Origin of the sequence: Streptomyces sp. NRRL WC-3626 (genome assembly GCF_000718785.1) — a bacterium.
Lineage (GTDB): Bacteria > Actinomycetota > Actinomycetes > Streptomycetales > Streptomycetaceae > Streptomyces > Streptomyces edwardsiae.
Genome location: NZ_JOCA01000010.1, coordinates 1 through 56,993, shown reverse-complemented (window position 1 = coordinate 56,993; position 56,993 = coordinate 1). Strand labels below are relative to the sequence as shown.

The following is a 56,993-nucleotide window of genomic DNA, read 5'->3' as shown; positions in this document are numbered from 1 at the left end:
GAAGGGTTCCTTCTCGGTCCACAGCCGCCGGATCACCGTGCAGGCCTCGGCGAGGCTCTCCACCGCCTGCGCCGGGGGCTGGAAGGGCAGTCCGTGCGCCGGGTACTCGCGCCGGGCCTGGGGCGGGTTCGGACGGGAGCCCACGCCGATGCCGAGGTCGAGCCGGCCGCCGGAGACGATGTCGACGGTCGTAGCGATCTTGGCGAGGAGCGCCGGCGGCCGGAACCGGTTGCTGGTCACCATCACCCCCAGGCGCAACCGCCGGGTCTGCGCCGCGAGGGCCGAAAGCAGGGTCCAGCCCTCGTAGGTGGGTCCGTCCGGATCGCCGAAGATGGGCATGAGGTGGTCGAACAGCCAGGCGTGCTCGATCTCCGGCACTGCGTCCGCCTCGCGCCAGACGCTCAGGATGTCGTGGTAGTCGACCTGCGAGGGAGCGGTCATGATCCCGAAACGCGGTCGGGGTGCGGGTGCCATGGGTCGGGTCTCCGGGTGGTCAGCGGCGGCGGAGTGACGCCTCGAGGAGGGCGGGCGGGGCGTCGAACTTCTCGTGCGCGGCAAGGTCGAGGCCGGGGGCGACGATGTCGTCGATCGCGTCGAGTACGTCGGCGGAGAGCACCGTGTCGGCGGCGGCGAGCTGCGCCCGCAGGTGGTCCGGCGTGCGCGGACCTATGAGCGCGCCGGTCACGCCCGGATGCGCGGTCACGAAGCCGAGCGCCAGCTGGATCATCGTCAGTCCGGCCTCGTCGGCGACCGCGGCCAGCCGCTCGACGGCGTCGATCCTGGCCCGGTTGGCGGAGTGGGAGAGGTCGAAGCGTTCGGGCAGGACCGCCGAGCGGTGGGTGGCGATGTCCCGGCCCTTGCGGATGGCGCCCGACAGCCAGCCCGAGGCCAGCGGACTCCACACCAGCACGCCGAGCCCGTACTCCTCGCTCACGGGCAGCACGTCCGCCTCGATTCCGCGCTGCAGGATCGAGTAGCTGGGCTGCTCGGTGACGTACCGGCTCAGCCGCAGCTCACGGGCGGCCCACTGGGCCTGCACGATGCGGTACGCGGGGAAGGTGGAGGAGCCGAAGTAGCGGATCTTTCCGGCACGCTGGAGGTCGGTCAGGGCCGAGAGGGTCTCCTCGTCGCTGGTGGTCGGGTCCCAGCGGTGCATCTGGTAGAGGTCGACGTGGTCCACGCCGAGCCGGCGCAGGCTGTCCTCCAGCGCGGTGACCAGCCAGCGGCGCGAACCGCCCTGCCGGTTGCGCTCCCCCATCGGCATGGTCGCCTTCGTGGCCAGCACGATGTCGTCGCGCCGGCCGGCGATGGCCTTGCCGACCATCTCCTCCGACTCCCCCGCGCTGTACCAGTCGGCGGTGTCGATCAGATTGACGCCGGCCTCCAGGGCCGCGTCCACGAGAGCCGTTGCCTCGTCCTGGGTGGTGCGGCCGATCGCGCCGAAGTTCATCGCGCCGAGCGCGAGGGTGCTGACCTGCACGCCGGTGCGGCCGAGGGTGCGGTACTGCATGGCCGTGTCTCCTCACGGGTAGAAACGGAACAGTGTTCCGGTGTGCCGCCAACGATACGGAACAGGGTTCCGTTTTGGCAAGGGTGAAGGTGCGCGGGCATGCGTGAGACCATGCGGGGGCGTGCGAGAGGCGGAGGAACGACGCGGTGAACCAGAGCGACGAGGGCGACAGGCCGACGGCCCCGGCACGGCGCAAGGACGCCCGGCGCAACAAGGAGACACTGCTGGAGGCGGCCGCCGCGGCCTTCATCGCGTCGGGTGTGGACGCCCCGGTGCGTGACATCGCCTCGCGGGCCGACGTGGGCCTCGGCACCCTCTACCGCCACTTCCCGACCCGGGCGGACCTGATCATCGGCGTCTACCGGCACCAGGTCGAGGCGTGCGCCGAGGCCGGACCGGCCCTCCTGGCCGCCGCGCCCACCCCGCACACGGCGCTACGGCAGTGGATCGACCTCTTCGTCGACTTCCTGGTCACCAAGCACGGGCTCGCCGCCGTCCTGCACTCCGACCACTCCGGCTTCGAGGGCCTGCACGCCTACTTCCTCGACCGCCTGCTGCCCGTCTGCGCCCAGCTCCTCGACGCCTCGGCCACCGCCGGCGAGATCCGCGCCGACATCGACGCCCTCACCCTCATGCGCGGCGTCGGCAACCTGTGCATCGGCGCGGAAACGGACCCCGACTACCACGCCCGCCGCCTGGCGGGCATCCTCGTCGACGGCCTGCGCCACCCCACGGGCCACCACGCCCCCTGACCCGGCCGCTTCCACGCCGCCGGGTTCCGGGCCGACCGTCACCCTGCTGACGCCACGGTCAGCCGGTGGTGTCCTCGAAGACCTCGGCCACCGATGTCGCCGTGATGGCCCGCGTGAACCAGAGGCTGAGTACGTCGGGATCGCCGCAGTCGGCGATGCGGTCACGGTCGCCGTCGGTGACTTCGACGCCTCGATGGCTCAGGAGTACCAGGATGTCCTTGGCCCGGCCTTCCGCCAAGCCCCTCTCCACGCCCTCCGCGCGAAGCCTCTGGGCGGTTTCCGACTGGAAGAAGGACAGGTCGACGGCCATGAGGTGCCTCCAGATTTCCGCGGCCGGCGTCTTGCCGAGGCCTTGTTCCGTGAGTTCGATGAAGGTGCCTGCGGTGCTCTCGTCGTCGGCCGACAGGCCTTTCAGTGCCTTTGCCAGCGCGTTCAGTATGGCATCGGCGTCCGGGTCACGGCGGTGCAGCGCCGCGGACAGGACAGTGAGCGGGATGTCACGAGCGGCCTCATCGGGGCTGGCGATCACCGGTACGTCGTCGGGCCCCAGGACAAGGGGGCGCAGGGTGAGCGAGGGCCACTGGCGGGGGCCGATGTCGACCTGCCGTCCCGCCCACTCGGCCGTCCCCCGGTCCGCGCAGACGACGAGGAGCACGGGCGGGATGCGGTACTTGGCGTACACATGGGCCAGGTAGTACGCCCAGCTAGCGGGCTTGCGCGGATCCGGCTCGCCTTGCGACTCGACTGCCAGGACGAAACTGCCGTCCTCCGTGTCCATCCGCAGCAGCGTGTCCACCCGCCGTTCCAGCGGCTGAGTCTCCGTGAGGTCGGTGGACAGTTCGGTGGTCGTGAGGGGCGGAGGAAATGCGACGCCGAGATTGCGCGCGGCGCGAGCGAAGAGGCCCGGGTCCTTCTGGAAGATCCGGTGCAGGGCCTCATGGGATGAGCTGACCATGAGGCGAAGTTATGGGTGCGATGGCATGTGCCGTACGCAAATGCTGCGCCGTTCCCGCGATCGAGCGACGCTTACGGTGGCCGAGTTGACGTCCGCCCACGCGAAAGGGCCCGCACGACCGAAGTCGTGCGGGCCCTCTCAGGTGCTCGCAAGCAGGAGCTACCAGGTCAGATCAGCAAGCTTACTTGTTGATCTTGGTGACCTGGCCGGCGCCCACGGTCCGGCCACCCTCACGGATGGCGAACTTCAGGCCCTCCTCCATGGCGACGGGCTGGATGAGCTCCACCTTCATCTCGGTGTTGTCACCCGGCATGACCATCTCGGTGCCCTCGGGGAGGGTCACGACGCCGGTCACGTCCGTCGTACGGAAGTAGAACTGCGGGCGGTAGTTGTTGAAGAACGGGGTGTGACGGCCACCCTCGTCCTTCGACAGGATGTAGGCCTGGGCCTCGAACTCGGTGTGCGGGGTGACCGAACCGGGCTTGATGATGACCTGGCCGCGCTCGACGTCCTCGCGCTTGATGCCACGAAGCAGCAGACCGACGTTCTCACCGGCCTGGCCCTCGTCGAGGAGCTTCCGGAACATCTCGATGCCGGTGACCGTGGTGGTGGTCTTCTCCTGCTTGATACCGACGATGTCGACGGTCTCGTTGACCTTGAGGACACCACGCTCGATACGACCGGTGACGACCGTGCCACGACCGGTGATCGTGAAGACGTCCTCGATCGGCATCAGGAACGGCTTGTCGACGTCGCGCTCGGGCTGCGGGATGTTCTCGTCCACGGCCTTCATGAGCTCGAGGACGGTGTTGCCCCACTCCTTGTCGCCCTCGAGGGCCTTGAGCGCGGACACCTTGACGACCGGCAGGTCGTCGCCCGGGAACTCGTACTCGGAGAGCAGCTCACGAACCTCGAGCTCGACGAGCTCCAGGATCTCCTCGTCGTCCACCATGTCAGCCTTGTTCAGGGCGACGACGATGTACGGAACGCCGACCTGGCGGGCCAGGAGCACGTGCTCCTTGGTCTGCGGCATCGGGCCGTCGGTGGCCGCGACCACGAGGATGGCGCCGTCCATCTGCGCCGCACCCGTGATCATGTTCTTGATGTAGTCCGCGTGACCGGGGCAGTCGACGTGGGCGTAGTGACGCTGCTCGGTCTGGTACTCGACGTGGGAGATCGAGATCGTGATACCGCGCTGGCGCTCTTCGGGAGCCTTGTCGATCTGGTCGAAGGCCGAGGCCTCGTTCAGGTCCGGGTACGCGTCGTGCAGCACCTTGGTAATGGCGGCCGTGAGGGTCGTCTTACCGTGGTCGATGTGACCGATGGTGCCGATGTTGACGTGCGGCTTAGTCCGCTCGAACTTCGCCTTCGCCACTGGGGTCCTCCTGTGGAGTGGTTCTGTACGCCTTACTCATCGGCGCCAGGTGATCTTTGCTGGGAAACCCGGGCCAGGGGCATTCCGCCGGGTTGATGGCGGAATGCCCACTTGCAGGCTCCGGGGTCAAGCCTAAAGCGTGAGAGGGGGGTCCGTTGAACGGAGTCCCTTACTCGCCCTTGGCCTTCGCGATGATCTCCTCGGCGACGTTCCGCGGAACCTCGGCGTAGGAGTCGAACTGCATGGAGTAGCTGGCACGGCCGGACGTCTTGCTGCGCAGGTCGCCGACGTAGCCGAACATCTCCGAGAGGGGCACGAGACCCTTCACGACGCGGGCACCGGCCCGCTCCTCCATGGCCTGAATCTGGCCACGGCGGGAGTTGATGTCGCCGATGACCTCACCCATGTAGTCCTCGGGCGTGGTGACCTCGACGGCCATCATCGGCTCCAGGAGCACGGGCGAAGCCTTGCGCGCGGCCTCCTTGAAGGCCTGCGAACCGGCGATCTTGAACGCGAGCTCGGAGGAGTCGACCTCGTGGTAGCCACCGTCGATGAGCGTGACGCGGACGCCCGTCATCTCGTAGCCGGCCAGGATGCCGAACTGCATGGCCTCCTGCGCACCGGCGTCGACCGAAGGGATGTACTCCTTCGGGATACGGCCACCGGTCACCTTGTTCACGAACTCGTACGAGGCGTCGCCGCCCTCGATCGGCTCGATCGCGATCTGCACCTTGGCGAACTGACCGGTACCACCGGTCTGCTTCTTGTGGGTGTAGTCCACGCGCTCGACGGCCTTGCGGATCGTCTCACGGTAGGCGACCTGGGGCTTGCCGACGTTGGCCTCGACCCTGAACTCACGGCGCATACGGTCGACCAGCACCTCGAGGTGCAGCTCGCCCATACCACCGATGATGGTCTGGCCCGTCTCCTCGTCCGAGTGGACCTGGAAGGACGGGTCCTCCTCGGCCAGACGCTGGATCGCGACGCCCAGCTTCTCCTGGTCGCCCTTCGACTTGGGCTCGATGGCGACCTGGATGACCGGCGCCGGGAAGTCCATGGACTCCAGGATGACCGGGCTCTTGTCGTCGGACAGCGTCTCACCGGTGGTGGTCTGCTTCAGGCCCATGACGGCGACGATGTCACCGGCGCCCACCGAGTCGATCTCCTCACGCTTGTTCGCGTGCATGCGGTAGATCTTGCCGATGCGTTCCTTCTTGCCCTTGACGGAGTTCAGCACGGCGGTGCCGGACTCCAGGCGGCCCGAGTAGACCCGGACGAAGGTGAGCTTGCCCAGGTGCGGGTCGCTCATGATCTTGAACGCGAGCGCGGCCAGCGGCTCGTCCTCGGACGGCTTGCGCTTGACGACGACCTCGGGGTCCTTGACGTCGTGGCCCTCGATGGCCTCGACGTCGAGCGGGGTCGGCAGGTAGCGCACGACCGCGTCGAGCAGGGGCTGGACGCCCTTGTTCTTGAACGCGGTACCGCAGAACACCGGGGTGACGGTGGTCTCGGCGGACTTGCCGGAGGCGATGGTGATACGACGGATCGCGGCGTACAGCTGTTCCGTGGTGGGCTCCTGGCCCTCCAGGTACAGCTCCATCAGCTCCTCGTCGTTCTCGGCGACGGCCTCGAGCAGCTTGCCGCGCCATTCCTCGGCAGCCTCGGTGTGCGTTGCCGGGATGTCGACGACGTCGTACATCTCGCCCTTGGTGGCCTCGGCGGACCACACGAAGGCCTTCATCGTCACGAGGTCGACGACGCCCTTGAAGTCGGCCTCGGCACCGATCGGCAGCTGCATGACCAGCGGCTGCGCGCCCAGACGGTCGGAGATCATGTCGACACAGCGGTGGAACTCGGCACCGGTGCGGTCGAGCTTGTTCACGAAGCAGATACGCGGAACGCCGTAGCGGTCCGCCTGACGCCACACCGTCTCGGACTGCGGCTCAACACCGGCGACACCGTCGAACACCGTCACGGCACCGTCGAGGACGCGCAGCGAACGCTCCACCTCGACGGTGAAGTCGACGTGCCCCGGGGTGTCGATGATGTTGATCGTGTAGTCGTCGTCCTCGAGCGGCCAGTGACAGGTGGTCGCAGCGGAGGTGATGGTGATACCACGCTCCTGCTCCTGCTCCATCCAGTCCATGGTGGCAGCGCCCTCGTGGACCTCACCGATCTTGTAGGAGACGCCGGTGTAGAACAGGATCCGCTCGGTGGTGGTCGTCTTGCCCGCGTCGATGTGGGCCATGATCCCGATGTTGCGGACCTTGGCCAGGTCAAGTGAAGTGGTAGCCATAAGGCTTCAGTCTTCTCTCGGTCTCGATGTGGGTAGCGACTACCAGCGGTAGTGCGCGAAGGCCTTGTTGGACTCGGCCATCTTGTGCGTGTCCTCGCGCTTCTTCACAGCGGCACCGAGGCCGTTGGAGGCGTCGAGAAGCTCGTTGAGCAGACGCTCGGTCATGGTCTTCTCGCGACGGGCGCGGGAGTAACCGACCAGCCAGCGCAGCGCGAGCGTGTTGGCACGACCGGGCTTGACCTCGATCGGAACCTGGTACGTCGCACCACCGACACGGCGGGACTTGACCTCGAGGGTCGGCTTGATGTTCTCCAGCGCGCGCTTCAGCGTGATGATCGGGTCGTTGCCCGTCTTCTCACGCAGACCCTCCATGGCGCCGTAGACGATGCGCTCGGCGGTGGAACGCTTGCCGTTGAGCAGCACCTTGTTGATCAGGGAGGTCACCAGAGGAGAACCGTAGACCGGGTCGATGATGACCGGGCGCTTCGGGGCGGGGCCCTTACGAGGCATTCTTACTTCTCCTTCTTGGCGCCGTAGCGGCTGCGGGCCTGCTTGCGGTTCTTGACACCCTGGGTGTCGAGGGAACCGCGGATGATCTTGTAGCGAACACCCGGCAGGTCCTTCACACGGCCGCCGCGCACGAGCACGATGGAGTGCTCCTGCAGGTTGTGCCCCTCACCCGGAATGTAGGCCGTGACCTCGATGCCGCTGGTCAGACGCACACGTGCGACCTTACGCAGGGCCGAGTTCGGCTTCTTCGGGGTGGTCGTGAACACACGCGTGCAGACGCCACGACGCTGGGGCGAACCCTCGAGTGCGGGCGTCTTGTTCTTCTCGACCTTGTCCTGCCGGCCCTTCCGGACCAGCTGCTGGATCGTAGGCACTACTTCTCCGGTTTCTGTGTGCCGAATGGTGAAGCTAACCTGAAACATTCGCCGACCCACGCGGTCGGGTGTGTCGAATCCTGCGGACTCCCACCGCGAGGCAGAAGAAGGCGCTGAATTACGGTGGCCGTGTTCTCGCCCTCCGGTGCGGTGTGATGGCACGCACGAAGGCCAGGGCACACCCCAGGCACAAGGTCTGAGCGTACCTACCGCATACGCTGCGGTCAAAACAAATGCCGTTCGGCCCGGCACGCCGGACTTCTCCCGCTTCATCCGGTGAACGCTCCGTGAGCACTCCCGCCCGTTCCGTGTCCGCCCCATGGCTGATATGTCGCGTTGGCCGGATCGCGCCCTTTACATGGGGGGCGGTCAGTACTTTGATCCGTCCGCCGCACAGGAACGGGGGGTTCAGCCTGATGACATCGGCGTCGCACGGACCGGACGACGGCGGTCTGGAGGACCGGGTGCCGTTTCTGGCCCGTCTGGAGAGCCGGGAACGGACCGCACTGCTCGCGCTCGGCCGGGAGCTGCGGTTCGCTCCCCGGGTCGTGCTGCTGCACCAGCGTGAGCCCTCCTCTCACGTCCTCTTCCTCGTCCAGGGCTGGACGAAGGTCACAGCCGCGGCGGCCAACGGCTACGAGGCACTGCTCGCCCTGCGTGGTGCGGGCGACGTCGTCGGGGAGTCGGCGGCGCTGACCGGGCGTCCCCGGTCGGCGACGGTGACCGCGCTGGAGGCGGTGCGGGCGGTGGCCGTGGAGCACGGGCGTTTCAAGGACTTCCTGGGACGCTCCCCCGCGGCGTCCTTCGCCCTCCTCGGCCTCACGGCGGACCGCACCCGGGCGGCCGACCGGCGGCGGCTGGAGTTCGCGTCGATGAGCGTCCGCCAGCGTTTCGCGGTGCTCCTGCTGGATCTGGCCCGCAGTCACGGCCGCCGTACCGCCGGGGGCATCGAGCTCTCCGTACCGCTCAGCAAGCAGGAACTCGCGGGCTCGGTCGGCGCGTCGCGGGAGATGGTCCAGCGACTGCTGCGGGAGCTTCGCGAGAAGGAGGCGGTTTCGACCGGCCGCCGTACGCTGCTGATCCTGCGTCCCGACGTCCTCCGGCGAATCGCCGCGACGGACCATCCCGCCCCCGCCATCCCGTCCCCCCGCCAGGAATCCCCCACGTAACCGTCAGCCACACCGCCACAGCCGGCGTAGCTGCGGCCAGCCGCGCCGCTGCAGCCCGCTTAGCTGCGGGCAGTCGTGCCGCTGGGGCGGCACGGGTGGGCGCAGCGGCACCCCCTCCAGCGGGGCAAGCGCACCCCCACCCCCGCCCAGCAGCCACCCCGGGGTGACGGCTGAGCGGGGGGACGTCGCGCGGCCCGGCGCTTACGGGGTGCCGTCGCGCCCACCCGTGCCGCCCTGCGGCACGACTGCCCGCGGACCGGCGGATCGGCGGCGGACGGCGCGCGGGGCGCGGATCGGCGGCGGCAGGCGCGCGACGCGCGGGGGTGCGCGGGTGCGCGGGCGCGGCGCAGCGCAGCGCGGCAGACGCGGCGCAGCGCGGCAGACGCGGGGCGCGGCAGGCACGCGGCACGCGCGGGTGCGCGCAGCACGGCAGGCGCGGGGGCGGCGGAGCGCGGCAGGCGCGGGGGCGGCGGAGCGCGGGAACGCGGGACGCGAGGACGCAGGGCACGAGGACGCAGGGCACGAGGACGCAGGGCACGAGGACGCAGGGCACGGGGACGCGAGCGCGAGGGTGTGGGCTGCGCCGCGTGCGTCGGGGGGCGTCTGTGTACGTGGTCACAGTTTCAGTGGGTCATACGCCCTCACGCCCCACCCCCCGCGCCCAGCACTCTTGCTGCCCGGCACGGCCATCCCCACCGTTCGAAGGGCGACCATGACCGACCCCGTGAGCCGCACGATCCTGTTGCTGGACATCGAGAGGTTCAGCGACCGGGACGACGTGGAGCAGGCGTATCTGCGGCGCATGCTCTACGACGTCACCGACCGCGCGCTGGAGACCGCCGGCATCGACGAGACCCTCCGCCTGCGGGCCGACCGCGGTGACGCGGTGATGGAGCTGATCGACGCCAACGCCCCGGTCACGGCACTGCTGCGGGCCCTGCTCACCGCGGTGCCCGAGCAACTGCGGGCGGTCAACCGCATGGCGTCCCGCTCCGCGCAGATCCGGCTGCGCGGTGTCGTCGCCGCCGGATACGTGGCCGTGGACCGCCACGACGGCTGGGTCGGCTCCGATCTGAACCACGCCTGCCGGCTGCTGGACGCCGCCCTGCTCCGCGCGGCCCTGCGCGAACGCGCCGACGACTTCGCCCTCTGCGTCTCGGACGCCGTGTACACCGGCGTCGTACGGCACGACCATCCGGGCGTCCCGGTCGCCGCCTTCCACCGTATGACGGTCGACAGCAAGAACGGCCCGCTGACGGCGTGGCTGCACGGCCCCGTACCGGAGAGCGGGGATTCCCGGGACCACGGTGAACGGGGGGCGGGGGAGGCACCGGGCGGATCGGGGGACCGCCCGGCGCCGGCCGGACGACGGGAGGCCCCGGGCCCGGTCCTCGACATCAGCGGCGGCACGGTGAGCTTCGGCGGCGGTTACGTCGCCGGGGACCAGCACGGCGTCTCCGGCGGTCAGGTCACCGGCGACGTCGTCATGGGCAGCAGAACGGAGCGGCCGTGAGCGGCCAGGAGCCGCCGGCCGGCAGTGGTCCGGGGGCCGTCGCCGCACCCGGCGAGGCCGCTCCCGACGAGGCGGCACCCAAGGACGGCTCCGCCGAGGAGACGGAGGAGCGTGACCAGCCGCAGAACGCCTGGGCGGCCCGGCGGGACCTGGTCGACCACAGCCCGCGCACCATGAAGGTCGGCGCGCACTCCCGGTTCGGCGGTGGCTACACCGCCGGCGACCAGCACGGCGTCTCGGGCGGCCGCGTCACCGGCGATGTCGTCATGGGCAGCAAGACGGTGCACCACTGGTCGTTCCCGGGGCTGTCGACGGCCGCCTCCGCCTCGGGGGAGATTCCGCACCGCACCCTGGAACGGCTCGCCGCCTTCTTCGTCACCGCCGACGACACCTTCGACGGCCTCGTGGAGCGGCTGCGCCGCGACCGCGTCCTGGTGCTGTCCGGGGCCCGCTTCACCGGCCGCCGTACGGCCGCCCTGATGCTGCTGCACCGGCTCGGCGCCACCCCCGTGCTCGCGCTGGACCGCGACACCACACCGGGTTCCCTCGCCGACCGGTTCAGCGCCCGCGACGACGGCACCGACACGGGCAGAGGCGACGACCGCGCCCGCGGATACCTCCTGTGCGACCTCGCGACCCGCCGCGGCAACGCCCTGCGCGAGACCCATCTGCTCGGCGCCGCGGACCGGCTCGCCGGGCAGGACGCGTACGCGGTGATCACGGTCGGCCCCACCGCCGTACTGGAGGACGACGTGTCCCCCGCCGACTGGCGGCCGCCCACGGCCCAGGACGTGCTGGCCGCGCACCTGCGCGCCCGCACCACCGAGGAGACCGCCGGACGCCTGCTCGGTCTCCCGGACGTCAAGGAGTTCCTGCACCACGGCCACCAGCTGCGCGAGGCCGCCGCGTTCGCCCAGCTCCTCGGCCGGTACGCGGCGGGCGAGGTCACCGAGCAGGAGGTCGCCGGCTTCTCGCTCGGATCGCTGGAGAACCAGGTCCAGGAGTGGTTCGAAGAGGACGAGAACGCCGTCCACCTGCGGGACAAGGCGTTCCTCATCGCCCTCGCCGCCTTCGACGACGGCCCGTACGCGCTCACCGCCGAACTCGGCGATCTGCTCTACGGCTTCCTGCAGCAGACCGAGAACCGGTCCCGTGTCCCCGAGATCCCCGTCTTCGGCACCCATGTCGGCAAGCGTCTCCAGCTCGCCCGCGCCCACCGCCACGAGGCCGAGGAGCACACCGAGTGGGGCCCGGTGACCCAGACGAAGGCCGCGTTCGACGACGAGCGGGCCGCCCTGGTGCTGCTGCGGGAGGTGTGGACGGGGCACCCGTCCGCGCGGCCCGCGCTGATCGCCTGGCTGCGCCGTCTCGCCGACGACGGCCGGCCCCTCGTCCGTACGCGGGCCGCGTCCACCGTCGCCGTCCTCGCCCGTACCGACCTGCCCTCCGCGATGGCGCTGGTCATCGAGCCGTGGGCGACCGCCGGCCGGTTCCGGCACCGGCTCGTGGCGGTCAACGCGCTCACCCTGGCCCACCACATCGGCACGCCCAACATCCCCCGCATCCTCGACGCCTGGTCCACGGCCGAGGACCGCAGGCTGCACTGGGTGGCCGTCCGGGCGTACGCGCTGATCGGACCCGAACGGCCGGCCCAGGCACTCGCCGCGCTGCGCGACGCCACCCGCGCGCTGTACCGGCGCCCCGGCGGTCCGGACGACTTCGACGGGGAGATGGCACGGGAACTGACCCAGGCCGTGGAACTGCTGCTGCTGTCACCGGCCGACGCCGAGGTCCTCACCGACCTGTGCTCCCGCCTCGACGACGAACCCGCCGTGCGCGACCTGTCCCTCGGCGGCTTCGTCAACGCCTGCCGCCGCACCGAGGACGACGAGCGGTACGGCACCCCGCTGGTCCTGCGGTGGTACGCCCGCGCCGCCACCGACGACGACCGGACCGCGACGGAGGGCATCGCGCGCCTGTGGCGGGAAGCCCTCGGCGATCCCGGACACACCCGGCTCGCGCTCACGGCACTGGCCGACTGGGTGCTCGCCGCGAACCGCTCCACGACCACCGAATGGGCCCTCGCCGCGCTCCTGCCGAGGCTCGTCACCACCCCGACCGAGTACCAGCGGCTGAGCCATCTGCTGCGCACCATGCCCGGCGAGGACGGCAACCCTCCGCCGGAGGTGGCCGCCCGGCTGCTGAGCACACTCCCACCCCGCTGACGAAAGACGCCCATGCCTTCCTTCCACCGCCCGCCCGAGTGGCAGCAGCCCGCCGACCGGCATACGCGGCTGACCGACCCGGTGCTCACCGTGCGGCAGCTCGCCCGCTTCGAGCTGTCCCTGAAGCATGTGGTCCGCGTCGACCACGCGCTGGTCTTCTCCACCCCGAAGGGCGGATACGAGGCCTATCCCCCGCCGGCCCGCCCGAGCCGCGGCGAGATCGCGTCCCGCCGGTACACCGCGGTGTACGAGGTGGACATGGGCGTCCATCCGTTCACCGACGTCCTCGCCCTGCCCAGCGACAACGACGCGTTCGAGTTCACGGCGGAGGTGGACGTCTCCTGGCAGGTGCTGGACGCGGCGCGGTTCGTGGCGAGCGGCATCCGGGACGTGCCCACGCTGCTGACCGGCGAGCTGCAGCGGGCGGCCAGGCCGGTCACCCGCGGCTTCACCATCACCGACAGCGCGGCGGCCGAGCGGGAGCTGCTGCGGGCCGCCACACTCCTCGGGCCGCTCGGGGCGACGGCGGGGCTCCAGGTCACCTGGACCCTGCGGCTGCGCCGCGACCGGGCGAACATCGACCACCAGCAGCGGCTCCAGGCGATCGACCACTCCGCGGCCGAACAGATCCATACGGCACAGCAGGGCATGCGGGTCGACACGGAGACGGACCAGCGCCACCGGCTGCAGGACGAACTCCAGCTCGAACGGGCCATGGAGTACGGGCGCCGGCAGCAGGAACTGGTCCTGCGACAGCAGCACTGGCAGCACGAGCAGCTGATGCTCCAGGGCCGGCACGCGCTGGAGCGGCAGCAGCTCGAGGCGGAGCGGATCGAGTTCTACCAGTGGCATCTGTCGCAGGGCGGTGTGCACTCCTGGGCGTTCCATCTCGCACAGCACCCGGAGGACTCGCAGCTCGTGATGAACAGCATGCGCGAGGACCAACTGCGCATGATCCAGGCACAGATGGAACTGGTGAAGGAACTCCTGGGGAGCGAGGGCGCGGAGAAGTTCGAGCTGGAGGGGCCCAAACGGCTGGCACTGCGCACGGTCAGCGACATCCTCAACCAGCGCCTCCCGGGCGTCCCGCAGGACCCGCCGCTGCTTCCCCCGGCGAGCCCTGCCGGGCCACCGCCCCAGGGGGCGGGACCGAGTGCGGGTACACCCACGCCGGGGACGGCACCCGAGGCAGGGCCGGGCGCGGGACTGAGCACACCGCCCCCGCCGGCCACACCGCCGTACACGCCCCCAACAGGACACGCGCCCGCCGCGCCGTACCCGGCGGCCCCCGGCCCCTACGCACCCCCGGTCCCCACACCGCCGTATGTCCCGGGCCCGCCACCCGCCACGCCCTACGCGCCCCCGGTACCGCCCACCGCGGGGGTGCCGTCCGCCATGCCCTACGCCCCGCCGCCGGCCCCCTCGCCCTACGCGCCCCCGCCCGCGTGGCAGCCGCCGCCGGGCTACGGCACCACACCCACCGCACCGGCGCAGGCCCCGCACACACCGCCCGCCGGGGCCGACGGGCTCGCGGGGCAGCCGGAGAACACCGCGCGGAGCGGCACCGGCGAGGAGGCAGGCCCGTGACGGCCGACCCGGCCACGACGGCCACGCCCGCCCCCGACCCCGCTCTTTCGCCCCGCCCGTCACCGCCCACGGCGGCCCGTACGCACCTGTGCGAGCGGCTGCTGGCGGACCTGCGTACGGAGATCGCCCGCGCCGACAGCAAGGCGGCCGTCCTGGTCGCCGCGCTCGGTATCACCGCGGGCGTGTTCAGCGGGCTGCTCGCCGGCCGGGACTGGTCGCCGGACGTCCTGTCGGCGGCCGGCTCGGCGGTGTGGTGGGCCGGCACCTCGTCCCTCGCCCTCTCCCTGCTCGCGCTGCTTCTGGCGGTGCTGCCCCGCTACCGCGGTGGGACGTGGGCCGCGGGGCAGCCGCTGTCGTACTTCGGGGACATCCAGCGGGCCGTGCGGGCGGGCCGGCTGGACGCCGCGCTCGCCGACACCGAGGCCGACCCGATGGCCGGTCTGACGGTGGCGCTCACGGAGACGAGCCGGATCGCCTGGCGCAAGCACCAGTGGATCCACACCGGCCTGATCGCCTTCTGCACCGGGACGCTCCTGCTGCCCGCCTCCCTGCTGATCGGCTGACCCACGGGCCGGCCACCGCCCACGTCAAGTGAAGGAAGCACCATGACCCAGCCCCCACCGGACCACCCCGGCCCGGCCGGCAGACCCCACCAGCCGCAGACCCCCCAGGCCGCACCGCGGTACCCGACCGGGCGACAACATCCCGTACCCCCGCAGTACCCGGCCCCACAGCCCCCACCCGGGCCGTACCACCTCCCCCCGCAGTACCCGGCGGCCCCGCAGCCCTCCTCCCCCCTCCCTCCACAGGCCCCGCAGTACCCCCAGGGCGCGGCACACCTCCAGCCTTCCCACCCGCGGCCCGCTCCCCCGCTCCCGCCCGACTCCCCCCTGCACCCGCACCACATCAGCACCGACCGCGCCCGGATCCACATCTCCGCCCGGCAGCGCCACACGGACGCCACCGCGTTCGGCAATCTGCTCCTCCAGCTGCCGAACTTCCTGTGCAGCCTGTTCGTCGTCGGTCTGGTCTCGCTGCCTCTCGGCGATGCCGGCGTCCTGGTCGTCCTGGCCTGGCTGGCGAGCGGCGCACTCGTCTTCCACCGCCCCACCGAGAGCGCCCTCGCGCGCCATCTGCTCCGGCTGCGCTACCCCACCCCACAGGAACGAGCCAAAATCGAACCGGTCTGGCGCGAGGTCACCGCCCGCGCGGGCGTGGAGGGGCGGAACTACGAGCTGTGGGTCGAGGACAGCGACAGCCTCAACGCGGTCGCCGCGGCCGGGCACATCGTCGGTGTCACCCGGTTCGCCATGAACCAGCTGCCCAACGGCGAGCTGGCCGCCGTCATGGCCCACGAACTGGGCCACCACGTCGGCGGCCACGCCTGGTCCGGCCTGCTCGGCTACTGGTACGCGCTGCCCGGCCGGCTCGCCTGGCGGGTGCTGTGCGCGGTCACCGGGTTCCTGTTCCGCGTGTCGCGGGTGTTCTCCTGCTTCGGCGTCCTGTTCCTCGGCCTGCTCGTCGCCGGCGTCGCCATCACCACGATCAGCACCCTGTACGGAATACCGCTGCTGCTGCTCGGCCTGCCGTACGCGCTCGCCGCCGTCGGGCGCCGCTCCGAACTGCGCGCCGACCGGCACGCCGCCGCGCTCGGCTTCGCCCCGATGCTCGCCGCCGTACTGGAGAAGCTGCACTTCCAGGAGCAGCAGGCCGCGGCGCTCACCGCGGCCCACGGGGGCGCGGCGGCCGCCGGGACGCCGGTGAGCAGGCTGCTGTCCTCGCACCCGGATTACCACACCCGGCTGCACCATCTGCGGCCGTACCTCCAGCCGACCCGCTGAACCCGCCGAACCCGCGGAGCCCGATCGGGCCGGTCAGGCCGAACCCGCCACCACGGCCAGCAGGCCGACGAAGCCCAGGAACACCGCCCAGCCGGCGATCGACAGCCAGCCGAGCACCAGCCCGGTCACGGCGAAGCCGTCCCCGCCCTCGCCGGTGCGGCGCATCTCGGACTGGGCCATGTGGCCGAGGATCACGGCGGGCAGTCCGGTGAGCCCGCCGGTGACCACGCACAGGATGCCGCAGACCATCGAGGCGACCGCCTTGCCGTTGGTCCTCGGCTGCAATCCGGGCAGGAAGGTCGCCGGCACCGGTCCGGCGGCCGCCACCGGCTGCGGCATCGGGCCCTGCGGCAGATCGGCGACCAGCAGCGACAGCTCCGCCACGGTGCGGGCCGCGTAGGCCCGGGCGACACGCTTCTCGAACTCGGGATGCTCCAGCCTGCCCTCGCCGTACCCGGCCCGCAGCACGTCCACCGCGCGCTCGCGGTCGGCGTGCGAGGCCAGCATCGACGGGGCGCCGGGCCCCTGCAACGGGTTGCCCTGCCACGGAGTCGGGTACGACACGGCTGCCTCCCGGGGGCGGGGCGGATGTCCCCGATGAACGGTTTCACCCACTTGAACGCACCGTACCGGGAGTTTGGTTCCACCGCCCCCTTCCCGCGGTGCGGGCATCCGGCTCCCGGTACGCCGAAGGGCGGCCACCCCACGGGGTGACCGCCCTTCGGTTCACGCGCGTACTCGCTTACTGGTTGTACGGACCGTAGTCGTAGTCCTCCAGCGGGACGGCCTGGCCGGAGCCCGTGCCGAACGGCGAGTAGTCGATGTCGTCGTAGCCGACGGCCGAGTACATCGCGGCCTTGGCCTCCTCGGTCGGCTCCACCCGGATGTTGCGGTAGCGGGACAGGCCCGTACCGGCCGGGATGAGCTTACCGATGATGACGTTCTCCTTGAGGCCGATGAGGCTGTCGGACTTGGCGTTGATCGCCGCGTCCGTCAGCACCCGGGTCGTCTCCTGGAAGGAGGCGGCCGACAGCCAGGACTCCGTCGCCAGCGAGGCCTTGGTGATACCCATCAGCTGCGGACGACCGGAGGCCGGGTGACCGCCCTCCTGGACCACACGACGGTTCTCGGTCTCGAACTTCGAGCGCTCGACCAGCTCACCGGGCAGCAGCTCGGCGTCGCCGGACTCGATGATCGTCACCCGGCGCAGCATCTGCCGGATGATGATCTCGATGTGCTTGTCGTGGATCGACACACCCTGCGAGTTGTAGACCTTCTGGACCTCGCCGACCAGGTGGACCTGGACGGCACGCTGACCCAGGATGCGCAGCACGTCGTGCGGGTTGGTGGCACCCACGGTGAGCTGCTGGCCCACCTCGACGTGGTCGCCCTCGCCGACCAGGACCTTGGCACGCTTCGAGATCGGGAACGCCGTCTCGTCGCTGCCGTCGTCCGGGGTGACGACGAGCTTCTTGGTCTTCTCGGTCTCCTCGATCCGCACGCGGCCGGAGGCCTCGGAGATCGGGGCGACACCCTTCGGCGTACGGGCCTCGAAGAGCTCGACGACACGGGGCAGACCCTGGGTGATGTCGTCACCGGCCACACCACCGGTGTGGAAGGTACGCATCGTCAGCTGGGTACCGGGCTCACCGATGGACTGGGCGGCGATGATGCCGACCGCCTCACCGATGTCGACCAGCTTGCCGGTGGCCAGCGAACGGCCGTAGCACATCGCGCAGGTGCCGACGGCGGACTCGCAGGTCAGGACCGAGCGGGTCTTGACCTCCTCGACGCCGCGGGTGACGAGCTCCTCGATGAGGACGTCACCCAGGTCCGTGCCGGCCGGGGCCAGCACCTGACCGTCGACGACGATGTCCTCGGCGAGGCAGCGCGCGTACACGGAGGTCTCGACGTCGCCCTCCTTGCGGAGCACGCCCGTCTCGTCCCGGCTCGCGATCTTGAGGCGCAGACCGCGGTCGGTGCCGCAGTCCTCCTCGCGGATGATGACGTCCTGGGAGACGTCGACCAGACGACGGGTGAGGTAACCCGAGTCGGCGGTCCGCAGAGCGGTGTCCGCCAGACCCTTACGGGCACCGTGCGTGGAGATGAAGTACTCCAGCACGGACAGACCCTCACGGAACGAGGCCTTGATCGGACGCGGGATGGTCTCGTTCTTCGCGTTCGACACCAGACCACGCATACCGGCGATCTGACGCATCTGCATCATGTTGCCTCGTGCACCCGAGTTCACCATCATGAAGATCGGGTTGGTCTTCGGGAAGTTCTCGTTCATCGCCTCGGCGACCTCGTTGGTCGCCTTGGTCCAGATCGCGATGAGCTCCTGCGTGCGCTCGTCCTTGGTGATCAGACCGCGCTCGTACTGCTTCTGGACCTTCTCGTCCTGCGCCTCGTAGCCCTTGACGATCTCCTTCTTCGCCTCGGGAACGACGACGTCGGAGATGGCCACGGTGACGCCGGAGCGGGTGGCCCAGAAGAAGCCGGACGCCTTCAGGTTGTCGAGCGTCGCCGCCACGATGACCTTCGGGTAGCGCTCGGCGAGGTCGTTGACGATCTCCGAGAGCTGCTTCTTGCCGACCTCGTAGTCGACGAAGGGGTAGTCCTCGGGCAGCAGCTCGTTGAAGAGCGCGCGGCCCAGCGTGGTGTTCAGCCGGAAGGGGTCACCCTGCTGCCACTCACCCGCGGCGCTGTCGGACGCGGCGCCCTCCTCGCCCGCCGGCGGGGTCCAGCCGCGCGGCGGGATGGTGCCGACCGGGAAGCGGACGTCGATCCTCGACTGGAGCGACAGCTCGCCCGCGTCGAAGGCCATGATCGCCTCCGCGACCGAGGCGAAGGAACGGCCCTCGCCCTTGAGGTCGCGCATCTCGCCGTCGGTGGTGAGGAAGAACAGACCGAGGACCATGTCCTGGGTCGGCATCGTCACCGGGCGGCCGTCGGCCGGCTTGAGGATGTTGTTCGAGGACAGCATCAGGATGCGGGCCTCGGCCTGCGCCTCCGCGGACAGCGGAAGGTGCACGGCCATCTGGTCACCGTCGAAGTCCGCGTTGAACGCGGTGCAGACGAGCGGGTGGATCTGGATGGCCTTGCCCTCGACCAGCTGCGGCTCGAAGGCCTGGATGCCGAGGCGGTGCAGCGTGGGCGCACGGTTCAGCAGAACCGGGTGCTCCGCGATGACCTCTTCGAGGACGTCGTACACGACCGTGCGGCCGCGCTCGACCATGCGCTTGGCGCTCTTGATGTTCTGCGCGTGGTTCAGGTCGACCAGGCGCTTCATCACGAACGGCTTGAAGAGCTCCAGCGCCATGGCCTTCGGCAGACCGCACTGGTGCAGCTTCAGCTGCGGGCCGACGACGATCACGGAACGCGCCGAGTAGTCGACTCGCTTGCCGAGCAGGTTCTGACGGAAGCGGCCCTGCTTGCCCTTGAGCATGTCGGACAGCGACTTCAGCGGACGGTTGCCGGGGCCCGTCACCGGGCGGCCACGGCGGCCGTTGTCGAAGAGCGCGTCCACGGCCTCCTGGAGCATGCGCTTCTCGTTGTTCACGATGATCTCGGGCGCGCCGAGGTCGAGAAGCCGCTTCAGGCGGTTGTTGCGGTTGATGACCCGGCGGTACAGGTCGTTCAGGTCGGAGGTCGCGAAGCGGCCACCGTCCAGCTGCACCATCGGACGCAGGTCCGGCGGGATGACCGGCACGCAGTCCAGCACCATGCCCTTGGGGCTGTTGCTGGTCTGCAGGAACGCGGAGACGACCTTGAGGCGCTTGAGCGCACGGGTCTTCTTCTGGCCCTTGCCGGTACGGATGATCTCGCGGAGGCGCTCGGCCTCCTCCTCGAGGTCGAAGGACTCCAAGCGCTTCTGCAGCGCCGCGGCACCCATCGAGCCGTCGAAGTAGGTGCCGAAGCGGTCGCGCAGCTCGCGGTAGAGCAGCTCGTCGCCCTCGAGGTCCTGGACCTTGAGGTTCTTGAACCGGTTCCACACCTCGTCGAGGCGGTCGATCTCGCGCTGCGCACGGTCGCGCAGCTGCTTCATCTCACGCTCGGCACCCTCGCGCACCTTGCGGCGCACATCGGCCTTGGCACCCTCGGCCTCGAGCTCGGCCAGGTCGGTCTCGAGCTTCTTGGCGCGGGCCTCGAGGTCGGCGTCACGGCGGTTCTCGACCTGCTGGCGCTCGACGGAGACATGGGCCTCCAGCGAGGGCAGGTCGCGGGTGCGGCGCTCCTCGTCGACGTACGTGATCATGTACGCCGCGAAGTAGATGACCTTCTCCAGGTCCTTCGGGGCGAGGTCGAGCAGGTAGCCGAGGCGCGACGGGACGCCCTTGAAGTACCAGATGTGCGTGACGGGCGCGGCGAGCTCGATGTGGCCCATCCGCTCACGGCGCACCTTGGCGCGGGTGACCTCGACACCACAGCGCTCACAGATGATGCCCTTGAAGCGGACGCGCTTGTACTTGCCGCAGTAGCACTCCCAGTCCCGGGTCGGACCAAAGATCTTCTCGCAGAAGAGTCCGTCCTTTTCGGGCTTGAGCGTGCGGTAGTTGATCGTCTCGGGCTTCTTGACCTCGCCGTGGCTCCACTGACGGATGTCGTCAGCGGTGGCCAGGCCGATCCGGAGCTCGTCGAAGAAGTTGACGTCGAGCACTATGCGTCAATCCCTCTCAGGGTTGTAAGTCATGGGGTCTGAAACGGGGGTCCTGGGGTCGGCGGCCTTCAGGAAGAAGGCCGCCGGACTCCCGTCAGACCTCTTCGACGCTGCTCGGCTCGCGCCGGGACAGGTCGATGCCGAGCTCCTCCGCCGCGCGGAAGACGTCCTCGTCGGTGTCACGCATCTCGATGGACATACCGTCGCTGGACAGCACCTCCACGTTCAGGCACAGGGACTGCATCTCCTTGATGAGCACCTTGAAGGACTCGGGGATGCCGGGCTCGGGGATGTTCTCGCCCTTGACGATGGCCTCGTAGACCTTCACGCGGCCGGTGACGTCGTCGGACTTGATGGTCAGCAGCTCCTGGAGGGCGTAGGCGGCGCCGTACGCCTCGAGTGCCCACACCTCCATCTCGCCGAACCGCTGGCCACCGAACTGAGCCTTACCACCCAGCGGCTGCTGGGTGATCATGCTGTACGGACCGGTCGAACGCGCGTGCAGCTTGTCGTCGACCAGGTGGTGCAGCTTGAGGATGTACATGTAACCGACCGAGATCGGCTCCGGGAACGGCTCACCCGAGCGGCCGTCGTACAGCCGCGCCTTGCCGGAGGGAAGCACCATGCGCTCGCCGTCCCGGTTCGGGATGGTGTGCTGGAGCAGACCCGCGAGCTCGTCCTCACGCGCGCCGTCGAAGACCGGGGTGGCGACGTTGGTACCGGGCTCGACCTTGTCGGCGCCGATGACCTGGAGCCGCTCGGCCCACTCCTCCGCGAGGCCGGAGACGTCCCAGCCGCGGCTGGCGAGCCAGCCGAGGTGGATCTCCAGGACCTGTCCCGGGTTCATTCGGGACGGGACACCCAGCGGGTTGAGGATGATGTCGACGGGCGTGCCGTCCTCCAGGAACGGCATGTCCTCGATCGGGTTGATCTTGGAAATGACGCCCTTGTTGCCGTGCCGGCCGGCGAGCTTGTCACCGTCGGTGATCTTCCGCTTCTGCGCGACGTAGACGCGCACCAGCTGGTTGACACCGGGGGGAAGCTCGTCGCCCTCCTCGCGGTCGAAGACGCGGACGCCGATGACCTTGCCGATCTCGCCGTGCGGGACCTTCAGCGAGGTGTCGCGGACCTCACGGGCCTTCTCACCGAAGATCGCACGCAGCAGGCGCTCCTCCGGGGTCAGCTCGGTCTCACCCTTGGGCGTGACCTTGCCGACGAGGATGTCGCCGGCGACGACCTCGGCACCGATGCGGATGATGCCGCGCTCGTCGAGGTCGGCGAGGACCTCCTCGGAGACGTTCGGGATGTCCCGGGTGATCTCCTCGGGGCCGAGCTTGGTGTCACGGGCGTCGACCTCGTGCTCCTCGATGTGGATCGAGGAGAGGACGTCGTCCTGCACGAGGCGCTGCGACAGGATGATCGCGTCCTCGTAGTTGTGGCCCTCCCACGGCATGAACGCGACCAGCAGGTTCTTGCCGAGCGCCATCTCGCCGTTCTCGGTGGCGGGGCCGTCGGCGAGGACCTGGCCGGTGATGATCCGGTCGCCCTCGTTGACGATGACCTTCTGGTTGACCGAGGTGCCCTGGTTGGAGCGGGAGAACTTCGCCAGGCGGTACGTGATGTACGTGCCGTCGTCGTTGGCGGTGGTGATGTAGTCCGCGGAGACCTCCTGGACCACACCGTCCTTCTCGGCCTTGACCACGTCGCCGGCGTCGACGGCGGAGCGGTACTCCATGCCGGTGCCGACGAGCGGGGACTCGCTCTTGATCAGCGGCACGGCCTGGCGCATCATGTTCGCGCCCATGAGGGCACGGTTGGCGTCGTCGTGCTCGAGGAACGGGATCATGGCGGTCGCGACCGACACCATCTGGCGCGGCGAGACGTCCATGTAGTCGACCTCGTCGCCGGGGACGTAGTCGACCTCGCCGCCGCGGCGGCGGACCAGGATCCGGTTCTCCACGAACCGCATGTCGTCGCTGAGCGGCGCGTTGGCCTGCGCGATGACGAAGCGGTCCTCCTCGTCGGCGGTCAGGTAGTCGACCTCGTCGGTGACCTGGCCGTCGACGACCTTGCGGTACGGCGTCTCGATGAAGCCGAACGGGTTGATCCGGCCGTACGAGGCGAGCGAGCCGATCAGACCGATGTTCGGGCCTTCGGGCGTCTCGATGGGGCACATGCGGCCGTAGTGCGACGGGTGCACGTCGCGGACCTCGAAGCCGGCCCGCTCACGGGAGAGACCACCCGGGCCGAGGGCGTTCAGACGACGCTTGTGCGTCAGCCCCGACAGCGGGTTGTTCTGGTCCATGAACTGGGACAGCTGGCTGGTGCCGAAGAACTCCTTGATGGAGGCGACGACCGGCCGGATGTTGATCAGGGTCTGCGGCGTGATCGCCTCGACGTCCTGGGTCGTCATGCGCTCGCGCACGACACGCTCCATACGGGCGAGACCCGTACGGACCTGGTTCTGGATCAGCTCGCCGACGTTACGGATGCGGCGGTTGCCGAAGTGGTCGATGTCGTCGGTCTCGACGATGATCGAACGCCCGGAGCCGCCGACCGTCTCGACCTCGCCGGCGTGCAGCTTCACCAGGTACTTGATGGTGGCGATGATGTCGTCGGTGGTGAGCACGCCGGCGTCCAGCGGCTCGTCCCCGCCGAGCTTCTTGTTGACCTTGTAGCGGCCGACCTTGGCCAGGTCGTAGCGCTTGGGGTTGAAGTAGAGGTTCTCGAGCAGCGTCTGCGCGGCCTCACGCGTGGGGGGCTCGCCCGGACGGAGCTTGCGGTAGATGTCGAGCAGCGCGTCGTCCTGACCCTGGGTGTGGTCCTTCTCCAGGGTGGCGCGCATGGACTCGTACTCGCCGAACTCCTCGAGGATCTGCTCGGTGGTCCAGCCGAGCGCCTTCAGAAGGACGGTCACGGACTGCTTGCGCTTGCGGTCGATGCGTACGCCGACCATGTCGCGCTTGTCGATCTCCATCTCCAGCCAGGCACCCCGGGACGGGATGATCTTGGCGGAGAAGATGTCCTTGTCGGACGTCTTGTCGATGCTGGAGTCGAAGTAGACGCCGGGCGAGCGGACCAGCTGGGACACCACGACACGCTCGGTGCCGTTGATGACGAAGGTGCCCTTGTTCGTCATGAGCGGGAAGTCGCCCATGAAGACGGTCTGGGACTTGATCTCGCCGGTCTCGTTGTTGGTGAACTCGGCGGTGACGAAGAGCGGGGCGGCGTACGTGAAGTCGCGGTCCTTGCACTCGTCGATGGAGTTCTTCGGCGGCTCGAAGCGGTGGTCACGGAAGGTCAGGGACATCGACCCGGAGAAGTCCTCGATCGGGGAGATCTCTTCGAAGATCTCCTCCAGACCGGACTTGGTGGGGACGTCCTGGCCGTTCTCGAGAGCCTCCTCGACCCGACTCTGCCAGGCGGTGTTGCCGAGCAGCCAGTCAAAGCTCTCGGTCTGCAGCGCGAGCAGGTTCGGAACCTCGAGAGGCTCCTTGATCTTTGCAAAGGAAATGCGCAGCGGGGCGGTGCTGGCGCCGTTGTTCGTATTCGCGGTCGAGGCGTTGCGCGAGGCGGCCAAGAGGGGGTCCTTCCGAGGGCTCGGACTCACTACGCGCGTACCGGCCCCCCACTGGGCAGAGAGACAGACATCCCAGGTCAGAGATGATCAAGTCGTCCATACTCGAGTGAGGGCATGCCCCTGGTGACGGGCAGGGGACAGCTAACAGGCAGCGCAAAGGGTCAGTGTAGCCACTTGGCACACTGATGTCCAATGCCGGTCCGCGAGACCGGTGGAGGCCCTCGTTCTTCTCAACTCCTGCGACAAGGCGCTGCCCTCAACGCACCGTGATACTGCCCTCTTTGCCGTCGATCCATGCCTCGGATTCGGATCCTTGTGACGACGCGTCCTGAGAATTGCGCGCCGCGTGCGGTTCGTCAAGGCCCCCCTTGCCGTGACCGCCTGCCACCAGGCGATCTTCACGGCCGGTGGAGGCCACAACGAAGATCACCATACCCCCCGCCGTCCCGGGGGCAAGGCAGCCGCCTCCGACCCCCCGGTACGCCGAAGAGCGACCACCCGGATGGATGATCGCTCCTCAGCGCTTGAGCGTTACACGTCCCTGGGGACGCGCGCCGGATCCTGGGGACCCGGAGGGTGTTACTTGACCTCGACGGAGGCGCCGGCGCCCTTGAGGGACTCGGCGGCCTTCTCGGCGGCGTCCTTGGCGACCTTCTCGAGGACGGGCTTCGGGGCGCCGTCCACGAGGTCCTTGGCCTCCTTCAGACCCAGGGAGGTGAGCTCACGCACGACCTTGATGACCTGGATCTTCTTGTCGCCGGCACCGGTGAGGATGACGTCGAACTCGTCCTGCTCGGCAGCGGCCTCGGCCGGGGCGGCAGCGGCGGCCGGGGCGGCGGCGACGGCAGCGGCGGCGGTGACGTCGAACTTCTCCTCGAAGGCCTTCACGAACTCGGAGAGCTCGATGAGGGTCATCTCCTCGAACTGCGCGAGCAGGTCTTCCTGGCTGAGCTTCGCCATGATGGCGGTCCTTCCACTAATTCGGCGGATGCCGGATGTACGGGGTGAGGCGGGCGTGTGCCTTACGGCATTACTGCGTAGACGTCGGGCCCGCGTCGACCCTCACCTCATGCGGTTCATGCGGCGAGGATCGGAAAGCGAGCCGAATTACTCGGCACCGCCCTGCTCGGCCTGCTTGGCACGGAGCGCGTCCACGGTGCGGACGAGCTTCGAGGGGAGCGCCTGGAGGAGCTGAGCAGTCTGCGTCTGCTTGCCCTTGAAAGCGCCCGCCAGCTTGGCGAGCAGAACCTCGCGGGACTCGAGGTCCGCAAGCTTCTTGATCTCGTCGGCGGACATCGCCTTGCCGTCAAGGACACCGCCCTTGATGACGAGATTCGGGTTGTCCTTGGCGAAGTCACGAAGACCCTTCGCCGACTCCACCGGGTCACCGGTGACGAAGGCGACTGCCGTCGGACCGTTGAACAGGTCGTCCAGCGTCGAGATCCCGGCCTCGTTGGCCGCAATCTTGGTCAGCGTGTTCTTCACCACGGCGTACTGGGCGTTCTCACCGAGCGAACGGCGCAGCTGCTTGAGCTGAGCCACGGTGAGACCGCGGTACTCGGTCAGCACGGCGGCGTTGGAGTTGCGGAACTGGTCCGTCAACTCGGCAACCGCGGCAGCCTTGTCGGGCCTCGCCATAGAGCCTCGGCCTCCTTCCGGGTGATTCGGACCGCGCGGACCCGAAGGAGGACTGGGGAAAACGAAACGCCCCGGGCGCAGGCGCACGGGGCGTAGCTCAACCGGTTGTTCGCTTCCTTGCGGCAGCGAGCTCCGGGAACTCTTCCACTCACACCTGCGCGGGTCGTCCGCAGTTCAGCGGATCCTTCGGCCACCGTATGCTCTGATGAGCGCACGGCAACGACCAGCGGTCTTTGGCTTCTGTGGAAGAGTACGCGAACGGATCGGCGACAAGCAAATCGGCCGATCGGGGGCGTTCCTAGGCGCCGGCGCCCAGGTCCTCCAGGTCCTGGAGCATCTCCATGAAGTCGACCGTCTCGCTCGCCGCCGGCGCCTTGACCTCGGCTGCGGCTCCGTAGTCGGAGTAGTGGGAGACGATCTTCATCGTGCCCTCGGACATCTGCATGCCGACGACCATCTTGGCCGGGTAGTCGTCCTCGTTGACCCAGACCTCGGTGTCGTAGCCCTTCAGGCCGCTCTTCTTCATGTTGGCGACGAGTTGCTCGCGCTCCTCGTCGGTGAACATGCCGTCGAGCGCCTTGTTGGCGTCGAGCATCTCCTCGATGCTCAGGGTGCCCTTGTAGTGCTGCGTCGCGACCCCGTCGACCTTCTCCGGGCCCACGTGCTTGAGGCTCTTGGAACCGAGCAGCATGGCCAGCTGCTTCGCCGGGTCCTGGTTCATGTTCTCCAGGCCGCCGGTCATCTGCTTCTGGGTCTCGGGGTCACCGGTCGCCTCCGCCATGGCGCCGAAGTCCATCTTCATCCAGCGCTTGCCGTCCATCTCGGCGGCCGACTCCGCGCCCATGTCCATGTACATGACGCCGTCCAGCATGATCATGCGTGACTGCTCGGGACCGTCCGGGGAGCCCTCGGTGAGCGCCGAACCCTTCATGGTGACGTCCATGACGGCCGGGTCCCAGCCCTGGACGCCGGACATCTGCATGCTCCCCCCGCCCATCGGGCCGGCCGGCATCTCCATCGTCATGCGCACCTTGGAGGACTTGGCCTCCGAGGTGTTCTTGAACGCGGCCTGGAGGACTTCCGTCATCTCGTTCTGCGTCTGGACCTTGGACTCCGTGGAGCCCCCGGCCTTCTTCTTCGTCCCGTCCCCGTCACCGCCCTGACAGCCCGCCACGCCCGCGACAACGGCCACGGCCGTCAGACAGACACCCACACGCTTCCATGCGGCCATGCCCATGAATCCCACCCCTGGTTGTTTTGTTCGCTGTGCTCCGTCTGTGAACGCACTGAGACCGTAGCCCACTCCACTGACACAGTCGTACGAAAAAACCCGCCCCCGTGTCTCGGGCGAGACACGGGGGCGGGTGTGCTGTGGTGCACGGGCCGGTCGGTCGGCCCGCCCGGCTCAGACGGCGGCCGGGTCCTCCTCGACGAGGAGGTTGCGGGTGCGGTTCGAGTCGAGCGGAATGCCGGGGCCCATCGTGGTGCTGATGGCGGCCTTCTTGATGTAACGACCCTTGGCGGCCGACGGCTTCAGACGGAGGATCTCCTCCAGCGCCGCGGCGTAGTTCTCCACCAGCTTGGTGTCGTCGAACGACGTCTTGCCGATGATGAAGTGCAGGTTCGAGTGCTTGTCGACGCGGAACTCGATCTTGCCGCCCTTGATGTCGTTGACGGCCTTGGTGACGTCCGGGGTCACGGTGCCGGTCTTCGGGTTCGGCATCAGACCACGCGGACCGAGCACGCGGCCGAGGCGGCCGACCTTGCCCATGAGGTCCGGGGTGGCGACGACGGCGTCGAAGTCCAGACGGCCCTTCGACACCTCGTCGATCAGCTCGTCGGCGCCGACGATGTCGGCGCCCGCGGCGCGTGCGGCCTCGGCACGGTCACCGGTCGCGAAGACCAGGACCCGGGCGGTCTTGCCGGTGCCGTGCGGGAGGTTCACGGTGCCACGGACCATCTGGTCGGCCTTGCGCGGGTCGACACCCAGGCGGAAGGCGACCTCGACGGTGCCGTCGAACTTGCTCGTGGACGTCTCCTTGGCGAGACGGACGGCCTCGAGCGGGGCGTACTGCTTCTCCCGGTCGATCTTGGCGTCCGCAGCGCGGAGAGACTTGCTGCGCTTGCTCACTGAAAGCTCCTGTGGAATCTGAGGAGTCGTGGTCCGGGCCGAGCCGGCCCTTCCACTACTGCTTGGCTTACGGGGGTGGAGGTCAGCCCTCGACCGTGACGCCCATGGAACGGGCGGTGCCGGCGATGATCTTCTCGGCGGCGTCCAGGTCGTTGGCGTTGAGGTCGGGCATCTTCGTCGTGGCGATCTCACGGACCTGGTCACGCGTGATCTTCGCGACCTTGGTCTTGTGCGGCTCGCCGGAGCCCTTCTCCACACCCGCGGCCTTGAGGATCATCTTGGCGGCCGGCGGGGTCTTGGTGACGAAGGTGAAGGAACGGTCCTCGTAGACCGTGATCTCCACCGGGATGACCCAGCCACGCTGCGACTCGGTCGCGGCGTTGTAGGCCTTGCAGAACTCCATGATGTTCACGCCGTGCTGACCCAGCGCGGGGCCGACCGGCGGGGCCGGGTTCGCGGCACCGGCCTGGATCTGGAGCTTGATGAGCCCCGTGACCTTCTTCTTCTTGGGAGGCATGACTCTCCGGGTCCTTTCGATTCGGGTCCTGCCCGCGTCAGGGGACAACCCGGACGCAGGCATACCGCACAACGATAACGGGTATGGATGCGCGGCTAAAAACCGAGCAGGTCAGCCCAGTGCGCGAGCACTCGGCTGACCTGCGCGGAAGCTCTGTGCCAGAAGGACTAGTTCTTCTGGATCTGGTCGAAGGAGAGCTCGACCGGCGTCTCCCGGCCGAAGATCTCCACCAGGCCCTTGACCTTCTTGGAGTCGGGGTTGATCTCGTTGATGGTCGCCTGCAGCGTGGCGAACGGGCCGTCGGTGACGGTGACCGAGTCGCCGACCTCGAAGTCCAGCACCTGGACCTCGACCTTGCGCTGCGGGGCCGGCTTGCCCTCGGCCTCGGCTGCCTCGCGGGCGGCCTTCTCCTCGGCCTCCGGGGCGAGCATCTTGACGATCTCGTCCAGCGTCAGCGGGTAGGGGTCGTAGGCGTTGCCCACGAAGCCGGTGACACCGGGGGTGTTGCGGACGACACCCCAGGACTCGTTCGTCAGGTCCATGCGGACCAGGACGTAGCCCGGGAGCTTGTTCTGCTTGATCGTCTTGCGGTCGCCGTTCTTGATCTGGACGACCTCTTCCTGCGGCACCTCGGCCTGGAAGATGTAGTCCTCGACGTTCAGCGAGACGGCGCGCTGCTCCAGGTTGGTCTTCACCCGGTTCTCGTAGCCCGCGTAGGTGTGGATGACGTACCACTCGCCGGGCAGCGTCCGCAGTTCCTCGCGGAGCTTCTCGACCGGGTCGCGGTCGTCCTCGGGCTCTTCGGCCTCCTCGGCCTCGGTGGTCTCGTCCGGCTCGGCGCTCTCGTCCGCGTCGGTGTCGGCAGCCTCGGCCTCGGCGGAGGCCTCGGTGTCCTCGACGTCCGCGGCCTCGACGGCGGCGGGCGCGTCCTCGGCGGACTCGGCCCCTTCGCCGTAAGGCTCGACGGCGTCGTTCACGTTCGGGTCAGACACGGTGGCTGCTTCTTCCTGGATACAAGGGGTGGAACATGCGAAAAGGAGCGCCGGATACCTCGGCGCTCTTCGCTCTCGGCTCAGCCGAAGACGTACTTGGCGGCGTGACTGAGGCCATAGTCGATCAGGGTGATCAGACCGATCATCAGGACGACGAAGACGATCACTGCCGTCGTGTACGACGTCAGCTGATTCCGCGTCGGCCAGACGACCTTGCGGAGCTCCGCGACGATCTGACGGTAGAAGAGGGCGAGGCGCTTCAGCGGACCCTTCTTGGCCCGCTTGCCGCCCTTGCGGGCCTTCTTCTTGGAATCCGGTGCTTCGTCCTGGGCATCAGGCATGTCGATGGAGCCCACGGCGTCCGTCACTCGTCCTCACCTGATTCCGGGTCGTGGCCGTGCCGCGCCCGGTTCGAGCCCGCACGGCGGTGCATTGCTGTACGTACATGCGCACACATCCTGGCGAAGGTGTGTGTATAGCAGGGCCGGAGGGACTTGAACCCCCAACCGCTGGTTTTGGAGACCAGTGCTCTACCAATTGAGCTACGACCCTTTGTGCGTTCCCCAACGTACCGCATCCGACCGGATGCTTGGTGTGCACCGGCTGAGCGCGGGCCGCTTAAGGCCAACGAGGTGAGAGTGTACGTGTTCCTGGGCCGGGCGTCGAACAGAAAGTGCCTGGGAGGAACGGTCCGGCGGAAGATCGTCCTGGCCGGACGGCGCCGGCGGTGCCGATCCGGACTGGTGTTCAGGGGTTTGCCCGGACCTGTTCACTCCGTGAAACCCCCGTGCCGCGTGGGTTTCCGGTCTGGAACGATGGGCCCATGAGCGCTGCAACCCCTCCCACCGAGCGCCGGGTCTCCGCCCGAGTCGGCGCGATCTCCGAGTCCGCCACCCTCGCCGTGGACGCCAAGGCCAAGGCCCTCAAGGCCGCCGGGCGACCGGTGATCGGCTTCGGCGCCGGTGAGCCCGACTTCCCGACGCCGGACTACATCGTCGAGGCCGCGATCGAGGCCTGCAAGAACCCGAAGTACCACCGGTACACCCCGGCCGGCGGTCTGCCGGAGCTGAAGTCCGCGATCGCCGCCAAGACGCTGCGCGACTCCGGCTACGAGGTGGACCCCTCCCAGATCCTGGTCACCAACGGCGGCAAGCAGGCCATCTACGAGGCCTTCGCGGCGATCCTCGACCCGGGCGACGAGGTCATCGTCCCGGCGCCGTACTGGACGACGTACCCGGAGTCGATCCGGCTGGCCGGCGGCGTCCCGGTGGAGGTCGTCGCCGACGAGACCACCGGCTACCGCGTGAGCGTGGAGCAGCTGGAGGCGGCCCGCACCGAGCGGACGAAGGTCGTCCTCTTCGTCTCCCCGTCCAACCCGACCGGCGCGGTCTACAGCGAGGCCGAGACCGAGGCGATCGGCCGCTGGGCCGTCGAGCACGGCCTGTGGGTGCTCACCGACGAGATCTACGAGCACCTGGTCTACGGCGACGCCGTGTCCGTGTCGCTGCCCGCGCTGGTGCCCGAGCTGCGCGACAAGTGCGTCGTGGTCAACGGTGTGGCGAAGACCTACGCGATGACGGGCTGGCGGGTCGGCTGGATCGTCGGCCCGAAGGACGTGGTGAAGGCCGCGACCAACCTCCAGTCGCACGCCACGTCCAACGTGTCCAACGTCGCCCAGGTGGCCGCACTCGCCGCCGTGTCCGGGAACCTGGACGCGGTCGCGACGATGCGGGAGGCGTTCGACCGGCGGCGCAGGACCATCGTCCGGATGCTCAACGAGATCGACGGTGTGGTCTGCCCGGAGCCCGAGGGCGCGTTCTACGCCTACCCCTCGGTGAAGGCGCTGCTCGGCAAGGACATCCGGGGCAGGCGTCCGCAGAGCTCGGTCGAGCTGGCGGCGCTCATCCTCGAGGAGGCCGAGGTCGCGGTGGTACCGGGTGAGGCATTCGGCACACCCGGCTATCTGCGGCTGTCGTACGCGCTGGGTGACGAGGACCTCGTCGAGGGCGTGAGCCGCCTCCAGAAGCTGCTCGCGGAGGCCCGCGACTGACGTCGTCCCCCACGTCGCAGGGGCACCCGGGATCTCCCGGGTGCCCCTGTTCGTTTGTGCGAGCAAGACCACTAAAGGGGAAAGCGCTACCGGGACGGCGAGGGTGTGCGGCAGGATCGGCGAATGCTGAGCTCTTCAGGGGGGCACCCCCCGAACCCCCCGCGTGTACGTGATCTCTCCGCACTGCCGAAGGCCCATCTGCACCTGCACTTCACCGGGTCCATGCGGCCCACCACCGTGCTGGAACTGGCCGACAAGTACGGCGTGCGCCTGCCCGAGTCGCTGACCGACGCGCTGACGAGCGGGGAGCCGCCGAGACTGCGGGCCACGGACGAGCGCGGCTGGTTCCGTTTCCAGCGGCTGTACGACGCGGCGCGCTCGTGCGTGCGGGAGCCCGAGGACATCCAGCGGCTGGTGCGGGAGGCGGCGGAGGAGGATCTGCGGGACGGCTCCGGGTGGCTGGAGATCCAGGTCGACCCGACGTCGTACGCGCCCCGGCTGGGCGGGCTGATCCCGGCGCTGGAGATCATCCTGGACGCGGTGGACACGGCACGGCGGGACACCGGGATCGGGATGCGGGTGCTGGTGGCCGCCAACCGTATGAAGCATCCGCTGGACGCGCGCACCCTGGCCCGGCTGGCGGTGCGGTACGCGGACCGGGGGATCGTCGGGTTCGGCCTCTCCAACGACGAGCGGCGCGGGATGGCGCGCGACTTCGACCGGGCGTTCGCGATCGCGCGCGAGGGCGGGCTGCTGTCGGCACCGCACGGCGGCGAGCTGACCGGGCCCGCGTCGGTACGGGACTGTCTGGACGACCTGGAGGCGGACCGTATCGGCCACGGCGTACGGGCGGCGGAGGACCCGCGGCTGCTGCAGCGGCTCGCCGACCGCCAGGTGACGTGTGAGGTGTGCCCGGCGTCGAACGTGGCCCTGGGCGTCTACGACAAGCCGGAGGACGTCCCCCTGCGCACCCTCTTCGACGCGGGCGTCCCCCTGGCCCTGGGCGCCGACGACCCCCTGCTCTTCGGCTCCCGCCTCACGGCCCAGTACGAGCTGGCCCGCCACCACCACGCCTTCACGGACGGGGAACTGGCCGAACTGGCCCGCCAGTCGGTACGCGCCTCGACAGCCCCGGCCTCGGTGAAGTCGGACCTCCTGTCGGGCGTGGACACCTGGCTCACCACCCCCGCCTGACCGCGGGCGACCGTGCCGCCGGGGCAGGCGCGCCGGCCCCGCCCCCGCTCCCGGCGACGGAGATTCCGCTAGAGACTGACGCCCACCGTCACCGGTTCGTTGACCAGGGTGATGCCGAACGCCTCGTGGACGCCCGCGACGACCTCGCGGGCCAGCGCGAGGAGGTCCTCGGTGGTCGCGTCCCCCCGGTTGGTGAGGGCGAGGGTGTGCTTCGTGGAGATGCGGGCCGGGCCGTCGCCGTAGCCCTTGGTGTAGCCGGCCTTGTCGATCAGCCAGGCGGCGGAGGTCTTGGTGCGGCCCTCGCCCGCGGGGTACGCGGGGGGCTCCACGCCGTCGCCGAGGTGTTCCCGGACCCGGGCGCGGAAGGCGGTGAACGCCTCCTCGTCGAGGACGGGGTTGGTGAAGAAGGAGCCGGCCGACCAGGTGTCGTGGTCCTCGGGGTCCAGGACCATGCCCTTGCCCGCCCGGAGTTTCAGCACCGTCTCGCGGGCCGTGGCCAGCGGTACCCGCCGGCCCGGCGCGACGCCGAGGACGCGGGCCGTCTCGGCGTACTTGACGGGCCCGGAGAGGCCGCCCGCGTCCTCCAGCCGGAAGCGCACGCGCAGCACGACGTACCGCTCGGGGTCGGCCTTGAAGCGGCTGTGGCGGTAGGAGAAGGCGCACTCCTCGTTGCCGAGGGTGACGGTCTCGCCGGCCCTGCGGTCGTAGGCGACGACCTCGGTGATCGTGGAGGAGACCTCCTGGCCGTACGCCCCCACGTTCTGGATCGGGGTGGCGCCGGCCGAGCCGGGGATGCCGGCCAGGCATTCGACGCCGGCGAGGCCGGCTTCCACGGTGCGGGCGACGGCGTCGGTCCACACCTCACCGGCCGCCAGCTCCAGCCGCGTACCGTCCAGGGCGAAGCCCCTGGTCGCGACGACGAGGGCGGTGCCGTCGAAGCCCTTGTCGCCGATGACCAGGTTGGAGCCGCCGCCGATGACCAGCAGCGGCGTACCGCTGTCGTCGGCCTCGCGGACGGCGGCGATCACCTCGTCGTCGGTCGTCGCGGTGACCAGCCGGGTCGCGGGACCGCCCAGCCGGAAGGTGGTCAGCGGGGCGAGGGGGGCGTCGTGGAGTTCCTGCACGGGCTCAAGACTACGAGACGGCACCGACAGCCCCGCCCCCGCTGCGTCCGGCTCAGCTCAGCCGGACGACCGCCCGCGACATGCCCAGCACCTTCTGGCCGGCGCTCATCGCGAGGAGGTCCACGCGGACCGTGTTGTCGTCGAGCTTGGCGGCGACCTTGCCGCTGACCTCGATGACGGCGCCCTGCTCGTCGTCGGGGACGACGACCGGACGGGTGAAGCGGACGCCGTACTCGACGACCGCGCCCGGGTCGCCCGCCCAGTCGGTCACCACGCGGATCGCCTCGGCCATGGTGAACATGCCGTGCGCGATCACGTCGGGCAGGCCGACCTCCTTGGCGAACCGCTCGTTCCAGTGGATCGGGTTGAAGTCGCCGGAGGCACCCGCGTACCGGACGAGGGTCGCGCGCGTCACGGGGAACGTCTGTGCGGGCAGCTCGGTGCCGACCTCGACGTCGGCGTAGGAGATCTGTGCCGTCATGTGCTTCACGCCTCCTCGGCCCCGCGGGCCACCAGCTTGGTCCAGGCGGTGACGACGTGTTCGCCGTTCTGGTCGTGCACCTCGCCGCGGATGTCGAGTATGTCGTTGCCGGCCATCGAACGGATCGTCTCGATGGTCGAGGTGACGGTCAGCAGGTCACCCGCGCGCACCGGACGGACGTAGGCGAACTTCTGGTCGCCGTGCACCACCCGGCTGTAGTCCAGGCCGAGCCGGGGGTCGGCGACGACCTGCCCGGCGGCCTTGAAGGTGATGGCGAAGACGAAGGTGGGCGGGGCGATCACATCGGGGTGGCCGAGCGCCTTGGCGGCCTCCGCGTCCGTGTACGCCGGGTTGGCGTCCCCCACCGCTTCGGCGAACTCACGGATCTTCTCCCGGCCCACCTCGTAGGGCTCGGTGGGCGGGTAGCTCCGCCCCACGAAGGACTGGTCGAGCGCCATGCGCGCGGCACCTCCTGTGTCTGACTTGGTCTGCCTGGGTGTCTGGTCCCACGGGAAAACGACACGAGGCCGCCCCCCTTGGCTGGGGGGACGGCCTCGTGTACGAGCCTGTTTTATCGCGTTTCGCGGTGCGCGGTGTGCGCGTTGCAACGCGGGCAGTGCTTCTTCATCTCAAGACGGTCCGGGTTGTTACGCCGGTTCTTCTTGGTGATGTAGTTCCGCTCCTTGCACTCCACGCAGGCCAGCGTGATCTTCGGGCGGACGTCGGTGGCAGCCACGTGAGTGCTCCTTGACGGACGGATCGACTTTATTTACGCAAGCAAGAGTAGCCGATCGAAGGACCGACCCCGCAATCGGCTACTGTCTGTAGCGGTGACCGGACTTGAACCGGTGACACAGCGATTATGAGCCGCTTGCTCTACCGACTGAGCTACACCGCTTTGATGCGATCGGACCCCGTCTCGCGACGGGAACCTCACACACCAGAGCCCCAAAACGGAATCGAACCGTTGACCTTCTCCTTACCATGGAGACGCTCTGCCGACTGAGCTATTGGGGCGAGCGATGAAGACATTACACGCTCCGCCGCCGTTCGCCCAAATCCGTTTCGGCCCCCGCTTCCGGGACGGACCACGCCGGTACGACTATTGGCCTCCTCCCGGCGAGGGGTGGCCCCCCGGCCTAGGCTCGACTCACTCTGCGTGATCTTTTCCGCGCGATTCTCCCCGCGTGACCTTGCCCTCCGAGCGCAGTCCGAGCCCCTGGAGTGCGATGCCCGACAGCCGGCCGCAGCCACCGCCCCGCCCGCCCTCGTCGCCGGGGCCGGTGCCGGTCGATCCGGCCCCGCTGCTGCTGTGCGGCGCGCGTCTCACCGACGGCCGGACCGTGGACGTACGGCTGGGCGGCGGGCGCATCGAGGCGGTCGGTACGGCCGGCAGCCTGGCGGCGGAGGGCACACGCGCGTGCGGCACGCGGGTCGACCTCACCGGCTATCTGCTCCTGCCGGCCCCCGCCGAACCCCACGCCCACGCGGACACCGCCCTGTCCGCCGACGCCGGCGGCCCCGTCTCGTACGACCCCCGGGACGTCCGGCGGCGTACGACGGAGGCGGCGCTGCTCCAGCTCGGGCACGGGGCGACGGCGCTGCGGGCCCATGTGCGCGTGGGCGACATGGCCGGGCTCGGCGCGCTGACCGCCGTACTGGGGGCGGGGCGTTCGCTGCGCGGGCTGGCCGAACTCACGACGGTGGCCATGCCCCGGCTGCTGACGGGGGTGGCCGGCGCGGACGGGCTCGCGGTGCTGCGGGACGCGATGAAGATGGGCGCGTCCGCGGTGGGCGGCTGTCCGGACCTCGACCCCGATCCCACCGGCTACGTGGAGGCGGTCCTGGAGCTCGCCTCCGAGCACGGCTGCCCGGTCGACCTGCACACGGACGCCGCCGATCCCGTCCGGCTGGCCCGGTTCGCGGCGATGGCGGGCGGGCTGCGGCCAGGGGTCGCCGTCGGACCGTGCGGCGGTCTCGCCCGGCTGCCGGCCGACTCGGCCGCCCGGGCGGCGGACCGGCTCGCGGCGGCCGGGGTGACGGTGGTGTGCCTGCCGCAGGGCGGCTGCGGCGCCGTCGACCGCCGGGGCGTGGCTCCGGTACGGCTGCTGCGGTCGGCGGGGGTGCGGGTGGCCGCCGGGAGCGGGGCGCTGCGGGACGTGTCGAACCCGGTGGGCCGCGGCGATCCGCTGGAGGCGGCGTATCTGCTGGCCTCCCGCCACGGGCTGACCGCCGACGACGCCTGTACGGCGGTGGGCGCGGCGGCGCGGGCGGCCCTGGGGCTGCCCGAGGTGCGCGTGGAGGCGGGTTTCCCGGCCGAACTGCTGGCGGTGCGCGGGGAGAAGCTCTCGGGGGCGCTGTCGTCGGCGTACAGCCGCGTCGTGGTGCACGCGGGGCGGGTGGTGGCGTGGACGAGCGCGGTGCGGGAGTACCGCGGTTCGGCGCCGGCGGAGGAGGGGACGGGGTTGCCCAGGCAGGGCCGGGGGCCCGCGTAGCACCCGTGCGGCTCCGGGGGGTTGCGCGGCGGACGGGGGCGCCCCGGCGTACGGTCGGAGACATGCGCATTGTCATCGCTGGTGGTCATGGTCAGATCGCGCTGCGGCTGGAGCGGTTGCTCGCCGCGCGCGGGGACGAGGCGGCGGGCATCATCCGCAAACCCGAACAGGCGGACGAACTGCGGCGCCTGGGTGCCGAACCGGTCGTGCTGGACCTGGAGTCGGCGTCGGTGGAGGAGGTCGCGGAACGGCTGGAGGGCGCGGACGCGGCGGTGTTCGCGGCGGGCGCCGGGCCGGGCAGCGGTGTGGGCCGCAAGGAGACGGTGGACAGGGCGGCGGCGGTCCTCTTCGCCGACGCGGCCGTCCGCGCGGGCGTACGGCGCTTCGTGATCGTCTCGTCCATGGGCGCGGACCCGGCGCACGAGGGCGACGAGGTCTTCGACGTGTACCTGCGCGCCAAGGGCGAGGCGGACGCGTACGTACGGGGCCTGGACGCCCTGGACTGGACGGTCCTGCGCCCCGGCCGGCTCACCGACGACGCCGGCACCGGCCGGGTCCGTCTGGAGGCCCACACGGGCGGCGGGCCGATCCCGCGCGACGACGTGGCCGCCGTACTGGCCGAACTGGTGGACTCCCCCGCGACGGCGGGTCTGACCCTGGAACTGATCAGCGGCCCGGCGCCGGTGTCGGTGGCGGTGAAGTCGGTGGCCGGGAACTAGGTCCCGTCCGGCGGTCAGAAGAGGGGCATCTGCCCCGGGAACTCAGGCACGGTGTAGCCGTCCAGCGAGGGCTGCTCCGCGCCGAGTTGGGCGTGCCTGCGCGACCCGGGGCAGGAAGTCAGTTCCCCGATCCGCCGGGCGCCGGGCGGATCGTGCCGCGCGTACCGTCCGGCGACGACGGCGATCTCACGACGGCACACGGGACAGTGACGGCGACGGGACGACATGCGCCCAGTGTGCCCCGCACCCGCCCCGCGCGAACACCGGACGTGCACACACGAAGAGACCCCTTCCGGACTACGTTTCCGTAGTCCGGAAGGGGTCTCTTCCCCAGTGTGGCGGCGCCAGGATTCGAACCTGGGAAGGCTGAGCCGGCAGATTTACAGTCTGCTCCCTTTGGCCGCTCGGGCACACCGCCGGGGTTGCTGCCCGTTGTACCGCTTTTCGGCGGTGCTCCTTGGCAACGACGTAAACAATACCCGATGGGCAGGGGTGCTTCGCCACCCGATTGATCGCCACCGGGGGCCCGGCGGGTGACTAGGCTGGTCCGGATGCGGCCGGGTACCGAACGCCGGGCTCGGGGGCCGCCTCACGTACGCATCCGGTGCGCTGCCCGGTACGCACCCCGATTCAAGGAGCCACAGGACATGGCCGACTCCAGTTTCGACATCGTCTCGAAGGTCGAGCGGCAGGAGGTCGACAACGCCCTCAACCAGACCGCCAAGGAGATCTCCCAGCGCTACGACTTCAAGGGCGTGGGTGCCTCGATCTCATGGTCCGGGGAGAAGATCCTCATGGAGGCGAACTCCGAGGACCGGGTGAAGGCCGTCCTCGACGTCTTCCAGTCCAAGCTGATCAAGCGGGGCATCTCCCTGAAGGCCCTGGACGCGGGCGAGCCCCAGCTCTCGGGCAAGGAGTACAAGATCTTCGCGTCCATCGAGGAGGGCATCTCCCAGGACAACGCGAAGAAGGTCGCGAAGATCATCCGCGATGAGGGCCCCAAGGGCGTGAAGGCCCAGGTGCAGGGTGACGAACTGCGCGTCAGCTCCAAGAGCCGCGACGATCTGCAGACCGTCATCGCGCTGCTCAAGGGCAAGGACTTCGAATTCGCGCTGCAGTTCGTGAACTACCGGTAGGTCCGGTGACGGACGCGAAGGGCGGGCATCGTGATGGTGCCCGCCCTTTCCGCCCGCCGGCTGCCGTCCGGGGTGAGCCGGCCGGTCAGCTGCGTGAGTTGCCGAACAGGATGCGGTAGGCGATCAGCAGGACCAGCGAGCCCCCGATCGCGGCGACCCAGGTGGTGCCGTCGTAGAAGTCCTTGGTGACCGGGTGGTCGAGCCAACGGGCCGATATCCAGCCGCCGATGAACGCGCCGACGACTCCGATGAGGGTCGTGCCGATGAGGCCTCCCGGGTCGCGGCCGGGCAGCAGGAACTTCGCTATCGCCCCGGCCAGCAGTCCGAGAATGATCCAGCTGATGATCGTCATGCCCTGCACCTGCCCCTTTCCCGCTGTTCTTGCACCCTGACAGACGTCACACGTCCATCTCGTGGTTGCACCTGCTCAGTAGGGTGCCGTCCCGTGACAGACACCTCCGGTCCTCAGTTGCGGCGCACGCTCGGCGTCGGTGACGCCGTGGTCATCGGTCTCGGCTCCATGGTGGGGGCCGGCATCTTCGCCGCCCTCGCCCCCGCCGCGCACGCGGCCGGCTCCGGGCTGCTGCTGGGGCTGGCGGTGGCCGCCGTGATCGCCTACTGCAACGCCACGTCGTCGGCGCGCCTCGCCGCCCTGTACCCGGCGTCGGGCGGCACGTACGTGTACGGGCGTGAGCGGCTCGGGGAGTTCTGGGGTTATCTCGCCGGCTGGGCGTTCGTGGTCGGGAAGACGGCGTCCTGCGCGGCGATGGCGCTCACCGTCGGCGCGTACGTCTGGCCTGGGCAGGCGCATGCCGTGGCGGTCGCCGCCGTCGTGCTGCTGACCGCGGTGAACTACGGCGGTGTCCAGAAGTCCGCGTGGCTGACGCGGGCGATCGTGGGTGTGGTCCTGGCCGTCCTCGCTTGTGTGGTGGTCGTGTGCCTGACGTCGGGGCAGGCCGGTGCCGGGCGGCTGGACATCGGGCTCTCGGGGGGTGTGGGCGGGGTGCTTCAGGCGGCCGGCCTGCTGTTCTTCGCCTTCGCCGGGTACGCCCGTATCGCGACCCTCGGTGAGGAGGTCCGGGATCCGGCACGCACCATTCCGCGGGCGATCCCGCTGGCCCTGGGTATCGCGCTGGTGGTGTACGCGGCCGTCGCCGTGGCCGTCCTCTCGGTGCTGGGGCCGAAGGGGCTGGGTGACGCCACGGCGCCGCTCGCGGACGCCGTGCGGGCCGCGGGGTTCGGCGAGCTGGTGCCGGTGGTGCGGGCGGGTGCGGCGGTGGCCGCGCTGGGTTCGCTGCTCGCCCTGGTCCTGGGGGTCTCGCGGACGACGCTGGCCATGGCGCGGGACCGGCATCTGCCGGGTGCACTCGCGGCCGTGCACCCGCGGTTCCGGGTGCCGCACCGGGCGGAACTGGCCGTGGGCGCGGTGGTCGCCGTCCTGGCCGCCACGGTGGACGTACGGGGCGCGATCGGTTTCTCCTCCTTCGGTGTGCTGGCGTACTACGCGGTGGCCAACGCCTCCGCCTGGACGCTCGACGCCCGGCCGGCGGCGCGGGCACTGCCGGCGCTGGGACTCGCCGGATGCCTGGTACTGGCGTTCTCCCTGCCGTGGGTCTCGGTGACCGCGGGCGCGGGGGTGCTGGCGGCGGGGGCGGCGGCTTACGGCGTACGGCGGTGGGCGGGGCGGTAGCCCTGTCGCCGGGCTGCCGGGTGACCGGGGGCGCCCCGGCCTCGTCGTCGGATGCCTCGCGACCGTGCCGTCCGGGGTTCTGTGGCCGGCCGGTCCGGTCAGAAGGTCCGCTCCTGTGGTGCGGGGTCGGTGAAGCCGGGCCAGGGGGCCAGGTCCATGCCCTCGTTCTCCTCCTCGTACCAGCCCGTGCCCTGGATCCAGGAGTGGAGCCAGTCCGTGAGGGCGGGGGCGTCGAGGAACCAGGCGTGGTCGGGGTCGCCCGGGTTGGGTTCGAAGAGGAGGACGGCGGCCCGGGGCGAGCGGCAGTCGACGCAGGCGTACATGCCGCAGCCCCAGTGGGTTATCGGCAGCACTCCCTCCGGCCAGGGCCAGTCGGGATCCTCGCGGCCGCTCTCACGGTTGGCGAGGTACTGGACCACGGCGGCGGGCTCACCGGAGGGCGGGCTGTCCAGCAGGGGCAGCAGACCGTACTCGGGGCCGAATCCGCCGTCCGCTATGCGCAGATAGAGCTCGGCGAGCAGTGGGGGCAGGGTGAAGCCCAGCGTGCCCTCGGCGCGGGCCAGTGTGGCCGCGTCGACCGGGTTGGGGAGGGAGGGCCAGCCCCATGGGCGGGTGTTGCGGGCCTTGTCCGCCACCTGTGTCAGCAACTGCTCGTGCTCGGTCATGCATTCATCATGCGCGCCGCCACCGACAATCGTGCGGGCCTGTGGACAACCTCCGGCCTGTGGACAACTCGCCTGTCCTGGCACGCCGTACGACCGTGGATCCGGCCCTGCCGCCCTACCAGCGCGATGTGTCCGTGAACGCCTGGTCCGTCCGTACGATCTCGCGGCCCAGCGGGAGCAGGGAAACCGGGATCAGCTTGAAGTTGGCGATGCCGAGCGGGATTCCGATGATCGTCACGCACAGGGCGATGCCGGTGACGATGTGGCCGAGCGCCAGCCACCAGCCGGCCAGGAGCAGCCAGAGCACGTTGACGAGAAAGGACGGCGCTCCCGCGTCCCGGCGCTCGACCGTCGTGTATCCGAAGGGCCACAGGGCGTAGACGCCGATCCGGAACGCGGCGACGCCGAAGGGGATGCCGATGATGGTGATGCACAGCAGCACGCCCGCGAACAGATAGCCGAGGAAGAGCCAGAAGCCGCTGAACACGAGCCATATGACATTCAGAATGGTCTTCACTGGTGACCTGCCATCCTCTCGAGCCGGGCGATGCGTTCCGCCATCGGCGGGTGGGTGGAGAACATCTTCGAGAACCCCTGGCCGGGGCGGAACGGGTTGGCGATCATCATGTGGCTGGCCGTCTCGATACGGGGCTCGGGGGGCAGAGGGAGCTGTTTGGTGCCGAGTTCCAGTTTGCGCAGCGCGCCCGCGAGGGCCAGGGGGTCGCCGGTGAGCTGGGCGCCTGAGGCGTCCGCCTCGTACTCACGGGAGCGGCTGATGGCCAGCTGGATGAGGGACGCGGCGAGCGGGCCGAGGATCATGATCAGCAGTATGCCGAGGAGGCCGGGGCCGTCGTCGTCGTCCGAGCGGCCGATCGGGATCAGCCAGGCGAAGTTGACCAGGAACATGATCACGGAGGCGAGGGCGCCGGCGACCGAGGAGATCAGGATGTCGCGGTTGTAGACATGGCTCAGCTCATGGCCGATGACGCCGCGCAGCTCCCGCTCGTCGAGCAGGCGCAGGATGCCCTCGGTGCAGCACACCGCGGCATTGCGCGGGTTGCGGCCGGTGGCGAAGGCGTTGGGGGCCTCGGTCGGGGAGATGTAGAGCCGGGGCATGGGCTGGCGGGCCTGGGTGGAGAGCTCGCGGACCATCCGGTACAGCCCCGGTGCCTCGAACTCGCTCACCGGGCGGGCGCGCATCGCGCGCAGGGCCAGCTTGTCGCTGTTCCAGTACGCGTACGCGTTGGTGCCGAGCGCGATCAGGACGGCGACGACGAGCCCCATGCGGCCGAAGAAGCTGCCGATGACGATGATGAGCGCGGACAGTCCCCCGAGGAGGACTGCGGTCCTGAGCCCGTTGTGCCGGCGGTGCACGGTACGCCCTCCAAATCATGCGGCAGGGGGACCCTTGCTTGCTGATCTTCCTTGTGACCTGCGCTGTCCACTGGTCTCGTGGTGCCACGTCCAGTGGACCCTCCCGTACCGGTCAACGCGAGGCGAAGGGCTCTAGTTCCCTTGTGCGCGCGGTGGCGCGTGTCAACCGTCCGGGTGACGGCACGCGCGTGTGCCCGGGTGGAGGGGGCTTCCTCAGAAGAGCCCGGTGCCGGTGAAGCGCAGGACCAGCTGGGGTGCGCCGGACAGGGCGACGCCGAGGACGCCGGTGAGGGCGAGGGCGGCGGTGAGGGGCGCGGGGAGCCGGTGCTTCACGGGTTCGCCCTCGGGGGCGCGGAACAGCAGGGCCGTCCACCGCAGGTAGTAGACCAGCGCGATGACGACGTTGACGGCCATGACGACGGCGAGCCAGCCGAGTCCGGCGTCGACCGCGGCGGAGAACACGGTGACCTTGGCGAAGAGGCCGATGATGCCCGGCGGGAGTCCGGCGAGGCAGAGCAGGAAGAAGCCCAGGAGGAGCGCGGTGAGGGGGCTGGCGGCGTAGAGGCCGCGGTAGTCGGCGACCCGGTTGAGGCGGTGCGCGCGGCCGACGAGGGCGGCCACCGCGAAGGCGCCCAGGTTCACGGCGCCGTACATGAGGGCGTAGGCGACGGTGGAGCCGATCGACTTCTCGGCGTCGCCGGAGTACGCGGCGGCGGCGATCGGTACCAGGAGGTAGCCGGCCTGGCCGACGGACGACCAGGCGAGAAGGCGTACGGCGCTGTACGCGCGGGTGGCCTGTTGTGCGAGGGCGCCCACGTTGCCGACGGTCATGGTGAGGGCGGCCAGCACGGCGAGGGCGGGTCCCCACACGTGGGCGTACGACGGGAGGGCGACGACGGTGACGAGGATGAGCCCGGAGAAGCCGACCGCCTTGCCGATGACGGACAGGTAGGCGGCGATCGGCAGGGGGGCGCCCACGTAGGTGTCGGGGACCCAGAAGTGGAAGGGGACGGCTGCGGTCTTGAAGGCGAAGCCGACGAGGGTGAGGACGACGCCGGTCTGGGTGAGGGTGTGGAGCTGTCCGTCGACGTTCTGGACGCGTTCGGCGACCAGGGTGAGGTGGAGGGTGCCGGTGGCGGCGTAGACGAAGCTGATGCCGAGCAGGCTGACGGCGGTGGCGGTGACGGAGGACAGGAAGAACTTCAGGGCCGCTTCGGAGGACTTGCGGTCGCCGTGTCTGAGGCCGACGAGGGCGAAGGCGGGCAGGGAGGCGACCTCCAGGGCGACGACGAGGGTCGCGAGGTCGCGTGAGGCGGGCAGGAGGGCGGCGCCGGCGGCGGAGGAGAGGAAGAGGAACCAGTACTCGCCCTCGGGGAGCCGTTTGGAGTCGTCCTTGAGGGCGGTGACGGACAGCAGGGCGGCCAGGAGGGCGCCGCCGAGGACCAGGAACTGGATGACGAGGGTGAAGCGGTCCGCGGTGTAGCTGCACACTCCTTCGTCGCCGACCAGGCAGAAGGTGCTGCGGTCGGCGTCGAGGAGGGGCAGCAGCATCAGCGTGGCGGCGGCGAGTCCGGCCACCGAGAGCCATCCGAGGAGCGGCTTCCTGGTCTCGCTCACGAACAGGTCGGCGACGAGGACGACGAGTCCGACGACCGCCGTGATGGTGGGCGGCGCGATGGCCAGCCAGTCGACGGACTGGACGAGGGAGCTCATCGGTTGCCTCCTGCGAGGAGCTGCTGCACGGCCGGGTCGGTCAGCCCGAGGAGGGCCCTGGGCCACAGGCCGGCGACGACGGTGAGGACGACGAGCGGGGTCCAGGCCGCGAACTCGTAGGAGCGCACGTCCGCGAACTTCGGGGAGTCCTGGGGCGAGGCGCCCATGCAGACCCTGCGGACCACGATCAGCAGGTAGGCGGCGGTCAGCAGGGTGCCGAACGCGCCGATCGCCATGAAGGTGAGGAAGGCGGGGCGGCTGAGGCCTTCGGCGGGGTCGAAGGCGCCGAACAGGGCAAGCATCTCGCCCCAGAATCCGGCGAGGCCGGGCAGGCCGAGGGAGGCGACGGCGGCGAAGGCGAGCAGACCGCCGAGGCGCGGCGCCCTGCCGTAGAGGGCGGCGCCGGTCTCCTTCGCGAGGGTGTCGAGGTCGGTGCTGCCGGTGCGGTCCTTGAGGCCGCCTACCAGGAAGAACAGCAGTCCGGTGATGAGGCCGTGGGCGATGTTGGCGAACAGGGCGCCGTTGACGCCGGTCGGGGTCATCGTCGCGATGCCGAGGAGGACGAAGCCCATGTGGCCGACGGAGGAGTAGGCGATGAGGCGCTTGAGGTCGCCGTTCGCGCCGCGCCTGGTGAGGGCCAGGCAGGCGAGGGATCCGTAGATGATGCCGACGACGGCGAACGCGGCGAGGTACGGCGCGAAGGTGCGGAAGCCGTCCGGCGCGGCGGGCAGCAGGATGCGTACGAAGCCGTACGTGCCCATCTTCAGCAGGACTCCGGCCAGCAGGACCGAGCCGACGGTCGGGGCGGCGGTGTGGGCGTCGGGCAGCCAGCTGTGCAGCGGCCACATCGGGGTCTTGACCGCGAGCCCGATCCCGATCGCCAATACGGCGATGACCTGCACGGATGTGGTCAGCGACCGGCCGTTGTCAGTGGCGAGTGCCACCATGTCGAATGTGCCCGCCTCGATTCCGATCAGGAGCAGGCCGAGCAGCATGACGACGGAGCCGAGCAGCGTGTAGAGGATGAACTTCCAGGCGGCCTCGGCCCGGCCCTCGCCGCCCCAGCGGGCGATGAGGAAGTACATGGGGATGAGAACGGTCTCGAAGGCGAGGAAGAACAGGATCAGGTCGAGGACGGCGAAGGTCGCCAGGGTGCCGGACTCGAGGACCAGCAGCAGGGCGACGAACGCCTTCGGGGACGGGCCCGTGGGCGGCTTGAAGTAGGAGTGGAGCGCGCAGAGGAAGGTCAGCAGCGCGGTCAGGACCAGAAGGGGGAGGGAAATGCCGTCGGTTCCGAGGTGGATCCGCACGTCTAGTGCGGGGATCCAGCTGATGTCGGTGGTGGCCTGCATCCTCGACGGCTGGTCGTGGTCGAAGCCGAGCGCGAGGACGATCGCCGCGATGAGGACGGCGCCGGTGACGGTGACCCCGTGGCGGAGCACTGCCTGGTCGGGTGATTTCCCCTTCAGTCCGGGCGGGGCCGGCAGGAGAGCGGCGACGGCGCCGAGGAGCGGTCCGACGACGATCAACGCCAGAAGGACCTGCATCACGGACTCGTTGATATCGATCACGCCTGCTCACGCTCCCGTGGCGACGAGGACGGCGGCGACCGCGAGGACGACGGTGCCGGCGAGCAGCGCGCTCACATAGGTCTGCAGATTGCCGGTCTGGGCCCGTCGTACGGCGACGCCGAGCCAGCGGGGCAGCGCGCCCGCGCCGCGTACGTAGGTTTCGACGACCTCACGGTCGAGGAACCGGACGAGGCTCGCGCCGGCCCGCACCGGGCGGACGAAGAGGGCCGTGTACAGGGCGTCCAGGTGGAAGCCGGCGGCCGCGTGCCGGTGCAGCGGGCCGAGCAGCAGCCGGCCGGGGTCGGACGGGTCGGATGCGTAGGCGATGTCGCCGTAGGCCGGTTCGTGGCTGGCGATGGCCTCCGCCTCGACGAGTCCGGCGTCGCCCTCGGGGTGGGCGGCGACGGCGCCGAGGGGCACGCGGGCGGCGTGTGCGGTGGTGTGCCGCCAGGCGGCGTAGGTGACGATGCCGCCGACCAGGGCCACGCCCGTGCCGAGCACGGAGGTGGTGAGGGTCGGGGTGAGGTCGTGGCCGTCGAACCAGTCGGGCAGGACGCGGAAGGCGAATCCGCCGAGCGCGAGGGACGGTACGGCGAGCACCCACAGCACCGTGGTCATCGTCAGCGGCTGCCTGCCGTGGTCGGGTGCCTCGGGGCCGTGTCCGCGGAAGGCCAGCAGCCACAGCCGTGTCGCGTACGCCGCGGTGAGCAGGGCGGTGACGAGGCCGGCGAGGAGGACGATCCAGCCCGCCGCCGCGGGGGCGTGTCCGGTGTGGCCGGTGACGACGTGTTCGGCGACGCCGAGGACGGCCTCCTTGGAGAAGAAGCCGCTGAAGGGCGGGATCGCGGCGAGCGCGAGGAGCGCCACGGTCATCGTCCAGTAGGCGTCGGGGACGCGGTCGCGCAGGTGGCCCATGCGGGACATGGCGGCCAGCGAGTTGGTGCCGGCGGCGTGGATGATCACGCCGGCGGCGAGGAACAGCAGCGCCTTGAAGGCGCCGTGGGACAGGAGGTGGAAGACGGCGGCGCCGCGGTCGGCGACGGCGAGGGCGCCGGTCATGTAGCCGAGCTGGCCGATCGTCGAGTAGGCGAGGACGCGTTTGATGTCGTCCTGGGCGAGGGCGGCGAGCGCCGAGCCGGCCATGGTCACGGCGGCCATGACGGCGAGGACGACCATGGCTGCCTGCGAGGCCTCGAAGAGCGGAAGGAGACGGGCGATGAAGTAGACGCCGGCGGCGACCATGGTCGCGGCGTGGATCAGCGCGGAGACGGGGGTCGGGCCCGCCATCGCGTCGGGGAGCCAGGTGTGCAGGGGGAACTGCGCCGACTTGCCTGCCACGCCCGCCAGGAGCAGCAGGGCGATCAGGGTGGGGTGTTCGATGCCGCCGTCGGCGACGGCGCCGAGGATGCGGGTGATGCGGAAGGACCCGGCTTCGGTGGCGAGGGCGAACAGGCCGATGAGGAAGGGGACGTCGCCGAGTTTGGTGACCAGGAAGGCCTTGAGGGAGGCGGCGCGGGCCTCTGGGGTCTCCCAGTAGTGGCCGACGAGGAAGTAGGAGCAGATGCCCATGACCTCCCAGCCGACCAGCAGGACCATCAGGTCGCCGGAGTAGACGACCAGGAGCATCGCGGAGGTGAAAAGCGAGACGAGGGCGGCGTAGGAGGGGTAGCGCGGGTCGTCGCGCAGGTAGCCCGTCGAGTAGATCTGCACGCAGCCGGCGACGACGGTGACGACGACGGCGGTCAGGGCGGCGAAGCCGTCGATGTGCAGGGCGAGTTCGACCGGGACCGAGCCGGTGGGTGTGAGCTCGGTGACGGCGTCGACGGCCTGGTGCCCGCCCTGGCGCCAGGCGACCGTCGCGGCCAGTGCCAGGGAGGCGAGGGTCGGCAGGACGGCGAGCGGGCGGACGAAGCCGGGGGCGGTGCGGCCGAGGAGCAGGCCGGCGATCGCGCCGAGGAAGGGGAGGAGGGGGACGAGGACGGCGAGGGTGGTCGTGGTCACGCGGTGGCCTCAGCCTTCTCGCCGGCCGTCCGAGACCCGGGGACTGCACGGCCGGTGGTGTCACTGTCGGGGCCGTCGGGCTCGTGACCCTCGGCGGTGTCGCGGAGCTTGTCGATGTCCGAGGTGCCGCGGTTGCGGTACACGGCGAGGACGATCGCCAGGCCGATGCCGATCTCGGCGGCGGCGATGGCGATGGTGAACAGGGCGAGGGCCTGGCCGGAGTGCAGGGTGTCCTCGGCGGTCCGGCTGAGCCAGACGTCGAAGGCGACCAGGTTCAGATTGACGGCGTTGAGCATCAGCTCGACCGACATCAGGACGAGGATCGCGTTGCGGCGGGCGAGGACGCCGTACAGGCCGGTGCAGAAGAGGAGGGCGGACAGGACCGCGGGATAGGCGAGGTGCATCAGCGGGTCCCTTCCGTGTCGCGCCGGGTGTCCGCCGCGTCGGAGGCGGCGTCGGCCTTCGCCTTGCGGGACAGGACGATCGCGCCGACGAGGGCGGCGAGGAGGAGGACGGAGAGGGCCTCGAAGGGGAGGACCCAGTGCTGGAAGAGGCTCGCGCCGGTGACGTCCGTGGAGCCGGCGGGGGCGCCGTCCAGGTCGATCCAGGTGGTGCGGAAGGCGTCGGTGACGACCCAGACGAGGGTGCCGGCGGCGGCGAGGGCCACGGCGAGGGCGACCGGCCGGTTGCCGGAGTCGGCGTCCGGGGAACGGCCGATGGGCGCCCTGGTGAGCATCAGCCCGAACAGGAGGAGGACGACGACGGAACCGACGTAGATGAGGACCTGCACCCAGGCGATGAACTCGGCGGTGAGCAGGAGGTATTCGACGGCGAGGCCGCCGAGGGCGACCACCAGCCACAGAGCGGCGTGCACCAGCTGCCGGGTGGTGACGGTGATGACGGCGGCCCCGAAGGTGACCAGGCCGACGAGGAGGAAGGCGATCTCCACGCCGGTCGGGGAGAGGAAGCCGTGCGTCCCGGCGGCGGCGGTGGTGGTCGTGGCGTGCGCGGCCGTTCCCGCGGCTGCGGCGAGGGTCACGACTCCCCTTCCTGCGGTTCGGCCTGGGCGGCGGCGAGCTTGTCGGCGGTCTTGCGGGCGGCGGCGAGTTCCTTGGGCTCCTCGGCGCCGGGGTCGAGGGCGGGCGGGGCCGGGACGGTCCACATCCACTCGCGGAGCTTGTCGCGTTCGTGGGTGAGGTCGCGGATGTCGGTCTCGGCGTACTCGAACTCCGGGGACCAGAACAGGGCGTCGAAGGGACACACCTCGATGCAGATACCGCAGTACATGCAGAGGGAGAAGTCGATGGCGAACCGGTCGAGGACGTTGCGGCTGCGGTCGCGGCCGCCGGGGGTCGCCGCCGGCACCGTCTCCTTGTGGGAGTCGATGTAGATGCACCAGTCGGGGCACTCGCGGGCGCACAGCATGCAGACCGTGCAGTTCTCCTCGAACAGGCCGATCACTCCGCGGGTGCGGGGCGGGAGGTCGGGCTGGGTGTCCGGGTAGGGGGCGGTGACGGACTTCTTCGTCATCGTCCGCAGGGTGACGGCCAGGCCCTTGGCCAGGCCGGAGCCGGGGATGGGGGCCATCAGAGGAACACCACCTTGACGACGCCGGTGAGGGCGATCTGGGCGAGGGAGAGGGGGACGAGAAGGGTCCAGGAGAACTTCTGCAGCTGGTCCTCGCGCATCCGGGGGTAGGTGACGCGCAGCCAGATGACGACGAAGGCGAGGACGGCGGTCTTCAGCAGGGTCCAGACCCAGCCGAGCCCGTCGGCGCCCCAGGGGCCGTGCCAGCCGCCCAGGAAGAGGACGGTGGTCAGGCCGCACAGGACGACGATCCCGGCGTACTCGGCGAGGAGGAAGAGCGCGAAGCGCAGGCCGGTGTACTCGGTGTACGCGCCGAAGATGATCTCCGAGTCGGCGACGGGCATGTCGAAGGGCGGGCGCTGGAGTTCGGCGAGGCCGGCGATGAAGAAGACGAGCGCGCCGGTGATCTGCCAGGGCAGCCACCACCACTCGAACGCGTCGAGGATGCCGACGAGGGAGACGGTGCCGGCCGCCATCGCCACCGAGGCGGCGGTGAGCAGCATCGGAAGTTCGTAGGAGAGGAGCTGGGCGGCGGTGCGCAGGCCGCCGAGGAGGGAGAACTTGTTGGCGGAGGCCCACCCGGCCATGAGCGAGCCGAGCACTCCGACGCCCATCACGGCGAGGACGAAGAACACGCCCGCGTCCAGCACCTGGCCGACCGCGCCCTCGCCCGGGCCGATCGGGATGGCGAGCAGGACGAGGAGGTACGGCAGGAGGGCGACGGCGGGGGCGAGCTGGAAGATACGGCGGTCCGCGCCGGCCGGGACCACGTCCTCCTTCTGCGCGAACTTCACGCCGTCGGCGATGAGCTGGGCCCAGCCGTGGAAGCCGCCGGCGTACATCGGGCCGAGGCGGCCCTGCATGTGGGCCATCACCTTGTGCTCGGTCTGACCCACGATCAGGGGGAAGGTGAGGAAGACGACGAACACGACCAGGAGCCGCAGAGCGACGTCGAGCACGTCGTTCACCGCGGGCCTCCTGTGGGGTCGTCGGGGGTGGGGTTGTCGGGGTCACCGGACTCGCTCTCCGCGCCGGGCTCGGGGCTCGTCCGGGGCTCGGGGCTCGTGCCGGTCCCAGGCGCTGCGCCGGGGCCCGCCTCGGCCCCGGTTTCCGGGTCCGGGTCGGAGTCCGTGGCCGTGCCCCCTTCCGGCTCGCGGGCCGGGTCGGCTTCGGGCTGCGACTCGTCCTTCGGGTCGGGTCGGCCGAAGGCCGGGCGGTCGTGATGCCAGGGGGCGTCCGGGCTGCGGGGAGCGGCGGGCGGCTTCTCGTTCCGGCGGTCCTCGGCAGGCGCGGACTCGTCGGCTGTCGCCGCCGGTTCAGCCGACGGCTCCGGCGCGGCGCGCCGGCTCGCGGACCCCTCGGACGCGGAACGGGCCCGGCGGGGGCCGCCGGACGTGGGAGCACCGGGGCGCTGTGACGACGACCCGTCGCTCGCACCGCGCGCACGGCGCTCGGGGGGTGCCTCCGCCGGTCGGCTCGCGGAGTCCGGGGGCTCGGGGGCCGTTCCCCCCGGCCGGCCGGCCGAGTCCGGCGACTCGGGACGCGTGCCCGCCACCTCGCTCGCGGAGCCCGGAGCTTCGGGCCGCACCTCCGCCGCCTGACTCGCCGAACCCTCCGCCGCCGTGCGCGTACGGCGCGGACCGGCCGGGGACTCCGGAGTCGCCGACTGGCTCGCCGACCCCTCGCCCGCCGTACGCGCACGCCGCGGACCGGCCGGAGACTCCGGAGTCGCCGACTGGCTCGCCGAACCCTCCGCCGCCGTGCGGGTACGGCGCGGACGGGCCGGGGTTTCCGGAGTCGCCGACTGGCTCGCCGAGCCCTCGCCCGTCGTGCGGGTGCGGCGGGGGCGGTCTGGTGCGGCGCCCGCCGTCGCTCGGGTCGGGCGGGTCGGGGCCGGGGGGAGTTGGCCCTTCTGGGGGCCCCATTCGTTGGGGTCGGGGACGCCAGGCGGGAGCATCTGGCGGCGTTTGGGGGCGCCGTGTTCGGACTCGCCGGGTTCCTTCGCGCCGGGCCAGGCCTTGGCGACCCGGGCGGCGAGGACGAAGTCCTTGCGCAGGGGGTGGCCCTCGAAGCTGTCGGGGAGGAGGAGGTGGTCGAGGCCGGGGTGGCCGGTGAAGTCGACGCCGAACATCTCGTGTGTCTCGCGTTCGTGCCACGCGGCGCCCGCGTAGACGTCGACGGCGGAGGGCAGCACCGGAGCCTCGTGCGGCACCGTGGTGCGCAGCAGCAGACGCCGTACCGGGGACAGGGCCGCGACGTGCACCGTGACGCGGAAGCCCGTGCCGGGTTCGTCGACCGCGCTCAGCCAGTCGAAGAAGGTGCAGCCGAGACGGTCGCGCGCGGTCTCCAGGGCGGTGATCCAGGAAGCGGGCGGTACGTCGACGGTCAGGACGCCGTACGACTCCTCGGCCGTGGCCTCCGTACCGAAGAGTTCGCCGGCGCCGGCGGGGAGCCAGCCAGCCGCGGTCATCGGCCCTCCCCCTCACCCGAGGGCGGCCGCACCAGCCCGCTCTGCAGCGCCGCCGCGGACGGCCGCCCGCCGGACGCGGATCCGTACCGCTCCCCCAGCGACTCCCGCGCGATCTTCTCCTGGAGTTTCAGGATTCCCTGGAGCAGCGCCTCGGGCCGGGGCGGGCAGCCGGGGACGTAGACGTCGACCGGGATGATCTGGTCCACGCCCTTGGTGACGGAGTAGGAGTCCCAGTACGGCCCGCCGCAGTTGCTGCACGCGCCGAAGGAGATGACGTACTTCGGCTCGGGCATCTGCTCGTACAGCCGCTTCACCGCGGGCGCCATCTTGTCGGTGACCGTGCCGGAGACGACCATCAGGTCGGCCTGGCGCGGCCCCGGCGCGAAGGGGATGACGCCGAGACGGATGAAGTCGTGGCGGGCCATCGACGCGGCGATGAACTCGATCGCGCAGCAGGCGAGGCCGAAGTTGAACACCCACAGCGAGTAGCGGCGGCCCCAGTTGAGGACCACTTTCATCGGCTCGGGGGCCAGCCGGGCGAGCGCGCCGAGCCGCTTCGGCTCGGGAAGCAGGACCGGCTCGGAGGCGGCGGCGGGGTTCACGTCCATGTCAGGACGCCCTTCTTGTATGCGTACAGCAGTCCCACGGCGAGGAAGCCGAGGAAGATGAACATCTCCACGAGGGTGGTGGCGCCGTAGCCGTCGGCGGCGAAGACGGTCGCCCAGGGGAAGAGGAAGATCGAGTCGACGGCGAAGATCACGTAGAGGAAGGCGTAGACGTAGTAGCGGACCTGGGTGTGCGCCCAGCCCTCGCCGACGGGGTCGACTCCGCACTCGTACGTCAGCAGTTTCTCCGGCGTCGGGACGACGGGCCGCAGCAGGCGTCCCGCCCCGAAGGCGACGGCGACGAACAGCACGCCGACGACGGCGAGCAGTCCGACGACCGAGTAGGACTGGAAGTAGTCCGCCGCGACGACGGTGACGACGGTCGGTTCCCGCACGTCCGCCCCTCACTCCCTTGATCGGCGCCCTGGCCCTCACCCGTGACGTGCCGTGCCGTTGATCCGTACCGGTGACCGCCACGGTCCGACGATCTGTACGCACGGGAGTCTAGGCCCTGTTAAAGGCACGGTAAGCAGCCCGTCACGGCTCGGCACGCGGGGGTGGGGATTTCCCCCGTGCGTCCTGGCGGTCCGCCTCATGGCGCGATCCCCCGGCTTTCGGCACGCTAAGCCCCATGACCGAACCTTTCCCGACTCCGGGCACGCCCGTCACCGCGGCCGCGGCACCGGCCGAGCGCGGCGACCGGCCGCCGCCGGCCCGTTTCGCCTACGACGCGCACACCTGGAAGGAGATCGCCCATCTCCTGGCGAACCTGCCGGTGTCGCTGGTCGGCTTCGTCTACACGGTGACGATGCTGTTCACCGGCGCCGGACTGACCGTCACGGTGATCGGGTTCCCGCTGCTCGCGCTCGGACTCATGGGTTCCCGGCTGCTGGGCAGGCTGGAACGGGCGCGGGCCAGGAAGCTGCTCGGGGTGCGGGTGGACGAGCCGAGCAGGCTGCCGCTGCGGAGCCGTGAGGGGTTCTGGCCGCATCTGTGGATGGCGGTCAGGGACCCGGTGGGCTGGCGCACGGTCCTGTACGAGCTGATACGGCTGCCGTGGGGCATCGCCACGTTCGTCGTGACGCTGACCGGCCTGTTCGTGCTGTGGCCGGTGCTGCCGTTGGAGCTGGAGTCGGACCGGGGGGTCGTGGTGGACACGGCGGCGGCGGACCTGCGGCGCATCGAGCGGGATCTGCACGACGGGGCGCAGGCCCGGCTGGTCAATCTGGCGATGGGTCTCGGGCTGGCCAAGGAGAAGCTGCTGGAGGATCCCGACGCGGCGGCGACGATGGTCGCGGAGGCGCACGGCGAGGTGAAGCTGGCGCTGCAGGAGCTGCGTGATCTGGCGCGCGGCATCCACCCGGCGGTGCTGACCGACCGGGGTCTGGACGCCGCCCTGTCCTCGGTCGCCTCGCGCTGCACGGTGCCGGTGAAGGTGACCGTCGACCTGGACGAGCGGCCGGCCGCCGCGATCGAGGGAATCGCCTACTTCACCGTCTCGGAGCTGCTGCAGAACGTCAGCAAGCACAGCCGGGCCCGGTCCGCCGCGGTCGACGTGTGGCGGTCGGAGGGCCGGCTGCTGATGCAGGTGTGGGACGACGGGCGCGGCGGCGCGAGCCTGGACGGCGGGACGGGTATGCGGGGCCTGGCCGACCGGCTGGGCGCGGTGGACGGGCTGTTCGTCGTGGAGTCGCCCGAGGGCGGTCCGACGACGGTGACGGCGGAACTGCCGTGGCGGGACCGTTCCGGTGCCCTGGCCGAGGACGCGCGCGGGGCCGGGAAGGCGTCCGTGCGCGGCCGGAGGTAGGGAAAACCCCCCGCCGAAGACTGCGACGGACTCCATGGTCCGGCGACCTGCGACGGAGCAGTCTGGAGGTACGACAGCACAGCCGCCGGACGAGGAGAAGGACGACGCCGATGGCCACGGAGTACGGACAGGGCTACGGGTTCCGCACGGACCCCGGACTTCCCGGGCACGCCGGGGAACGGCGGCACCGGCTGCCGGCCGCGCTGCGGGCGCCGGTCGAGGGACGCACCTGGCGCGAGCTGGGATTCGTGCTGCTGAGCCTGCCGATCAGCATTCTGCTGTTCACCTACGCGATCACCATGGTGTCGCTGGGGGCAGGCCTGCTGGTGACGTTCCTCGGGGTCCCGGTGCTGGCGGCGGGGCTCGCAGGCTGCCGCGGGTTCGGGGCGGTGGAGCGGGCGCGGGCGCGCGGGCTGCTGGGCCTGGAGGTGGGCGAGCCGGAGCCGCTGCGGATGAAGCGGCAGGGGTTCACGGCGTGGATGGGCGCCGTACTGAAGAGCGGTGCCTCCTGGCGGGCACTGCTGTACGCGGTGCTCCAGTTCCCGTGGGCGGTGCTGTCCTTCGTGGTCAGCGTGACCGTCTGGTCGGTGGGCTGGTCGCTGCTGACGTATCCGCTGTGGTTCTGGGTGTTCCCGATGTACACCGGGCAGGACGGCATACAGCTGTACGGCGACGAGCGGCACCAGATCTATCTGGACAACCCGTTCGAGATCACGGTCACGGCGGGCGTGGGTCTGCTGTTCACGCTGGCCACGCCGTGGGGAGCTGGAGTCGGACCGGGGGGTCGTGGTGGACACGGCGGCGGCGGACCTGCGGCGCATCGAGCGGGATCTGCACGACGGGGCGCAGGCCCGGCTGGTGGCGCTGGCGATGGATCTGGGGCTGGCGAAGGAGAAGCTGCGGGAGGATCCGCAGGTCGCGGCGCAGATGGTGGACGAGGCGCACGGCGAGGTGAAGACGGCGCTGCAGGAGTTGCGGGATCTGGCGCGGGGGATTCATCCGGCGGTGCTGACGGATCGGGGGCTGGATGCGGCGCTGTCGTCGGTCGCCTCCCGGTGCACGGTTCCGGTGCAGGTGGAGGTGGATCTGGGGGAGCGGCCGGCGCCGGCGATCGAGGGGATCGCGTACTTCACGGTCTCGGAACTGCTGCAGAACGTGAGCAAGCATGCGCGGGCCACGTGGGCGGCCGTGGAGGTGTGGCGGACGGAGCACCGGCTGATGCTGCAGGTTGTGGACAACGGGGTGGGCGGGGCGGATGTCTCCGACGGGTCCGGGCTTTCGGGGCTGGCGGAGCGGCTGGACGCGGTGGACGGGATCCTGGTGGTGGACTCGCCGGCCGGCGGGCCGACGCGGGTGACCGCGGAGCTGCCGTGGCGGGCGGAGCGGGGGCGCTGAGGGTCGGTGGGGTGGGCGGGGCGGCCCGGCGCGGGTGTGGGGCGGGGGGCGTTCGCGCAGCCCGGCGCCTGCGGGGCGCCGTCGCGCCCACCCGTGCCGCCCTGCGGCACGACTGCCCGCGGAGAGCGGAGGGGTGGGATTGCCGCCCCGGCGGCGGGGGGCTCGGGGGTGTGAGCCTCCTGATCCGTGTTGTCCCGCCGCGTCCCCCGGCGGAAGCTGGGATGCTGGGCCCGATGACCGGTTCGCCACGGGGGTGGGCCGGGTCGTGGGGTTGTGGGGGACGAAGACGTGGAGGACAGGGTGCGGGTGGTCATCGCCGAGGATTCGGTGCTGCTGCGGGAGGGCCTGACCCGGCTGCTGACCGACCGGGGGCACGAGGTCGTGGCCGGTGTCGGTGACGGGGACGCGCTGATCAAGACCATCACCGAGCTGGACGGGGAGAACCTGCTCCCCGACGTCGTGGTCGCCGACGTACGGATGCCGCCGACGCACACGGACGAGGGTGTGCGGGCCGCGGTGCAGCTGCGCAAGTCGCATCCGGGTGTCGGGGTGCTGGTGCTGTCGCAGTACGTGGAGGAGCGGTACGCCACGGAGCTGCTCGCCGGTTCCAGCCGTGGGGTCGGCTATCTGCTCAAGGACCGGGTGGCCGAGGTCCGTGAGTTCGTGGACGCGGTGGTGCGGGTGGCGCGGGGCGGTACGGCCCTGGACCCCGAGGTGGTCGCGCAGCTGCTGGGGCGCAGCCGCAAGCAGGATGTGCTCGCGGGGCTCACCCCGCGTGAGCGCGAGGTCCTGGGGCTGATGGCGGAGGGCAGGACGAACTCGGCGATCGCCAGGCAGCTGGTGGTCAGCGACGGTGCCGTGGAGAAGCACGTCAGCAACATCTTCCTGAAGCTGGGGCTGTCCCCGAGCGACGGCGACCACCGCCGGGTGCTGGCCGTGCTGACGTACCTCAAATCCTGAACGCGCCCGCCGCGGAGTCGTCCAACATGCGAATGACCCGAGGAAGGCGACCCTTACGGACGTAGGGTTTATGCGGGGAAGGCCTGCGGGAAGGCCGTCCCGGACAGCCGCCTCGAGGAGGTCCAGTTCAGTGACCAGCCAGGTCAGCAGCGCAACGGAGCAGGCCGACGAAGCAGTCGTAGGAGAGCAGCGCACGACGGCGGGCGCGAAGGACGTCCGCCGGCTCGACCGAGTGATCATCAGGTTCGCGGGGGACTCGGGTGACGGTATGCAGCTCACCGGTGACCGTTTCACCTCGGAGACCGCGTCCTTCGGCAACGATCTGTCGACG

General features: G+C 70.3%; 52 protein-coding genes, 4 tRNA genes and 2 pseudogenes (1 of these 58 running past the window's edge). 17 read left to right on the top strand and 41 right to left on the bottom strand.

Translation table 11 applies throughout. The annotated features are described in order from the left end of the window. Together IF28_RS0117780 and IF28_RS0117775 are read right to left on the bottom strand one after the other, a co-directional pair. Nucleotides 1-474, bottom strand: partial view of an LLM class flavin-dependent oxidoreductase gene (locus tag IF28_RS0117780; protein ID WP_037893507.1) — the 5' portion only. Its footprint begins 426 nt before the window's first position; 474 of the gene's 900 nt are visible here — the first part of the coding sequence; its start codon is at nt 472-474; its stop codon lies off the left edge, out of view. Between the two features lie 19 nt (nt 475-493). Beyond that, nucleotides 494-1,510 carry an aldo/keto reductase gene (locus IF28_RS0117775; RefSeq protein WP_030220945.1) on the bottom strand — a complete coding sequence of 339 codons (1,017 nt, stop codon included), beginning with the start codon at nt 1,508-1,510 and terminating at the stop codon, nt 494-496. A gap of 146 nt (nt 1,511-1,656) precedes the next feature. Between IF28_RS0117775 and IF28_RS0117770 the strand changes: the two genes are divergently transcribed. After that, nucleotides 1,657-2,262, top strand: coding sequence for a TetR/AcrR family transcriptional regulator (locus tag IF28_RS0117770; RefSeq protein ID WP_030220942.1), 606 nt, complete (start codon nt 1,657-1,659; stop codon nt 2,260-2,262). A 58-nt stretch (nt 2,263-2,320) separates the two neighbouring features. Here the strand turns inward: IF28_RS0117770 and IF28_RS0117765 are convergent, their stop codons facing one another. From IF28_RS0117765 to rpsL, 5 genes are all read right to left on the bottom strand, one after another. Next, nucleotides 2,321-3,217 (bottom strand): hypothetical protein, encoded by an 897-nt coding sequence (locus IF28_RS0117765; RefSeq protein ID WP_030220939.1) that lies wholly within the window; start codon nt 3,215-3,217, stop codon nt 2,321-2,323. A 181-nt stretch (nt 3,218-3,398) separates the two neighbouring features. Further along, complete coding sequence (tuf, locus tag IF28_RS0117760) at nt 3,399-4,592, bottom strand: elongation factor Tu (RefSeq protein ID WP_030220936.1); 1,194 nt, start codon at nt 4,590-4,592, stop codon at nt 3,399-3,401. Between the two features lie 169 nt (nt 4,593-4,761). Next, the gene (fusA, locus tag IF28_RS0117755) at nt 4,762-6,888 is read right to left on the bottom strand and encodes an elongation factor G (RefSeq protein ID WP_030220935.1); all 2,127 of its coding nucleotides are present in this window, start codon (nt 6,886-6,888) and stop codon (nt 4,762-4,764) included. A 39-nt stretch (nt 6,889-6,927) separates the two neighbouring features. Next, nucleotides 6,928-7,398, bottom strand: a complete 471-nt coding sequence (rpsG, locus tag IF28_RS0117750) for a 30S ribosomal protein S7 (RefSeq protein ID WP_003992340.1) — start codon at nt 7,396-7,398, stop codon at nt 6,928-6,930. 2 nt (nt 7,399-7,400) lie between these two features. Continuing rightward, nucleotides 7,401-7,772, bottom strand: a complete 372-nt coding sequence (gene rpsL, locus IF28_RS0117745) for a 30S ribosomal protein S12 (protein ID WP_003948652.1) — start codon at nt 7,770-7,772, stop codon at nt 7,401-7,403. A gap of 416 nt (nt 7,773-8,188) precedes the next feature. On the opposite strand from rpsL, the gene IF28_RS0117740 reads away from it, so the two are divergent. From IF28_RS0117740 to IF28_RS0117715, 6 genes are all read left to right on the top strand, one after another. Continuing rightward, nucleotides 8,189-8,941, top strand: coding sequence for a Crp/Fnr family transcriptional regulator (locus IF28_RS0117740; RefSeq protein ID WP_030220932.1), 753 nt, complete (start codon nt 8,189-8,191; stop codon nt 8,939-8,941). Between the two features lie 712 nt (nt 8,942-9,653). Then, nucleotides 9,654-10,454 carry a hypothetical protein gene (locus IF28_RS0117735; protein WP_030220929.1) on the top strand — a complete coding sequence of 267 codons (801 nt, stop codon included), beginning with the start codon at nt 9,654-9,656 and terminating at the stop codon, nt 10,452-10,454. Next, nucleotides 10,451-12,679: a hypothetical protein gene (locus IF28_RS0117730; RefSeq protein ID WP_030220926.1), complete on the top strand. Its 2,229-nt coding sequence runs from the start codon at nt 10,451-10,453 to the stop codon at nt 12,677-12,679. Before IF28_RS0117735 ends, IF28_RS0117730 begins: the two co-directional genes overlap by 4 nt. Before the next feature lie 12 nt (nt 12,680-12,691). Continuing rightward, nucleotides 12,692-14,266, top strand: coding sequence for a hypothetical protein (locus IF28_RS36420; RefSeq protein WP_051713778.1), 1,575 nt, complete (start codon nt 12,692-12,694; stop codon nt 14,264-14,266). Beyond that, entirely contained in the window at nt 14,263-14,829 is a 567-nt protein-coding gene (locus IF28_RS0117720) for a Pycsar system effector family protein (RefSeq protein ID WP_420713779.1), read from the top strand. The genes IF28_RS36420 and IF28_RS0117720 overlap by 4 nt, the downstream gene beginning before the upstream one ends. A 42-nt stretch (nt 14,830-14,871) precedes the next feature. Then, on the top strand, nt 14,872-16,107 hold the full coding sequence (locus tag IF28_RS0117715) for a M48 family metalloprotease (RefSeq protein WP_030220917.1): 1,236 nt from the start codon (nt 14,872-14,874) through the stop codon (nt 16,105-16,107). Between the two features lie 33 nt (nt 16,108-16,140). Here IF28_RS0117715 and IF28_RS0117710 read toward each other — a convergent pair whose 3' ends face one another. The 12 genes from IF28_RS0117710 to IF28_RS0117660 form a co-directional block, all read right to left on the bottom strand. Beyond that, entirely contained in the window at nt 16,141-16,671 is a 531-nt protein-coding gene (locus IF28_RS0117710; RefSeq protein ID WP_030220915.1) for a DUF1707 and DUF4190 domain-containing protein, read from the bottom strand. 178 nt (nt 16,672-16,849) lie between these two features. Continuing rightward, nucleotides 16,850-20,767, bottom strand: a complete 3,918-nt coding sequence (locus tag IF28_RS0117705; protein ID WP_030220912.1) for a DNA-directed RNA polymerase subunit beta' — start codon at nt 20,765-20,767, stop codon at nt 16,850-16,852. A gap of 94 nt (nt 20,768-20,861) precedes the next feature. Then, complete coding sequence (rpoB, locus tag IF28_RS0117700; protein ID WP_030220909.1) at nt 20,862-24,347, bottom strand: DNA-directed RNA polymerase subunit beta; 3,486 nt, start codon at nt 24,345-24,347, stop codon at nt 20,862-20,864. A gap of 256 nt (nt 24,348-24,603) precedes the next feature. Beyond that, nucleotides 24,604-24,780, bottom strand: coding sequence for a hypothetical protein (locus IF28_RS39225; RefSeq protein ID WP_158713695.1), 177 nt, complete (start codon nt 24,778-24,780; stop codon nt 24,604-24,606). Between the two features lie 146 nt (nt 24,781-24,926). After that, nucleotides 24,927-25,307 (bottom strand): 50S ribosomal protein L7/L12, encoded by a 381-nt coding sequence (rplL, locus tag IF28_RS0117695; RefSeq protein ID WP_030220906.1) that lies wholly within the window; start codon nt 25,305-25,307, stop codon nt 24,927-24,929. A 147-nt stretch (nt 25,308-25,454) separates the two neighbouring features. Next, on the bottom strand, nt 25,455-25,985 hold the full coding sequence (gene rplJ / locus IF28_RS0117690) for a 50S ribosomal protein L10 (RefSeq protein WP_030220903.1): 531 nt from the start codon (nt 25,983-25,985) through the stop codon (nt 25,455-25,457). A gap of 298 nt (nt 25,986-26,283) precedes the next feature. Beyond that, entirely contained in the window at nt 26,284-27,222 is a 939-nt protein-coding gene (locus tag IF28_RS0117685) for a hypothetical protein (protein ID WP_030220900.1), read from the bottom strand. A 168-nt stretch (nt 27,223-27,390) separates the two neighbouring features. Further along, nucleotides 27,391-28,116, bottom strand: a complete 726-nt coding sequence (rplA, locus tag IF28_RS0117680) for a 50S ribosomal protein L1 (protein WP_030220897.1) — start codon at nt 28,114-28,116, stop codon at nt 27,391-27,393. An 82-nt stretch (nt 28,117-28,198) separates the two neighbouring features. Continuing rightward, complete coding sequence (rplK, locus tag IF28_RS0117675; RefSeq protein WP_004927359.1) at nt 28,199-28,633, bottom strand: 50S ribosomal protein L11; 435 nt, start codon at nt 28,631-28,633, stop codon at nt 28,199-28,201. A gap of 167 nt (nt 28,634-28,800) precedes the next feature. Next, nucleotides 28,801-29,625 carry a transcription termination/antitermination protein NusG gene (gene nusG / locus IF28_RS0117670; RefSeq protein WP_030220890.1) on the bottom strand — a complete coding sequence of 275 codons (825 nt, stop codon included), beginning with the start codon at nt 29,623-29,625 and terminating at the stop codon, nt 28,801-28,803. Between the two features lie 80 nt (nt 29,626-29,705). Continuing rightward, entirely contained in the window at nt 29,706-29,993 is a 288-nt protein-coding gene (secE, locus tag IF28_RS0117665) for a preprotein translocase subunit SecE (RefSeq protein WP_030220886.1), read from the bottom strand. A 111-nt stretch (nt 29,994-30,104) separates the two neighbouring features. Continuing rightward, a tRNA-Trp gene (locus IF28_RS0117660) sits at nt 30,105-30,177 on the bottom strand. 271 nt (nt 30,178-30,448) lie between these two features. Here IF28_RS0117660 and IF28_RS0117655 point away from each other — a divergent pair. After that, nucleotides 30,449-31,675 carry a pyridoxal phosphate-dependent aminotransferase gene (locus IF28_RS0117655; RefSeq protein ID WP_030220881.1) on the top strand — a complete coding sequence of 409 codons (1,227 nt, stop codon included), beginning with the start codon at nt 30,449-30,451 and terminating at the stop codon, nt 31,673-31,675. Nucleotides 31,676-31,798: 123 nt separating this feature from the next. Beyond that, entirely contained in the window at nt 31,799-32,869 is a 1,071-nt protein-coding gene (locus IF28_RS0117650; protein WP_051713777.1) for an adenosine deaminase, read from the top strand. 68 nt (nt 32,870-32,937) lie between these two features. Here IF28_RS0117650 and IF28_RS0117645 read toward each other — a convergent pair whose 3' ends face one another. From IF28_RS0117645 to IF28_RS0117620, 6 genes are all read right to left on the bottom strand, one after another. Then, entirely contained in the window at nt 32,938-33,993 is a 1,056-nt protein-coding gene (locus IF28_RS0117645) for a UDP-N-acetylmuramate dehydrogenase (protein WP_030220877.1), read from the bottom strand. 52 nt (nt 33,994-34,045) lie between these two features. Continuing rightward, nucleotides 34,046-34,474, bottom strand: a complete 429-nt coding sequence (locus tag IF28_RS0117640; RefSeq protein ID WP_030220873.1) for a MaoC family dehydratase — start codon at nt 34,472-34,474, stop codon at nt 34,046-34,048. A gap of 5 nt (nt 34,475-34,479) precedes the next feature. Then, on the bottom strand, nt 34,480-34,932 hold the full coding sequence (locus IF28_RS0117635) for a MaoC family dehydratase N-terminal domain-containing protein (protein ID WP_030220870.1): 453 nt from the start codon (nt 34,930-34,932) through the stop codon (nt 34,480-34,482). A gap of 113 nt (nt 34,933-35,045) precedes the next feature. Further along, complete coding sequence (gene rpmG, locus IF28_RS0117630) at nt 35,046-35,210, bottom strand: 50S ribosomal protein L33 (protein ID WP_003948671.1); 165 nt, start codon at nt 35,208-35,210, stop codon at nt 35,046-35,048. Between the two features lie 89 nt (nt 35,211-35,299). Beyond that, nucleotides 35,300-35,372: transfer RNA gene (locus IF28_RS0117625), tRNA-Met, on the bottom strand. Between the two features lie 46 nt (nt 35,373-35,418). After that, nucleotides 35,419-35,491 (bottom strand) — tRNA-Thr (locus IF28_RS0117620). A gap of 212 nt (nt 35,492-35,703) precedes the next feature. On the opposite strand from IF28_RS0117620, the gene IF28_RS0117615 reads away from it, so the two are divergent. Both IF28_RS0117615 and IF28_RS0117610 read left to right on the top strand, forming a co-directional pair. Further along, the gene (locus IF28_RS0117615; RefSeq protein ID WP_030220868.1) at nt 35,704-36,969 is read left to right on the top strand and encodes an amidohydrolase family protein; all 1,266 of its coding nucleotides are present in this window, start codon (nt 35,704-35,706) and stop codon (nt 36,967-36,969) included. Nucleotides 36,970-37,031: 62 nt separating this feature from the next. Continuing rightward, complete coding sequence (locus tag IF28_RS0117610) at nt 37,032-37,688, top strand: NAD(P)H-binding protein (protein ID WP_030220865.1); 657 nt, start codon at nt 37,032-37,034, stop codon at nt 37,686-37,688. Between the two features lie 14 nt (nt 37,689-37,702). On the opposite strand, the gene IF28_RS0117605 is transcribed toward IF28_RS0117610, so the two are convergent. Next, nucleotides 37,703-37,915 carry a hypothetical protein gene (locus IF28_RS0117605; protein ID WP_030220861.1) on the bottom strand — a complete coding sequence of 71 codons (213 nt, stop codon included), beginning with the start codon at nt 37,913-37,915 and terminating at the stop codon, nt 37,703-37,705. A 109-nt stretch (nt 37,916-38,024) separates the two neighbouring features. Continuing rightward, nucleotides 38,025-38,106, bottom strand: a tRNA-Tyr gene (locus IF28_RS0117600). 229 nt (nt 38,107-38,335) lie between these two features. On the opposite strand from IF28_RS0117600, the gene IF28_RS0117595 reads away from it, so the two are divergent. Next, nucleotides 38,336-38,824: a YajQ family cyclic di-GMP-binding protein gene (locus tag IF28_RS0117595; RefSeq protein WP_030220858.1), complete on the top strand. Its 489-nt coding sequence runs from the start codon at nt 38,336-38,338 to the stop codon at nt 38,822-38,824. An 85-nt stretch (nt 38,825-38,909) separates the two neighbouring features. Here the strand turns inward: IF28_RS0117595 and IF28_RS0117590 are convergent, their stop codons facing one another. Next, nucleotides 38,910-39,176, bottom strand: a complete 267-nt coding sequence (locus IF28_RS0117590) for a GlsB/YeaQ/YmgE family stress response membrane protein (protein WP_030220856.1) — start codon at nt 39,174-39,176, stop codon at nt 38,910-38,912. A 93-nt stretch (nt 39,177-39,269) separates the two neighbouring features. Here IF28_RS0117590 and IF28_RS0117585 point away from each other — a divergent pair, with 93 nt between their 5' ends. Further along, nucleotides 39,270-40,514 (top strand): APC family permease, encoded by a 1,245-nt coding sequence (locus tag IF28_RS0117585; protein ID WP_030220854.1) that lies wholly within the window; start codon nt 39,270-39,272, stop codon nt 40,512-40,514. 98 nt (nt 40,515-40,612) lie between these two features. Here IF28_RS0117585 and IF28_RS0117580 read toward each other — a convergent pair whose 3' ends face one another. The 13 genes from IF28_RS0117580 to IF28_RS0117520 form a co-directional block, all read right to left on the bottom strand. Continuing rightward, nucleotides 40,613-41,179, bottom strand: a complete 567-nt coding sequence (locus tag IF28_RS0117580) for an SMI1/KNR4 family protein (protein WP_030220852.1) — start codon at nt 41,177-41,179, stop codon at nt 40,613-40,615. A 115-nt stretch (nt 41,180-41,294) separates the two neighbouring features. Next, a complete protein-coding gene (locus tag IF28_RS0117575) occupies nt 41,295-41,696 on the bottom strand; it encodes a YccF domain-containing protein (protein WP_030220849.1) in 402 nt (133 codons plus the stop codon). Continuing rightward, complete coding sequence (htpX, locus tag IF28_RS0117570) at nt 41,693-42,553, bottom strand: zinc metalloprotease HtpX (RefSeq protein WP_030220846.1); 861 nt, start codon at nt 42,551-42,553, stop codon at nt 41,693-41,695. The genes IF28_RS0117575 and htpX overlap by 4 nt, the downstream gene beginning before the upstream one ends. A 213-nt stretch (nt 42,554-42,766) precedes the next feature. Further along, nucleotides 42,767-44,266: an NADH-quinone oxidoreductase subunit N gene (locus tag IF28_RS0117565; protein ID WP_030220843.1), complete on the bottom strand. Its 1,500-nt coding sequence runs from the start codon at nt 44,264-44,266 to the stop codon at nt 42,767-42,769. After that, on the bottom strand, nt 44,263-45,837 hold the full coding sequence (locus IF28_RS0117560) for a complex I subunit 4 family protein (protein WP_030220840.1): 1,575 nt from the start codon (nt 45,835-45,837) through the stop codon (nt 44,263-44,265). Before IF28_RS0117560 ends, IF28_RS0117565 begins: the two co-directional genes overlap by 4 nt. 6 nt (nt 45,838-45,843) lie before the next feature. Next, entirely contained in the window at nt 45,844-47,838 is a 1,995-nt protein-coding gene (locus IF28_RS0117555) for an NADH-quinone oxidoreductase subunit L (RefSeq protein ID WP_030220836.1), read from the bottom strand. Next, nucleotides 47,835-48,242, bottom strand: coding sequence for an NADH-quinone oxidoreductase subunit NuoK (gene nuoK / locus IF28_RS0117550; protein ID WP_030220835.1), 408 nt, complete (start codon nt 48,240-48,242; stop codon nt 47,835-47,837). Before nuoK ends, IF28_RS0117555 begins: the two co-directional genes overlap by 4 nt. Continuing rightward, on the bottom strand, nt 48,242-48,877 hold the full coding sequence (locus IF28_RS0117545) for an NADH-quinone oxidoreductase subunit J (protein WP_030220833.1): 636 nt from the start codon (nt 48,875-48,877) through the stop codon (nt 48,242-48,244). Before IF28_RS0117545 ends, nuoK begins: the two co-directional genes overlap by 1 nt. Then, on the bottom strand, nt 48,874-49,425 hold the full coding sequence (locus tag IF28_RS0117540) for a NuoI/complex I 23 kDa subunit family protein (protein ID WP_030220831.1): 552 nt from the start codon (nt 49,423-49,425) through the stop codon (nt 48,874-48,876). The genes IF28_RS0117545 and IF28_RS0117540 overlap by 4 nt, the downstream gene beginning before the upstream one ends. Beyond that, nucleotides 49,425-50,393, bottom strand: coding sequence for a complex I subunit 1/NuoH family protein (locus IF28_RS0117535; protein WP_030220828.1), 969 nt, complete (start codon nt 50,391-50,393; stop codon nt 49,425-49,427). Before IF28_RS0117535 ends, IF28_RS0117540 begins: the two co-directional genes overlap by 1 nt. Then, on the bottom strand, nt 50,390-51,895 hold the full coding sequence (locus IF28_RS0117530) for an NADH-quinone oxidoreductase subunit C (RefSeq protein WP_030220825.1): 1,506 nt from the start codon (nt 51,893-51,895) through the stop codon (nt 50,390-50,392). Before IF28_RS0117530 ends, IF28_RS0117535 begins: the two co-directional genes overlap by 4 nt. After that, nucleotides 51,892-52,503 (bottom strand): NADH-quinone oxidoreductase subunit B, encoded by a 612-nt coding sequence (locus tag IF28_RS0117525; protein ID WP_030220822.1) that lies wholly within the window; start codon nt 52,501-52,503, stop codon nt 51,892-51,894. The genes IF28_RS0117530 and IF28_RS0117525 overlap by 4 nt, the downstream gene beginning before the upstream one ends. Then, nucleotides 52,494-52,895 carry an NADH-quinone oxidoreductase subunit A gene (locus IF28_RS0117520; protein ID WP_030220821.1) on the bottom strand — a complete coding sequence of 134 codons (402 nt, stop codon included), beginning with the start codon at nt 52,893-52,895 and terminating at the stop codon, nt 52,494-52,496. The genes IF28_RS0117525 and IF28_RS0117520 overlap by 10 nt, the downstream gene beginning before the upstream one ends. 236 nt (nt 52,896-53,131) lie before the next feature. Here IF28_RS0117520 and IF28_RS0117515 point away from each other — a divergent pair, with 236 nt between their 5' ends. From IF28_RS0117515 to IF28_RS36410, 4 genes and pseudogenes are all read left to right on the top strand, one after another. Next, nucleotides 53,132-54,307 carry a sensor histidine kinase gene (locus tag IF28_RS0117515; RefSeq protein ID WP_030220818.1) on the top strand — a complete coding sequence of 392 codons (1,176 nt, stop codon included), beginning with the start codon at nt 53,132-53,134 and terminating at the stop codon, nt 54,305-54,307. A gap of 110 nt (nt 54,308-54,417) precedes the next feature. Beyond that, a pseudogene (locus IF28_RS36415) lies at nt 54,418-55,702 on the top strand (sensor histidine kinase). Nucleotides 55,703-55,990: 288 nt separating this feature from the next. Beyond that, entirely contained in the window at nt 55,991-56,662 is a 672-nt protein-coding gene (locus IF28_RS0117505; protein WP_030220815.1) for a response regulator transcription factor, read from the top strand. A 130-nt stretch (nt 56,663-56,792) separates the two neighbouring features. Then, nucleotides 56,793-56,993: pseudogene (locus tag IF28_RS36410) on the top strand (2-oxoglutarate ferredoxin oxidoreductase subunit alpha); the annotation flags it as partial.

Coding starts and splice junctions, on each gene's coding strand:
- IF28_RS0117655 (WP_030220881.1), top strand. CDS start 30,449: ATGAGCGCTGCAACCCCTCCCACCGAGCGCCGGGTCTCCGCCCGAGTC.
- rplJ (WP_030220903.1), bottom strand. CDS start 25,985: ATGGCGAGGCCCGACAAGGCTGCCGCGGTTGCCGAGTTGACGGACCAG.
- IF28_RS0117565 (WP_030220843.1), bottom strand. CDS start 44,266: ATGAGCTCCCTCGTCCAGTCCGTCGACTGGCTGGCCATCGCGCCGCCC.
- IF28_RS0117525 (WP_030220822.1), bottom strand. CDS start 52,503: ATGGACGTGAACCCCGCCGCCGCCTCCGAGCCGGTCCTGCTTCCCGAG.
- IF28_RS0117615 (WP_030220868.1), top strand. CDS start 35,704: ATGCCCGACAGCCGGCCGCAGCCACCGCCCCGCCCGCCCTCGTCGCCG.
- IF28_RS0117685 (WP_030220900.1), bottom strand. CDS start 27,222: ATGGGCATGGCCGCATGGAAGCGTGTGGGTGTCTGTCTGACGGCCGTG.
- IF28_RS0117605 (WP_030220861.1), bottom strand. CDS start 37,915: ATGTCGTCCCGTCGCCGTCACTGTCCCGTGTGCCGTCGTGAGATCGCC.
- IF28_RS0117530 (WP_030220825.1), bottom strand. CDS start 51,895: ATGACCGCGGCTGGCTGGCTCCCCGCCGGCGCCGGCGAACTCTTCGGT.
- IF28_RS36420 (WP_051713778.1), top strand. CDS start 12,692: ATGCCTTCCTTCCACCGCCCGCCCGAGTGGCAGCAGCCCGCCGACCGG.
- IF28_RS0117540 (WP_030220831.1), bottom strand. CDS start 49,425: ATGGCCCCCATCCCCGGCTCCGGCCTGGCCAAGGGCCTGGCCGTCACC.
- IF28_RS0117775 (WP_030220945.1), bottom strand. CDS start 1,510: ATGCAGTACCGCACCCTCGGCCGCACCGGCGTGCAGGTCAGCACCCTC.
- rpsG (WP_003992340.1), bottom strand. CDS start 7,398: ATGCCTCGTAAGGGCCCCGCCCCGAAGCGCCCGGTCATCATCGACCCG.
- IF28_RS0117640 (WP_030220873.1), bottom strand. CDS start 34,474: ATGACGGCACAGATCTCCTACGCCGACGTCGAGGTCGGCACCGAGCTG.
- nuoK (WP_030220835.1), bottom strand. CDS start 48,242: ATGCACCTCGCCTATCCCGCGGTCCTGTCCGCCCTCCTCTTCTGCACC.
- IF28_RS0117580 (WP_030220852.1), bottom strand. CDS start 41,179: ATGACCGAGCACGAGCAGTTGCTGACACAGGTGGCGGACAAGGCCCGC.
- IF28_RS0117515 (WP_030220818.1), top strand. CDS start 53,132: ATGACCGAACCTTTCCCGACTCCGGGCACGCCCGTCACCGCGGCCGCG.
- fusA (WP_030220935.1), bottom strand. CDS start 6,888: ATGGCTACCACTTCACTTGACCTGGCCAAGGTCCGCAACATCGGGATC.
- IF28_RS0117735 (WP_030220929.1), top strand. CDS start 9,654: ATGACCGACCCCGTGAGCCGCACGATCCTGTTGCTGGACATCGAGAGG.
- IF28_RS0117715 (WP_030220917.1), top strand. CDS start 14,872: ATGACCCAGCCCCCACCGGACCACCCCGGCCCGGCCGGCAGACCCCAC.
- IF28_RS0117590 (WP_030220856.1), bottom strand. CDS start 39,176: ATGACGATCATCAGCTGGATCATTCTCGGACTGCTGGCCGGGGCGATA.
- rplK (WP_004927359.1), bottom strand. CDS start 28,633: ATGCCTCCCAAGAAGAAGAAGGTCACGGGGCTCATCAAGCTCCAGATC.
- IF28_RS0117650 (WP_051713777.1), top strand. CDS start 31,799: ATGCTGAGCTCTTCAGGGGGGCACCCCCCGAACCCCCCGCGTGTACGT.
- IF28_RS0117595 (WP_030220858.1), top strand. CDS start 38,336: ATGGCCGACTCCAGTTTCGACATCGTCTCGAAGGTCGAGCGGCAGGAG.
- IF28_RS0117765 (WP_030220939.1), bottom strand. CDS start 3,217: ATGGTCAGCTCATCCCATGAGGCCCTGCACCGGATCTTCCAGAAGGAC.
- IF28_RS0117635 (WP_030220870.1), bottom strand. CDS start 34,932: ATGGCGCTCGACCAGTCCTTCGTGGGGCGGAGCTACCCGCCCACCGAG.
- IF28_RS0117610 (WP_030220865.1), top strand. CDS start 37,032: ATGCGCATTGTCATCGCTGGTGGTCATGGTCAGATCGCGCTGCGGCTG.
- rplL (WP_030220906.1), bottom strand. CDS start 25,307: ATGGCGAAGCTCAGCCAGGAAGACCTGCTCGCGCAGTTCGAGGAGATG.
- IF28_RS0117740 (WP_030220932.1), top strand. CDS start 8,189: ATGACATCGGCGTCGCACGGACCGGACGACGGCGGTCTGGAGGACCGG.
- IF28_RS39225 (WP_158713695.1), bottom strand. CDS start 24,780: ATGGTGATCTTCGTTGTGGCCTCCACCGGCCGTGAAGATCGCCTGGTG.